The organism is Candidatus Zixiibacteriota bacterium (assembly GCA_035574315.1).
Taxonomy (GTDB): Bacteria; Desulfobacterota; Binatia; order UBA9968; family UBA9968; genus DATLYW01.
This window is the reverse complement of sequence record DATLYW010000009.1, coordinates 56,947-97,528: the sequence shown is the minus strand read 5'-3', so window position 1 is coordinate 97,528 and position 40,582 is coordinate 56,947. Positions and strand designations below refer to the sequence as shown.

Below are 40,582 nucleotides of genomic sequence, written 5' to 3'. Positions count from 1 at the left end.
GTTTCACCCGAAGATCTGCCCCGCGCCGCATCGAGCCCCGCATTGACAACCCGCCAGCGATTCCATATAGATTCCCCTAGCTGCCGCGTTCCGGGCGGGCGTAATTCAGCGGTAGAATGCCAGCTTCCCAAGCTGGACGTCGCCGGTTCGATCCCGGTCGCCCGCTCCAGTTTTTACGGCTCCAGCGCCGGCTTCCCATGGATGGACGCCCCCTACGTTTTCCTGCCGCAGTTCCGTGGCCGCTTACGAGGCGCTTGCAAAAATTACAGACAAGGATTTTCCGCCATTTGCTACCGATGCGCGAAGATAAGTCGGGAACCCTGAGAAACGGGTGCCCGCCGGGCCGCCGCAAGCTTTCCAACGTCGCGAGCACGCGGGACGCAACGGAACGCGATCTGCAAGAGACCGCAGCGCACCCCTTCTCCGCCGGCGATTCTCCTCCGGTTGCACGTTGACGAGACTCCGACCTTCGAGGTCCAGCCGTGGCGACGAACCCGATGGCGAACGACGTGCTTTCCCCATGGTGGAGACATGCCGTCATCCTGACGATCGCGGCCGGCTTTACGATCTTGATCTGGCTTTCCGCGAAAGCCTATCGCGACGCCCCGCCTATTCCCGAAAGAGTGGCGGGACCGTCCGGCGAGACTCTCTTCACCCGTGAAGACATCCTTGCGGGGCAGAGCCTTTTCACGAAATACGGCCTGATGGACAACGGCACGATCTGGGGCCACGGCGCCTATCTCGGGCCCGATTTCTCCGCTGCGTATTTGCATGCGCTCGCCCTCGGCGCGAACGAGGTCCTGGCCAGAGAACGGTTCGGAGGCCCGCTGGCAGAGCTTTCTCCGGCGGCGCGCGGTGCCGTCGGAGCGGAAACCGCGCAACTGCTGAAGGAAAACAGGTACGACCCCCGGTATCGAACCTTGCGCTATACGCACGCGGAAGCGCTGTCCTATCGGAGTCAGATCCAAAGATGGGCGGCGTACTTTTCCGAGCCGCGCAACACGCGCGGCCTGCCTGCGAAGTACATCGGCGACCCCGGGGAGATCAGACAGCTCACCGCCTTCTTCGCCTGGACGGCGTGGGCCTCCGTCGCCAATCGTCCGGGCAAACCCTACTCCTACACGAACAACTTCCCCTACGAGCCGATAGCGGGCAACACGCCGACCGGCGACGCCCTCCTGTGGAGCGCGCTGAGCCTGGTCGCCTTGCTCGCCGGAATCGCCGCCGTTCTGTTCGCTTTCGGCAAGTTCGATTATCTCGGCTGGAAGGGGAAGGGCGAGCACATCCACCCACAGATGCTCCCTGGAACGATCTCCGAGAGCCAGAAGGCGGTCATCAAGTACTTCTTCGTCGCCGCTCTGTTGTTTCTCGCCCAGGTCCTGGTCGGCGGCGCGACGGCTCACTACAGAGCGGACCCCGTCGGGTTCTACGGTATCGACCTGTCCCGTTGGCTTCCCAGCCATCTCGCGCGTACATGGCATCTGCAGCTGGGCGTCCTCTGGGTCGCCACCGCTTACGTCGCTGGAGGACTTTTCCTGGCCCCGGCTCTGGGAAAAGATCCGGCCGGTCAGGCCAGAGGGGTCGATCTCCTCTTCGGGGCGCTACTCGTCGTCGCCGCCGGCAGCTTGCTGGGGGAGTTGCTCGGCCTGAACCAGGCAGTGGGAGATCTGTGGTTCTGGTTCGGCCACCAGGGCTGGGAATATCTCGAGCTCGGGCGAGCGTGGCAGATCCTGCTCGCCGCGGCCTTGATTTACTGGCTCGTTCTGCTGTTTCGCGCGCTTGCCCCTTCGCGCCGCGATCCGGAGCGGCGGGAGATTGCTTCGCTCTTTTTGTACGCCGCCGCTGCCATCCCGCTTTTTTATTTGCCGGCCATGTTCTTCGACGACCGCACCCACTTCACGGTCGTCGACATGTGGCGCTTCTGGATCATCCACCTCTGGGTGGAGGGTTTTTTCGAGCTGTTTGCCACCGTGATGGTCGCGATCATTTTCTATCAGCTGGGGGCGGTGTCCCGTGCGACCGCCGCGCGCGTGGTCTATCTGGACGCGATCCTCTACCTCGGCAGCGGGATCGTCGGCACCGGCCACCACTGGTACTGGACCGGACAATCGAACGTCACGATGGCCTTCGCAGCGATGTTTTCAGCCCTGGAGGTCGTGCCGCTGACGCTGCTCACGCTCGACGCGTGGGATTTCGTGAGATTGAGTCGCGGCAGGTGCGACGTGTGCAACAAGGCGATCGCGGTGCCGCATAAATGGACTTTCTACTTCCTCATGGCCGTCGGCTTCTGGAACTTCGTCGGCGCCGGGGTATTCGGCTTTCTCATCAATCTTCCCATCGTGAGCTACTTCGAGGTCGGCACGATGCTGACGCCGAATCACGGCCACGCCGCTATGATGGGGGTCTTCGGCATGCTCGCCATCGCGCTCCTGACCTTCGCCCTGCGCCAGGTCCTCGGCGACGGCCGGTGGGCGACGGTGGAGAAGCTCATCGGGGTGTCCTTCTGGGGACTGAACCTGGGTTTGGGGCTGATGGTCCTGATCAATCTCTTCCCCGGCGGCGTGCTGCAGCTCGCCGATGTCCTGGAGCACGGCTACTGGCACGCCCGCAGCCCCGAGTTCCTGGACCAGCCGCTCGTACGTTACATCGAGTGGGCCCGCCTGCCCGCCGACGCCGTCTTCATCGCCGCCGGCGTCGTGCCGATGCTGATCGCCAGCGGCTGGACCCTCCTCGCAATGAGGCGACCTTCAGCTCCGCCGACGGGGGCCGAGTGACCGCTTGCCCCAGCCCGGATCCCCCTCACGCTCGGCCTTTGCGGCCCGGGAACCGGTCGGCCCACGTCCGCGCGTCCAGGACTGACCTTTCGGGTCGCGGGAGAGCAAAAGTCGACGAAGGAGCGGGCCGTGCTGGGGAGCGGCGTGCTTTGATTCGAGAAATTGACCGCTCGAGGTGTCGCTGCCCCTTCCGGTCCGCGCCAGAGTTGTCATGCCACCCGGACCGCGGCCTGTAAGTCGCTCTGATTTTCCGCCTTCCTCACTTCGAACCGTAACCCCCCCGCTTTGAGGTCCTGGTCGACGACGACGGTCTGGCCGTCGGCGAGCTCGCCTTTGAGAATCAAACGGCCGATGGGAGTCTCGAGCTCTTTCTGGATCGTTCGCTTCAGAGGGCGCGCCCCGTAGGTCGGGTCGTAGCCGGCGGCGGCCAAGTACTCCCGCGCCTGCTCGGTGAGCTCCAAGGTGATGTGACGCTCGGCGAGCCGGGTCCGCAGCCGCCCAAGCTGGATCTCGACGATCTGCTTGAGATGCTCGCGCGTGAGGCTGTGGAAGACGACGATTTCATCGACGCGGTTGAGAAACTCCGGACGGAACTGTCGCCTGAGCGCCTCCAGCACTTCGGCTTTCATGCGCTCGAAGGCCAGAAGGTCTCCGCCACGATAGTTGAGGATCAGGTGGCTGCCGACGTTGGAGGTCATGATCACGACGGTGTTTTTGAAATCCACCGTGCGGCCGTGGCCGTCGGTGAGCCGCCCGTCGTCCAGAATCTGCAGCAGCACGTTGAAAACGTCGGTGTGGGCTTTCTCGATCTCGTCGAACAAGACAACCGAGTACGGCCGCCGCCGGACGGCTTCGGTGAGCTGGCCGCCTTCTTCGTAGCCGACGTAGCCGGGAGGCGCGCCGATCAACCGCGCCACCGTATGCCGTTCCTGGTACTCCGACATGTCCAGGCGAATCATGTTGTTCTCGTCGTCGAACAGAAATTCGGCCAGGGCGCGAGCGAGCTCCGTTTTCCCCACGCCCGTGGGGCCGAGAAAGATAAACGAGCCGATGGGACGGTTGGGATCTTTCAGTCCCGATCGCGCGCGCACCACGGCGTCGGCCACCGCTTCGACCGCCTCGTCCTGCCCCACCACGCGCTTGTGCAGGTGCTCGCCGAGCCGCAGGAGTTTTTCCTTTTCTCCTTCGAGGAGCTTGGCGACCGGAATGCCCGTCCAGCGAGATACCACGGCCGCGATGTCATCTTCGTCGACCTCTTCCTTGAGCAGTCGCATGCCGCCCTGATCGCGAAGCTTTTGCTCCTCGCTGGCGAGTTCCTTTTCCAGCTGCGCAAGCCTCCCGTACTTGAGCTCGGCGACCCGGTTGAGATCGTACTGGCGTTGCGCCTGATCGATAGCGACCTTGGTCTTTTCGATCTCCTCCTTGAGGCTGCGCAGCCGGCCGATGGCCTGCTTTTCCACCTCCCATCGGGCTCGAAGCCGCTCCTGCTCCGCTTTCAAGTCCGCGAGCTCCTTTTCAAGCTTCGCCAAACGTTCGCGCGAAACGGCGTCGGTCTCCTTGCGCAGCGCCTCCCGCTCGATTTCCAGTTGCATGACCCGGCGAGAAACCTCGTCGAGCTCGGTGGGCAGCGAGTCGATCTCGGTACGGAGTTTCGCCGCAGCTTCATCGACGAGGTCGATCGCCTTGTCGGGCAAGAACCGGTCGCTGATGTATCGGTGGGAGAGGACGGCGGCAGTAACCAGAGCCGCGTCCTTGATGCGCACGCCGTGGTGGACTTCATAACGCTCCTTGAGCCCTCGCAGGATCGAAATGGTATCCTCGACGCTCGGCTGATCCACGAGCACGGGCTGGAAACGCCTCTCCAGCGCGCGGTCCTTCTCCACGTGCTTGCGATATTCGTCCAAAGTCGTGGCGCCGATGCAATGAAGCTCGCCCCGCGCCAGCATGGGCTTGAGCAGGTTGGAGGCGTCCATCGCGCCTTCGGCGGCGCCCGCACCCACCACCGTGTGCAGCTCGTCGATGAAAAGAATGATCTCGCCCTCGGATTCCTGCACCTCCTTGAGAACCGCCTTGAGCCTTTCTTCAAATTCGCCCCGGTATTTCGCCCCGGCGATCAGCGCCCCCATGTCGAGGACGATCAGGCGCTTGTTTTTAAGGTTCTCCGGCACGTCGCCGCGCACGATGCGCTGGGCGAGGCCTTCGACAATGGCAGTTTTCCCCACCCCGGGATCGCCGATGAGGACCGGATTGTTTTTAGTGCGCCGCGACAGCACCTGAACCACGCGCCGGATCTCTTCGTCGCGGCCGATGACGGGATCGAGTTTACCCTGAGCGGCGAGCTTGGTGAGATCGCGGCCATAGCGCTCGAGCGCCTGATAGGTCGCTTCGGGAGTGGGAGAGGTCACGCGCTGATTGCCGCGCACTTTTTTGAGCGCAACCATCAAGCGCTCGCGTGTAAGCCCGAGGGCGCGGAGCACCCGTCCAGCCCCGCCCGCCTTTTCTTCGAGCATGGCGAGCAGCAGATGCTCGACGCTCACGTAATCGTCCTTCAAAGCTTTGGCTTCCTCTTCGGCCTGCGTGAGCAGACGCGCAAGCCGTTGTGTCACGTACACTTGCTGCGCTTCGGTGCCGGGGCCGGAAACCTGCGGGATGCGGTTGAGTTCCTCGGCGATTTGATCCCGCACCGCGCTCGGAGCAATGCCGGCTGCGGCCAGAAAAGCGGCGGCGAGGCCTTCTTCCTCCTCGAGCAGGGCTGCGAGCAGATGCTCGACATCGACCGCCTGGTGATTGCGCCGCACGGCCAATGCCTGCGCCCGTCGCAGGGCTTCTTGCGATTTTTCCGTTAAACGATTGATGTCCATAGTGGCTCCTTCTGTTCCAGGCTATAGGATCCCGCGCCTCGGGCAGTCCAGCCGGATTCAATTTAACCACTTTTACTCTTCCGGCCAGACCTCGTGCCGACTTCTCGATCACCGGGGCAAGAGCGCGGCGGGGACCGCGCCGGGGCGCCCAGAGGTCGAGCGGGACCGGCCACAGCGAGCGCTCGACCTTGGCCGGCAACGTCGTGCCCGTAACGGTCACGGGGTCGTCGCCGGCACCCGCACCCGATTGTTCGCGCCGCAGGATGGGCAGCGAGTCCGCTGGGCTTCGGTCACCGATTTTTCCTCAGGGTTTTGCGGCCCCGGCACCCCTGGCATCTTGAACGTCATTTCCCGTTTCCCGGGTCCGTTTCGTGAAGCGGTAGCCCGCCTCCACGAGGCTCTGGCGCAGATGCTGGCGCGCGTACTCGAGGACGCGCTCGACCTCCGGCTCGGATTGATCGAGGGCTTCTGCGAGCTCGGGGCCCGTAAGCCGCTCGGCGTAACGAAGGCGAAGCGTGAGGCGCCATTCTCGAGGCATCCCGGCCAGGGCGGCGTTGACTCGTTGAAGCAGTTCCTCCTTCGCGGCGACCGATTCTTCAGGCGTCGAGATTTCCTCGTCGGGGAAGATGTCCTCGAGCTTGAGATCTTCGTCGGGCTGATAAAACTCGAGGATTTCGTCGCCCAGAGTCGAGACCGCTTCGTGCGGCGGCGTCTCGGGAATGTCCTCTTCGATACGGACTGTCTGCTCGCGCTCCGATTTTATTCGATCTGTTTCGGCGCGAAGTTGCTCCGCCGCGAGCTGGACGAGCCACGTCCCGAAATCTCTCGCCGCGGGCTCTCGGACGAAGTCGCCGTAAGCTCGCACAATCACGGTGTCCACCACGTCTTCCGCTGTGAGATCTCCCTTGGCCAAGTCGCCCACGGACTCGAGATACGCAATTTGGTGCCGAATCCATTCGTAGAGCCGGGGCAGATTGCGGATCACTGCAGAAAAAAAGACCTCGCGATTCTGCTGCCCGACCGGCGCTGCCGCGATCTTTGACCGGCGCAGACGTTCCCGCACGGTGGGTCGCTTCCACAGACGCTCGCGGCGCAAGGCCGCTCGATACGCATCGAGCTGGCGCTCGATCTCCGCGAAAGCCTCCCGCAAGCACTCCGTGAGTTCATGGCGCTCTTCTTTGGTAGCCAAGTTTTTTCCCGGCAGCTTCAAGATCATGGACACGCGGTAGAGAGACCGCGTTGGGTTCTTTTCAACCATAATGCGCAGATCAACAAGATCGGGCGAAAAGTGTCCGGCCTTCCTGCCGAGTCTCGCGATCAAATTGTCAATCAGCTTTTGATCGCTCTTTTGCAGGGTAAAGTCTTTCGATTCGATATGATGCTTCATGGTGTATTTTCCGATTGTTTACGCGCTTGCTCTATCACACCGTCCATCGACGACCGAAGCTCCGCGCCCGGTGTTCACTTCTTCCGCTCGAAAACCTCGCTGGGCGTCGTCGTCGAGAACGCATGAGGATCGGTCCTCATCAGCATGTCGAGAATTTCCCCGCGATGCCGCTTTTCTTCTTCGTGAATCCGCCGCAGGCCTTCGGCGATCTCCGGGTCGGCGTCCTGGGCCAACGTGTAGAGCCGCTCCAGCGCTTCGATCCCGTCGCGCTTTTCCTCTTCGATATCGATGAGCAGGTTTTCCCAGGCGTTGCGGCCTTTTTCGACCGCTATCGGCACCTCGGGGATTTCTCCGCCCAAGGCGACGATTTTCTCCCGCAGCCATTCCACATGAGCCTTCTCCTCCTCCGCGATGCGCAGCAGACGCTCGCGAAAGTGGGGATAGATCATGCGCCGGGCGTGCTCCTGGAACTGGGCAACATCCCTGGCTTCATCGACGTATTCTTCGCGCAGGAACTCGACAAGGCGCTGGCGGTGGTCCGGCCGCAGAGCGTCGAAAAAACTCCGCCATCCCGTAGATAGGATCTCCGTCAAGTCCATATTTGCACCTCCGTTCGTGCGCCCTCGCCCGCCGGTGACCGTCCGCCCGTGTCACCGTGGAACTCACGCAACGACGCGCACATGCTGCGTCCGGCGCACCTTTCAGTGCGCTTTTTGCGACACGACGCGAACCTGCACGCGCAGGTAAAAACCGTGGACCCCCAGCGTGCGCGACGGGGCCTCGATCACGGTGGCGTCGCCGACCATCGGCGGGATGCGAATCTCCACGGTTTCCTCTTCCTCGAGAAGGCCTTCCCCGTCGCAGGCCCGGCACGGGAAGAGCCCTTCGCGTCCCGTCCCGCCGCACTTCCGGCAAGGAGAGCAGCCGGGTACCGATATCAGCGCCGTGCCACCCTTGACCGCATCCTCCGGAGCGAGCATCACCTGCACGTCCAGAGCCTGGCATCGCTCGCGCGACGGGGCGCGACCGCCGGCGAGTAGCGCGGCGATTCTGGCAAACGCAGCGTCGAAGCGCGCGCGATCGATCTCCGCGCGGACGGGCAGGAAAAGCTCGGGCACGAGCGAATCGGCTTCGGTTGCCCCGCCGGCGAGTACCGGCATCGAAAGCGCGCCTGCTCCGGCCCCGGAATGGGACAAACCCTGCTCGTAATGCCGGCGGCGCTCGGCATCGGAAAGAACCTTGTACGCCTCGACAATCTCCTGGAAGACGCTCAGGCAGCTCGCTCCCGCGCAGTCCGGATGATAACGCCGTGCCAGCTCTTTGAATGCCCGGCGGATGCCCCGCCGACTTTCCGTCGGCGTCACGCCCAGGACCATATAATAAGTTTTCCGCAGCATGACGGCGCCGGTCCTTTCGGAGGCTTTCTTCCCGCCCTGGCAACCAGGCGGTTCTCCGTCGCCTCAACTTCGAAGTCGTTTTTCCCGAGCCCGGCAGACCGGCGCGGACCAACCACCTGTCGTCGGCCTATCGGGCGAAGGACGACGATGCCTCGGTTGCTCGCGCGCGGCGGCGGGCAATCGATTCACCGCTTTCGCCCATTGCTCTCAGCAAGATTCAAGCCCCCTTATTTCGTAAGCCGTTTCGAAGGGCGATCGGCGCAGGTTTATCATCGGCGCGAAATCGCCCGGTTATGATTCGCGAAATTGATAAAGGCCCGGCGGCACGCCGGGTCTGGTTGTCGAGAAGGACGGTCCGGCGCTTTCAAAGGACCCTGGTCGATCGATCGGCGAGTGTTTATTATGAGTAGCGGTAACCATCGCTTCCTTTGCGACATTCTCAGGCGGACCGGCGCGGGGTGACGACGTTCCGGGCAAACGGCGCTCGACGAGGTCATGGGCGCTCGAGTCGTCATCTGGGTAAAATGGGAACGCTGAAGGCGCTCGTGATCGGAATGGTGCTTACGTTCTTGAGCCTGATGTTGGCGAGTAGCTTTATCGTAGCTTTTGTCGTCGCAATCGGCTGGCTCGGAACCGCCGTCGAAAGAGCGATCAAGCAAAGAAGGACAGGGAAAAATCCTTCGACATCAACATAGTCGCCCATCTTCGCGATCGATGAGACGCCTGCCGTTGCCCGAGAAGAGGTTGAGTGCGCGGCCGGCTTGATTTGGCACGCGTCGAGCGACCGCGTGCCGCTAAGGGGACCAGATCGAGGCTTTGACCGTCCAGAGACTGCCCGGATATTTTCGTTTCAGCTCTTCTGCGACCCGGCTCAGCTCCTTACGGTCGCCGGTCGCTTTGTAGCGGCTGACGCCTCTCCAGTAGACGGCTTGGGCAGCGGCGCTGGTTCGGGCAAATTTCTCGGCGGTTTCGGCATATCGCTTCTCTGCTTCGGTCCAGTCTTTGCGCATGAAGGCGATTCGGGCCAGGGCCAGCTCCAGGCGAGCGCGAAACTCGGCGTTCGGCAGATAGCCCTCGCTTCTTGCCCGCTCGGCTCCGTCCGAATCCAGAACAACCACGGTCGGCGTCCACAGCACGCCAAAGCGATGAAAATAACCGGGATGCTTTTTGATATGCGCCTGGACAGGAACGAAATTCTCGTCGATGAACTTCGACGTCGTTTCGTCTGCGTAGGATTCGGCTTCCAGCCGAACGCATCCGCCTCACGCGGGAGCTGCACTGAAATCGATGAGAACTGGCTTGTTTTCGGTTTTAGCTTGCGCCAGCGCTTCATCCACATCCAGCTTCCAATGGACGGCCATTTCGTTATTGCTCCTTTCGAGGTTGTTTCTCTTCAATGCCGCTCGAATCCGCCTCAGAACCGCAAAAATGCGCCGATACCGCCTGCCCCTCGGAGAAGCTCCGCCGCATCTCCCTGGACCTGTTCGACTTTACCGTCCTGCTCGACGACTCGCTCCGCCATCCGCTCCATGAGGTCGCTGACCGGTCGGACAGCGCCGCCGCAGTAACGGCAGGCGCCTTCGGTGCTGGCCAACAACAGGTTGCAATTCTCGCAGCAACCGCCCTTGGGGTTGAAGCCAGCCGCGTAGACCAGGCGCCATATTCGCTCCTCGCAAAGCGCCTGGATCGTCCGCTCCAGGCCCAGCGTCGCCGGCTGGTGACCGTCGGCTGCAATTAACTCCCGGACCAGGCGCTTCTCGAATTCCTGCTCGATCTGCCGTTCCACGCGGAGGGTTTCCTGGAGCACCTCGTGCGCGCTTGCGGTCACGGGCAAGGCAATCCGCTCAACGACGCGAGCGCGCACGCGCTTGGAAAGAAGGGACTGCAATTCGCCGGTCGCCTCAGGCGGGCCGGCAAGCAGCAAACGGTCAAAGCCGTATCGATCAACGACAGCATTGAGCATTTCGGCGACCCGCTTCAAGTGCCAGTGCGCGTGGGTGGCGGCCCGCCGCTGAAAGTGGCGCTCCGAGAGAAGGTGGTCGGTTCCGGTGGTTTTGACATGCCGGACCGAGGCATCGGCCCAGGCTTCCTGCTGCTCCTCAATTTCACCCATAAAGATCGTAAAAAGCCGAGCCTGGGCCTTATCGACAAGCGCCACTCCGTAACGCTCGTAGTCGTCCAGGATGTTGAGCAGCGGGAGAACGTAAGGGCGATCGGTCCAGTTCGCCTGGCTTCGAACCGGTGCGTTGATCTGGCGCGCCCAGAGAAAATCTTCCGAGCGGTCGCAGAAAAGCACGAGGCTTTTCCCCTCGGGTCTGAGGGCGGCGACGTGCTCGTGCGCCCGAGCGGCGTCCGCCGAAAAATTCTCCAGCTCGGTGTCCTTGAGCCTCGCTTCTACGCGGCGCAGCATGTCTCGAAGCGTGACTTCAAAGCGGCGGCTCAGATTGCTCGCCTTACTCTGGTCGAGATCGAGATAGACGCTGAGGACGGGACTTCCCGGGACGGGTTTGCGTTGCAGGAGGTCCTGAATGTCGTCTCGGGTGATCATCTCTCCTCGGCAATGCTCCCGGTTGAGCGCAGGCCGGCGTAGCGGAGCACCATGGCGAGGCTCAGGATAAAAACGGAAACGACCAGCAGGTGCTGCCAGGGGATGTGCAGCGTGCCGAGCAAGATGACCTCCCGCAACGTCGCCACGATGCCCACTTCGACCATGGTGGCCACCGAGACGCGATGCTCCTCCAGGTAAATCAGCAACAGGCGGAAAAGCTCTACGAGCACCAGGATGAAAAGGATATCGCCGACGACAAGAGAGAAGTCAGCGCCCTTGACCAGGAGCTCTCCCAGGTGGACGAGCTTTATCCCCATGGCGACGAGCAGCATGGCGCATAAACCGAAAACGATCATGTCCTGGGCGAGCTCCAGGTACTTGCGCGGGATTGGATGCGTCTGCTGCACGCCCCTGCTTTCGGTTTTGCGGCCGCCGTTGTGTTTTGACACGCTAGGCTTCGGCGGCGGCTCCGCCGTGTTTCTCTCGCCCCTGCGCAAGAGGTTGTTCAGCCGCAGCATGCTTCACGACTCCCTCGATACCGGCCTGCCGATCCAGACGCCGGATCGAGTCGCCCTGGAAAAATTTCTTTCGGTGCCGACAATTTAATGCCCAAAACCGCCCCGTCAAGCGGCTCCCGCTTGACCGCTTCGACGGCCATGATTACTCGTTTTTCGTGAATTCCTTGGTCTGGCTTTTCTTTGTTGTCGCGGCCGGGGTGTTGATCGCTGTTTCGGCTATTGTGCTGGTGATATTGACAATCAGCGTCCTGGCGGGGGTCATCATGTGGATGCCCCCATTCGGCAGGCGCGGCAGGGGCTCCCCTTCGGCGGCATAACGCCACGGCCGTGGCGCATCTTTGATGTGCACCCTTTGAGCCTGGCCGCCGTTACGACGGCGCGCCCAGGCTCTTGACAGTGCTTGCCGGGTGCTTAAATTTCAGGCGGAAAATTTTGAGGAGAGGAGGTGGGCGGTATGACGGCACTGATTCGATGGGATCCGTTTCGGGAACTCGCGAGCTGGCATCGGGATATCGACGAGCTCTTCGACCGCTTGTTCTCTTTTGATCGGGGAGGTATCTCGTCGCTTGCCGCATGGATGCCCGCAGTAGAGTCCTTCACGAAGGATGGTCAGTACGTTATCCGGGTGGATCTCCCGGGCGTCGATCCCAAAGACATGGAGGTTTCCGTCCTGGAGAATCGTCTGACCGTTCGTGGTGAGAGGAAAGCGAGCAAAGAGGTGGATCGGGCAGGCTATCGCTACACCGAGGCCTCTTACGGCAAGTTCGAGCGTACCCTCTCTTTGCCGGAGGGTGTTGATCGGGACAAGATCGCCGCGAAATACGAGCACGGCGTGCTCGAAATCTCGATTCCTCTTCCGGCAGGAGCGGTGGCGAAGAAAGTGCCGATCGAGATTGCCGGCGGCGAGGTGAAGCAGCTCAAAGCGGCTTAAGCGCGCTTTGCTGAACCGCTTGGGCGCGTCTTTCGCAGACGTGCAAACCCCCGACGAGGGGGTTTGTTTTCTCGCCGGCCCGGCTGTGATCGAGGTAGCAGGGCTGGCGCGATCTCAAGGCGGAGGCGGCAAGAGCTAAACCGTAAGCTGACGACCTGAAGAAAGGAGGTGAGGCCTATGAGGAACCTGTACTGGTTTGCTTTTCATCTGATCGTCGGAGTTTGGTTGATTGTTTCTCCATACGTTCTGGCGTTCACGGACGTGTTCCAGGCTTATTGGAATGCCGTCGCCGCGGGCGCAGTTTTTGTCCTCAGCTCGGCGATCGCACTGTACCTCGACCGCGAACACATCGCGGAAGAGTGGTCTCACGCTCAGCGAAAAGCCGCCTGAGCGCTCTTCAAGCTTAAACCCGCCCTGTCCTTTTAGCTCTGCCGCGTCCCTCCGTTTTCACCTCGGAGTCCGCCGTAGCCTCGCGAGCGGCGAGGGGTCTCGCGCAACGAAGACCGGGCTCTGAATCCGTTGAAAGGGAAGCCGGGGAGCGCGTAAAATTCGGCAGCCGATGCTCCACGGCCGCCGGAGGCCCTGCAAGGAGGACGTATTATGCGGTTGCTCATCATGTCGCTTGCCCTGCAGGTGCTCGCCTGCGCCACCCGCCCGGTCACGATCCAACAAGCCGCCGTGGTACCCCCTTCACGGATTCTCGCGCCCCAATGGTTGTCGCAGGCTCAGTACACGGGAAGCCTGGTCATCAAGCGCGACAGCGGCTTTATGGGGTCGGCCTGCACCGTCCGGGTCTTCCTCGACGCCGTTCCGGTCGCTGATCTCGCGCCGTCGGAAAAAATCGAGCTTTTCGTGCCCTACGGCGAGCACGTCGTCGGGGTCGTGCCGAACGGCATCTGCGGCGGAGGCGTTGCCGAAACGGCGGTCGTTGTTGCTGCGGAGCGGCAAAAAATCCTGCGCATAGCCAGTGGCCAGAGCGGAGACATTTACCTCCAGCCGAGCGCTTTTTGAGGCGGTCCTTGACGCGGGCCGCAGGACCCCGCCACGCTCCCCCCCCGGGCTCCATGGTGTTGCGCCCCGCTCGATTTCGCGGTCAAATAGGCAAGATATTTCTGACGGACCCCTCCTGTCGGCTTGGCAATTCCCCATCATCGACCTCACCCCTAACGGCCTGAAACCGAGCTGGCGGAGGGCCGTGCGACCTCGAATCGACGGCGAGACAGAGGCTGCGCCGATTTCTCTGGCTGCGGGTCGGCGGTTTCGGCCTCCCTTCTCGCTTGTCGTCCGGCGCCGGAAGCGCGAAAGGGACGGACATGAAGAATCGTTCGATGGCGGTGTGGCTGAACGGTCTTGCCGCCGGAGCGATCGGGGCCGCGATTACGGCCTTGTGGTCACTGCTTTTGGAAACCGCTCGTGGTCTCCCGTTTTATGCGCCCACCGTTCTGGGGACCGTGTTTTTTCTCGGGTTGTCCCCAGACGGTTCCATCGAGCCGGCGCAGTTTTCGCTGGAGCTCCTGCTCGCCTACCTCTGCTTCCATGCGCTGGCCTTCGTCGTCCTCGGTGAGATCGCCGCGTTTGTCTTGCTGGCCGACAAGAACCCGAATCTCTGGTTGTCGGTTCTGCTGCTCTTTGCGGCGCTGCACTTCGGGTTCGTCGCCACGGCCTTTGTTTTTGCGAAGCTGCTTTTCGACGGTGTGGCCTGGCTGACGGTTGTCGCCGGAAACCTCCTCGCGGCCGCCGGAATGGCCGGCTACCTGCAGCTTCGTCACCCGAAGTGGCAAAGATACCGCCCATCCCCGCCACAACCCGCCGACCACCTTTCCGGAACAGACTAGGCTCCGGCCGGGACCGTCACGGCCGTCAAGGTAAGGATGAAGCCTTGGTTCAGGGCCCGGGTGTTCCCGCGAAGAGTGGCAAGTTTTGCAAAAATGCAGTAAGCAAGGTCGGTAACAACCCGAGGAGCTGCCCATGGCGAACTCGAAGCTGACGATGGCGCTCTCGCATTACGACCGCCACGTTCCGTTTTTCGACGGCTCGGTGCGGATCGAAGGCGCGGACGTGACGGTCCTGGAGGTCGGGCAGTCCGAAGCGCTCAGGCACGGCCGCGACCGCCACGAGCGGATGCTTCAAAAAGGCGAGTTCGACATTTGCGAGCTGTCGCTCTCGTCGTACCTGATGGCGCGAAGCCGCAACATGCCGTTTACGGCCATTCCCGTGTTCCCGCGAAGGCTTTTCAGCCTGTCGCAGATGTGGGTCAATACCGGCGCCGGAATTCGTTCGCCGCGGGATCTGGTCGGTAAACGAGTCGGGCTCAGCACCTTTCAGACCACGCTCTCCGTGCTGGCGAAGGGGGATCTCCAGGCCGAATATGGGGTCCCCTGGCGTAGCATGCTTTGGGTGGTCGCCAAGGAAGAGGCGGTTCCGTTCACCCCTCCGGAAGGGGCGAGCATCGAGCTGGTAAGCCCGGGGAAAAAGCTCGGCCCCATGCTTGAATCCGGCGAGATCGACGCCCTGATGATGCCGCATCCGCCGCAGGAGGCGCTTCGCGGATCGCCGAAAATACAGCGCCTGTTCGCCGATCCGAAACGGGAGGAACTTCAATACTTCCGGAAAAACGGCTACTATCCAATCATGCACGTCGTGGCCTTCAAGGACGAGGTGCTGGCGCGTGCCCCGGAGCTGGTGCCGAGCACGATGGAAGCCTTCGAGCGCGCAAAAGAGGCGTGCAGGCGGTACTACGACGACCCCAACTGGTCTCGTTTCGTCTGGGGCCGCCATCTGTACGAAGAGGAGCGTAGTGTCTTCGGTGAGGATCCCTGGCCCAACGGTGTCGCCAAGAACCGTGCCAATCTCGAGCGGTTCATCGAGTATTCGCTGGACCAGGGCTTGATGGCGAGACGGCTGCGCGTCGAGGATCTGTTCGCTCCGGCGGCGCTGAGTTCCTGATTCCATGCCCCAGACCGTCAAGTGTCCCACCTGTCGCGCCGAAACCCCCTGGCAAAACAACCCTTACCGTCCTTTCTGCTCGGAACGCTGCCGGCTGATCGACCTCGGCGCCTGGATCGAGGAACGCCACCGCATTCCCGGCGACAGGCTGGACGTACCCGCGGACGCCGATGAAAACGACGATGAGCCTCATGACAGGTGAAGATCGGCCGGGAAGCTGACGGCCCGTACACCGGGCCGGATCACTATCCGCAGAACAGTCGGGGCCGGCCCACGCAACCAACCACGATGAGCATCCACCCCACCGCCGTGATCGACCCCAGGGCAGAGATCGAGCCCGGCGTCGAAATCGGTCCCTATGCCGTCATCGAAGGAGCGGTCAGGATCGGAAGCGGCACCCGGATCATGGCGCATGCCTACGTTACGGGCTGGACGGAAATCGGGCGCGACAACGAGATCTACCCGGGCGCGGTGCTGGGCTGCCCTCCGCAAGACAAATCTTACCGGGGGGATCGCACGTACCTGAAGGTGGGCGATCGCAATGTCTTTCGCGAGTGCGTCCAGATTCACCGAGGAACCGCGCCGGACTCCGCCACCGTCATAGGCGACGACAACTTTCTGATGGCCGCCTCGCATGTCGGCCACAATTGCCGGCTCGGCGATCACATCGTGATGGCGAACGGGGCCCTGCTGGGCGGCCACGTGGAGGTGGGAAACAACGTCTTTATTTCGGGCAACTGCGTGGTGCACCAGTTCGTCAGGATCGGCGCCTACGCCCTGATGCGGGGGCTCAGCGGCACAAGCCGCGACGTGCCCCCCTTTGCGATTATCGACTGGCAACACACGGTTCGGGGTGTGAACGTGGTGGGCCTGAGGCGGGCAGGATTCGACGAACGGCGGATCCGGGCTATCCGGGAAGCATTCCGAATCCTGTTTCGAAAAGGCCGGAATCTTTCCCTGGCGATCAGGGAAATAGAAGAGAGTGGAAGGGCCGACACCGACGTGGCGACCCTCCTCGACTTTATAAAGTCGTCGAAGCGAGGCGTCTGTACTGGCGCCTAGCGCGTGACGCTCGCTGGCGCCGCGGATGATTGAGCCGCGCGCTCGGGCTCCGGTGCTGGCGCCGGGGCGCCGACGAAATAGATCGGCTCGGTCCCCTTGAGGTGGCTCGGAGTGACCACGTAGTGACCGCCGACGGCCGGATAGATGATGTTGTTCGCCACGTCAGTGCGGCCGCCGCTCAGCACGTAGCCCAGCCCGCCGGTGAGCAAACCCAAACCGGCATAAGTGATCTTGGCCGGCATGTAAAAGACGTTCGCCAGCACCGACCCGATCCCGTAACCGGCCTCGTTTTGCAGGGCGGTTTCCGCAGGCTCCTGCGTCGCTGTGCTGTCCGCTGTCTGCGCGTAAAGCGGCGAGGCGGCCAGGAAGACAACAACCAATCCCAGGGCAAGGCCCTTAAATAATTGTGTTTTCATGGGGCCGAACATATCCAAAATCTGTGCTACTGTCAATAAAAATATTTTAAAATTCCACCTCCCTCTCCAAAGAACCGTTCTCCGGCCAGGGTTACCCGCTAACTTCCGGTTCCCATTTTCTAACCGGCGGTTTCCGCCGCCTCGCTCCGAGAGGTCTCGTCCTTCACCACGAAAAACCGCTCGTAGCAGGCACGGATCCTTTCCCGCCGGACCTCGTAGTCTTTCAGCAGCTTCTCGCCAGCCGATAGGCCCCCACGTCGCCGACCCTTCTTGCCGCCCGCGTAGCCCAGGGCGCGCGCGATGCTCTGGAGCCTTTCGGGCTCGCGCTCGAAGCTGTCGATCGACTGGTCCCGTTCGAGGCGCAAGCGGTGGTCAAGGCGGCGCAAGAACAGATAGCCGTCGAAGAGCAACGCGTAGTCCGGTTTCTTCAAGATGCCGCGGTGGTAAAGCGCCTTCAGGGCCTTTAAGGTTTCCCTTTCCCTCACTTCGGGGCAGCGGTAGCCGTGCGCCAGCTGGAGCATTTGCGTTACGAACTCGATGTCCACCAGGCCGCCGCGGCCCTTCTTGAGATTGAAGCGCGCCTCGTTCTCCCGGGCCAGCTCCCGCTCCATGCGCATGCGCAGATGGTGGATCTCTCCCGCTCCGTCGGGACCGAGCCCTCGGCCGAAGGCGAAACTTTCCCGAACCTCCTCGATCGCGGCGCCCAGCGCCGCATCCCCCGCGACGAAGCGGGCCTTGATCAGCGCCTGTCTTTCCCACAAAAGGGAGCTGGTCCTGTGATACTCGCGAAACGCGTCGAGGGAGCAGACCAGGGGCCCCGCTTTCCCCGAGGGGCGAAGCTGCATGTCGATCCGGTAGGCGATGCCCTCTTCGGTCGCTGCGGTGAGGTAGGTGATGAGTTTCTGCCCGACCCGGACGTAGAATTCGTGGGCGCTGAGGCTTTCCTGCCGGCCGCCGGCTGACCGGGCGTCCTCCGGCGCGTCATAAACGAACACCAGATCGAGGTCCGAATTGTAATCAAGCTCCTTGCCCCCGAGCTTTCCCATCCCGACGATCGCAAACCGCCCGCCGGGAATCGAGCCGAACCGCTCCTCCACCTCCGCAAGCGTCATCTCCAGGGCGACCTCCAGGCAGGCCGAAGCCAGATCGGAAAGCTGCGCCATGACTGGCTCCAGCTCGATCGCCCCGCCGAGATCGTGCAGGCCGATCCGGATGAACTCCTCGGTCCTGTAGCGTCTCAGCGCGTTGAGCTTGGCTTCGACGTCGCCGGCTTCGGCGACCGCAGCCCGCAGCTCCGCCGTCATCTCGTCTTTGCTTTTCTCCAGGCGGGTCAGGTCCACGCGGATCAGCACGTCGATCAGCTCCGGGCGCGCCAGGAAAAGATCCGTGAGGAACTGGCTGTCGGCGAACACCGTGATCAGCAGCCGCATGGTCGGCGGGTTTTCCGCCAGCAAGGTGAGAAATCCGGTGCGGCCGCCGATGCGATGGCTGAACCGGGCGAGGTTGAGCAGCGACCGATCGGGAGAGCTCGAGTTCGCGATCTCGGCAACGAGCGCGGGACCCAGGGTGCGCATCACCTTGAGGCGGCGCGGGCTGGGGGGCGCGTAGACTTCGCCGTCGCGCACGGCGAGCAGGTTCTCGTAAGCCCTCTCGGGGTCGGCAAAGCCGGCGTTCCGAAGAGCGCCGACGATCGCCTCGCGGCGGTCGAGATCGTTCCAGATCGACCCGAGCTCCGAGGCCCCCCGGCCGGTGATTTCTTTCTGCGCCCCGTAAAACAGCCGATCGAAAATGCTTCTCACCGCCGCGGTGTGCGCCCGATGATCGCGCCAGAAGAGCGCCCGCTCGCTGCGCGCCCCCTTGCGCACATACCCCAGCCGCCGCGCCAGCGCCCCCTCTTCCTTGGCGCCCTCCGGGATCGAGTGCGAGTGGGCTTCCTGGACCATCTGCACCTTGTGCTCCGTCTGGCGCAGGAAACGGTAGGCGGCCGACAGTTTCTCCTTTTCGGCGATCGAGATGAAGCCGTGCTCGGCCAGCCGCTCGAGCGCGGCGAGCGTGCCAGCCTCCCGGATCCTGGGCTCGTAGCCGCCGTTGACGAGCTGCAGGGCCTGAGCAAAGAACTCGATCTCTCGAATCCCGCCGTAGCCGAGCTTGATGTTTCGCTCCTTGCCCCGCGGGTCGAGCAGCTCGTTCTCGATGCGAAGCTTGAGATGCCGCAGCTCCTCCACCGTGGTGTAGTCGAGATAGCGACGATAGACGAACGGTTCCACCTCCTTGAGGAAGCGCCTGCCCAGAGCGAGGTCGCCCGCGACTGCTCGCGCTTTGATCAAGGCTGAGCGCTCCCAGCATTGCCCCCACGACTCATAATAGAGCATCGCCGAATCGACCGATTGCACCAGAGGGCCGTGAACGCCGAGGGGCCGAAGCCTCAGGTCGACGCGAAAAACGAACCCGTCTTCGGTGACGTTGCCCATCGCCTGGACGATCTTCTTGGCGACAGCCGTGAAAAAACCGCGCGCATCGGCCCGGCCTCTCGCGCCGCCGGCGCTCTCTCCTTCGTCGCTCTCGTAGAGAAAGACGACGTCGATGTCGGAGCTGAAGTTGAGCTCGCTGCCGCCGAGCTTTCCCATCCCGATGATGACAAAGCCGTTGTCGCGGTCGGCGCCGGGCAGGAGAAGCCGGCCGAAATCCCGCTCCACCTCGCGCCGGCAGAAGCGGTAGGAAGCCTCCAGCGCGGCTTCGGCCAGAGCGGTCAGCTCCCGCACCGTCTCCTCCAGCGTCACCGAGGCGAGGAGGTCCCGGGCGCCGATGCGGAGATACTCCCGCTGCTTGTGCCGCCGCAGGGCGGCACAGAACTCGTCGAACGAGCCTGCCCCGGCCGAACGGCTTTCCAGCTCGGCCAGGTGGTCGGCGACCGTCTTTCGCGCAATTCGGATCCGGCCCAGAAAGACCTCGGCCCAGCTCGCCCCCTCGCGAAGCAGGACTTCCCCGAGATAGGCGCTCGATCCCAGGAGCCGGACGAGCGCGGGCCGATCCCCGGGGGGAATCTTCTCGAGCGCCTCCGGGCCGCCCGCTTCGCCGAGGCGGAGAAGGTAATTGGCCGCCAGGTCGGGAGACGGACTTTCGCGAGCCAGCCGTTCGAAGTCGCGCCGGTCGTCGCCCGACAGTTGCAGAGACTGCAAACTTTTCACGCTCTTAGCGTAGTCGGGCCGGCGCGCAGCTGCAAGTCGTGCCCGTCAAGCCGCCCGCGGCTGACCTGCGGGTTTGAAGTTAGAGCGAGCCCCAGGCCGCGACCCGCCGCGGCGCGATCGCGATGAGCGGCCTCTCTTCGATCGCCATCCGGCGGTACTGGCTGTACTTGCGGCGAAGCAGCCTGACCGCCTTCCGGTGGCGCGGTCCGCGCATCAGGATCTCGGCCGTCCCCGCGACGAGCACGTAGGCCAGGCGCTTCCAGTCTTCCTCGTAGCGATCGACGACCAGCGAGACCCGGGGGTTCTCGCGGATGTTGCGCATCCGTTTGAGCCTGTCCGGCGAGACCCGCTTGGGTTTCTCGTCGACCGGCGAATAGAAACGGGTTCCGTCGAAAACGAAGCAGATCGGGACGACGAGGGGCTGCCCATCGGCGCCCGCGGTGGCGAGATGGGCGACGCGGGCTGACCGAATGAAGCGTCGGACCGGCAGGGAAAACCGGGGGCCGACCCGTCCCGCCATCCCTTGGCCGCGGCTCCGTGTCAGATCTTGAACTCCCCGACCGCGCTCGGAGCGAAGATTTCCTCGACGGTCACCGGGCGCGCCAGCAATCCCTGCTCGCCCATGTAACGAACCAGATGCTCCAGAACGTGGCGGTTGGCGGCGATCCCGTACGGCCACCAGTCGGGGCCGAAAATCTCGTTGAGCTGCTCGCGCTCCCACGGGAGCCAGGGAAGCGTGCAGGACAGGGTGTTGGTCGGGAAATTCAGCTTCCTGATCGCGAGGTCCTTCGCAGCGGTAAACGCCTTGAGGAGACTTCGGGCCACCCACGGATGAGCGTCGTAGATTTCCCGGCGGATCACCAGCACGTGCATGATGGGGAAGATCCGGGTCCGCCGGTAGTAATCGACCTCGACCTCCTTATAGTTGGGAAACAGCCGCCGGACTCGCGGCGAGCCCTGGAGAAAGCACGAAGGGCTTCGGGCGGAGATCAGGGCATCGATCTCGCCCTTTTCGAGCATGGAGTTGAGCGTCTGGTCGGGAGCGATCGAGTCGACCCGGATCGCGGGCGGCAGCTCGAGCCTGACCCGCTCCTTTCTCCCTGGCTCTTCCTGCCCGCCGACGAGCCAGTGCACGTCCTCGGCCCGCACGCCGTAGTCGTCCTTGAGAAACCCCCGGATCCAGACCGCCGCCGTGATCGAGTACTCGGGAGCGCCGACCCGTTTGCCCTTGAGGTCCGCGGGCGTGTCGATGCCCGAGCCGGTGTTGATAAAAACACACGAGTGCCGGAAAAAGCGGGACGGGAAGACCGGAATGGCGACGAACGCGGACTCCCCGCGGCTTACCGCCGTGATGTGGTTCGAAAGCGACATCTCGGAAACGTCGAACTCCCGGTGGTGCCCCATGCGCCAGAAGATCTCCTCGGCTTCGAGCGCCACGTAGTTCAAGCGGATCCCCTCCGCCGCGACCGCGCCGGACTGAAGCGCCTGCGTGCGGTCGTAATCGCCGCAGGCGACGGTCAGAAACAATTTTTCCATTCCCAACCCCCGAAACTCGTTATGAATTCGCGACTATGCGGACATCGTACCGTGACGGCGCGTGGCCGAGAGCGGTTTCCGGTTTTCGCTCTCTGCTTTTCAACGTCGCCCGACGATTGAACCTGACCAATGAACTTCTCGCGTGCCTGTTTTTCTTACCTCACTTTGAATCCCAGCGCGAGTAGCGCTGGGCGATCGCGATCAGGACCACTGAAATCGCCGAGATGACCAGCCCGATGGCTGCGACCCGGCCGCGCATGCCGTCCAGATACAGGAAATAGAGCAGTGGTCCGAGCGGCTCGGACCCCGGGCTGTAGAGAAACAACGTCGCGCTGAACTCCCGCATGAAGATCGTCACCAGGATGATCCAGCCCGCGAGCACGCCCGGTCGCATCATCGGGACCAGCACGCGCCGAAACGTCGCCAGAAAGCCGGCGCCGCAGACGATCGAGGCTTCCTCCAGCTCCCTGTGGATCTGGATGATCGTGCTCGTCACCGCCCTCAGGCCGTAGGGGAGAAAGCGGGTCACGTAAGCGATCATGATGATCCACAGCGTGGCGTAGATCGGGATCGGGAAGTCGACGTAAGCCCACAGCAACCCGAGCGCGAGCGCGGTCCCCGGAAACGCCCAGGGGATGAAAACCAGCCCCTCCAGAACCCCGCGTGCGGCGATCCGGGTCCGGACGGTGAGGTACGAGGTCAACGCCGAAAGGACCATGCAGACCGTGGCGCCGACCAGCGCCAGAAACAGGCTGTTGATGAACGCCTTGTGCACCCGCGGCGTCTCCCAGATGTAGCGGAAATGGTCGAGGGTCAAATTCTGCCAGGTCTGCCACGTCGGCACGTGATAGTAGGGAAGCAGCGCGACGAGCAGGAGCACCAGCGTCGGCAGGACGACCAGCAGCACGAGCAACAGAAACGCCACCGCGGAAGCGGCGTATTTCCACGGCCCCAGATCGATCTGGTGCGGGCGAAACCCCTTGCCGGTCACGGTCGAGAAGCTCTCCACCTGGGAGGTGAAGCGGCGGTAGAGATGGACGAAGACCAGGGCGATCCCCAGGATCCCGACCCCGTAGGCCGCCGCGAGGTTGTGGTTGGTCGGAAAAGACCCCAGCGCTTCCCGCCAGATCTTCGTGGTGAACACCTCGATCCGCGCGGGCAGGGCGATGATCGCCGGCGTATCGAAGCTTTCGACCGCGCGCACGAAGTTGAGCGTCGCCGCCGCCAGAATCGCCGGCCGTATCAGCGGAAACGTGATCCGCCGCGCCACTCCCAGCTCGCCGGAACCGAGCGTCTTGGCCGATTCCTCGAGGGAAGGATCCATGCTCTTGAGCGCGGCGGCCACGATCAGGAACGCGAGCGGCGTGAGGATCAGCGCCTCGACGAAGATCAGCCCCGGCAGCGAATAGACGTTGAACGGCCCCTTCTCGACTCCCAGCAATGCGACGAGGGCGCCGTTGATCAGCCCGTTGCTCGGGTTGAGCAGCATCACCCAAGAGATGGAAACCAGGATGGGCGGCAGAATGTTCGGCACGATCGCCGTGAGCTCGAAGATCTTCCGGAACGGGGCGTTCGTGCGGATCGTGATCCACGCCAGCGTCAGGGCGAAGGCCACCGACAGACCCGCCGCTCCGAGACCGAAGACGAACGAGTTCAAAAGCAGGGGATAGGCTTCCGGGTCCCCGTAGGCGCGGACGTAATTCTGCAGCGTAAAATTGCCCGGAACGCCCAGCGGCGAGTCGGTAAGGCTGCCGTAAAAAAGGAAGAAGGTCGGATAGAGACTCAGGAAGCCGAGGACGGCGCTGACCGCCAGAAAAACCCACGAGACGGGCTGTCCGAGAAAGGCGCCGACGCGCGTCCGGCCCCAGGCCGAGGTCAGCGTCGCGCCGGCGGAGAGCGCTCTTCCCGTAACGGACACCGGCTCCGGTGCTACCGCAGAAAGATCTGCTGGTACTCCTTTTTCTTCTGCGCGAACTGTTTGGAATCCAGGTCGTACATCTCCACGAACTGGATCTTGTCCGCATCCGGCAGCGGCGGATAAACGCCCTTGCGGTTGACGAACTCGCCCAGCTTCGCGATGATCGACATGCTCTCCTGCCCGAGGAAGAAATCGATCAACGCCTTCCCTGCGTTCGGATGCGGCGCTTTGTTCCCGAGGCCGAGATAGTGCCCGTCGCCCATCATCTTCCCCAGCCGGACGTAGTCGAGCGGCGCGCCCTTCTTGCCGAAGGTGACGACGTACTTGACGTAAGTGATCGCGATCGGGGTCTCTCCCGTGGTCACGCGCTCCACCGCCGGCAGGAGCGACTCGACCAGCACCGGCTTGGCGGCCGCGAGGTCGCGGATGTACCGCTCCGCCTTTTCCTTGCCCATGAGCTTTTCCAGGCTCGCCACCCACTGCGTTGTCGTGGTGTGCTGCGTGGGGTCGGGCATGACGAGCTTGCCCCGGTACTGGGGTTTGACCAGGTCTTCGAGCGACTTCGGAGCGTCCGCCGGCTTGACGACGTTCTTGTTGTAGACGACACCGATGATCACGTTGCGGTAGCGCGGGCCGAGATTGGGATCGATCGATTCCTTGGCGAAGTCCTTGGCCGAGGGCGAGAGATACTTCTCGAAAATGCCCTGCTTCTGCATGATCTGCATCGGGTTGTCGTTGGTGAGGATCACGTCGAACAGGGGCTTGCCAGCGCGGTATTCGCTGAGCGCCCGGTCCATCACCTTGGTCGCCGACGCCCGCCAGTAATCCACGCTGAGGCCGGTGCGCTCGCGGAACAGCCTGAACACGGCATCCGCCGTGTCCGATTCGAGCGAGCCGTACACCGTGACCTTGCCCTCCTTTTTTGCGGCCTCGAGAAGCTTCGCCTCCTGACCGTGCGCCGGCGCGCCGGTGGAAATTGCTCCCGTAAGGAGCGCCAGAAAAGCCAGCCTTCTGAGCATGGTCGCCTCCTCGTTGCTGCCGTTGCCCGTCCCCAAAGCGGAGGCGATCGTTTCAGATTTGACCGGGCGAGTCAAGTTTTGGGGCGGCTGCCGGGCGACTTGCAGCCGCTGTTTGACTCCATGCCGGATCGCATATACTAAGAACTTGGTTTCCGGTTCCCGGTCTCCGGTTCGAGGAAAAGCCGGACGGAGACCGAAGACCGCGGGCCCGAACAGGGTCCCGGTTGACGAAAGGGAGAGATGGCATCGATGGAGAAGCTGGATCTGCTGGTCAAGAACGGGGAGGTCTGGACGCCGGGAGGCTTCGTCGCCGCCGACATCGCGGTTCAGGGCGGGAAAATCGTCGCGCTCGGCAAGCCCCCCGCGTTGCCAGAGACCGCCGGCAGCGTCGTCGACGCAACCGGCAGGAAGGTGATTCCCGGCTTGATCGACACGCACACGCATCACCGCGATCCGGGCTTTACCCACAAGGAGGACATCACCACCGCGACGCGCGCCGCGGCCGCAGGAGGCGTCACGCTCTCGATCGGCATGCCCAACGTTGACCCGCCCACCACCACCGTCGAGCGCTACCGCCGGCTGATCGAGGACCACAAGAAAAAGGCGATCGTCGACTTCAACCACAATCCATCGGGCACCGTTCCCGAGGAAATCCCAGGGCTGGCAAAAGAGGGACCTCTGGCCTTCAAGATCTTCATGGTCAGGGACACCGGCCGCGACTATCCGCACATGCCGGGCATCGGCCTGCACAACCACGGCGATCTGTTCCGCTGCTTCGAGGAAGTGGGGAAGACCGGGCTTCCGCTGATGGTCCATCCCCACGACCAGGACCTCATGGACGAGATCGAGCAGCGCTACTGGAAGCGGGGCGACCGCAGCCCCCAGGCCTACGCGAGGGCGTACCGCGACTTCGACGGCATCATCTGGGACACCGCCATCGCGACGCTGTTCCGCTTTCAGAAAGCGGTGGGCAACAAGCTGCACGTGCTCCACATGAGCACGCCCGCAGGGCTCGACATGCTGCGGCGTGCCAAGGACGAGGGCCGACCCTGCAGCTGTGAGGTGAACCCGTGGGCGCTCTTCCTCGGCTCGTGGGAAAACGTCGAGAAGCTCGGCCCGTACTGCCTGGGCTTCTGGGTGCCGCCGGCGCACGTCGAAGCGCTGTGGAAAGGCATCAACGACGGCACCGTCGACCTCATCGGCACCGACCACGCCCCGCACACGCGGGAAGAAAAAGAGGTGGGATGGAAGGACATGTGGAAGTCACCGGGCGGAGAGCCGCAAATCCAGGACTACCTGAGGTTGTTCCTGACCGCGGTCAACGAAGGGAAGCTCACGCTCGACACGCTGGTGCGGGTGACCTCGTACAATCCCGCCCGCATCTTCGGGCTCTATCCCCGTAAGGGAACCATCCAGCCCGGCGCCGACGCCGACCTAGTCATCATCGACATGAACAAGGAAGAGGTGATCAGCAACGAGACCACCTACACCAAGGTCGGCTGGACTCCTTACCACGGCCGCAAAATCAAGGGAGCGCCGGTGCGCACCATCCTGCGCGGCAAGACCGTGATGGAAGACGGCAAGGTGACCGGCCAGCCGGGAGACGGCCAGTTCGTGCCGCCGCTGCGGTGAGGCGAGCGGGCAAGCTCCCTCAGCCCTTGACCACTCCCACCGGACGAAAGCGGGCGACGCGCCGCGACACCCCGGCGGCCTCCATCGTCTCGACGACGTCGGCAACGTCCTTGTACGCGTGCGGCATCTCCTCGGCCATGGTGGCCCGGCCGCGATAGCGAGCGATTACGCCCCGCCGGATCATTTCGCGGTCGATGTCGAAGTTCCGGCTTTCCCTCTTCGACTGAGCCCGACTCATCACCCGGCCAGCGCCGTGGCAGGTGCTGCCGAAGGTCTGCTCCATCGCCCCTTCGGTCCCGACCAGGAGGTAGGAATAACGCCCCATGTCCCCGGGGATCAGCACCGGCTGGCCCCAGCGCTGGTAGGCGGCCGGGACCTGCGGGTGGCCGGGGGGAAACGCGCGCGTGGCGCCCTTGCGATGCACGCAGAGCCGGCGCGTCCTTCCGTCGACGCGGTGCTCCTCCAACTTGGCAATGTTGTGGCACACGTCGTACACCAGCGAGAACTCGAGCTCCCGCGGGCTGGTGCCGAGCGCCTGGACAAAGGCCCTTTCCGCCTGGCTCATGATCACCTGGCGGTTGACCCACGCATAGTTTGCGGCCGCGGCCATCGCTCCAAGGTAGTCCTGCCCCTCGGGCGACCGGATGGGCGTGCAGGCGAGCTGGCGGTCGGGAAGCGAGATGCCGTATTTCGGCATCGCGCGGTTCATCACTTTCAGGAAATCCTCGCAGACTTGATATCCGAGCCCGCGCGAGCCGGTGTGGATCAGCACGACGATCTGGCCCTCGAACAATCCCAGTGCGTCGCCGACCCGCGGCTGGTAGATCTCGTCGACCCTGTCGATCTCGAGAAAATGATTTCCCGAGCCGAGCGTTCCGACCTGATTGAGGCCGCGCTCGAGCGCCCGTTCGCTCACCGCCTCGGGCGCGGCCGACGCGAGCCTGCCCGCTTCCTCCATGAACCCGAGGTCCTCCGGGCGCCCGTACCCTTCGCTGACCGCCCAGCGGGCGCCGTCGCGGAGCAGTCGCCTGCCCTCCTGTCGGGTGATCCGCGGGATGGCGCCTTCGGAGCCCACGCCCGAAGGGATCAGCGAGAAGAGGGTTTCGACAATGCGCGGCAGCTTTTCCCTGATCTGCTCGAAGACCAGACCGGTCTTCGCGAGCCGAACGCCTCAATTGATGTCGTAGCCGACGCCCCCCGGGGAAATCACGCCGTCGTCGACGTCGACCGCGGCCACGCCGCCGATCGGAAAGCCGTAACCCCAGTGGATGTCGGGCATGGCGAGCGAATAGCCGACGATGCCGGGCAGATGGGCGACGTTCATTACCTGCAGCAGGCTGTTGTCGGCTCTGAGCGCGGAGACGAGCTTTTCGGTGGCATAGACGCGCCCCGGGACGCGCATGCCGCCGCGCCGGGGAATTTCCCAGAGGTAATCATGTACGCGCACCAGCTCGATCGTTTCGCTCACGAACAACCTTCCTCAGACGTCGAAAATCACCCGGGCGCGCCACAGCCCGCGCTCCCGCCGGACCTCGAAACCGTGATAGGTGACGCCCTTGATTTCCGTACGGAAGCGATGGCGGTCGGGATCGAGCCTCTCTCCCCGCAGCCGGCCGGCGACGGTCTTGTCGTCGAGAAGCGCGATCGCGCAGCTCTTGCCGATGAAGCGCTCCGAATTGAACAGGGCGAGCGCCTCGCACAGCCAGCTATGCAGCAGCTCCTCGACCCCGTCTCCCTCCGCCGCCAGCTCCCGCTCCTCGACCTCTCCCACCCGCGAGGTGTCGGCGATCAGCGCGAAGAGCCCCCTTGCGGCCTCGCGGAAAAGCTCCCGAGCATCGCGCGCCGTGACCTCGATCCCGACGTCGGCGGTATGGTCGATCTCCCGGACCCCGACGCGAGGGTCAGCCGTATTGCCGCGTCGGGTCATCGCGCTCGAGAATCATCGGCACCATGGCGTCGCGAATCACCTTCTCGCTCACCTCGCCGAAGCGCTCCTTGAAGCGCTCCAGCGGCACCACCGCCTTGGCCATGGCGCGGTGCCCCCCCGCGCTGCCGATATCGTCGTAAAGCCGCTTCATGATCTCGCCCGCGCTTTTCACGTTGCCGACGTTCCGCACCGAGATCACCACCCGGTCCTTTACCAGACCGGACACCACGGCCCATTCCACGCCCTCGATCTGAAGGCAGAACTCGGCCATCTGCGGGATCACGTCCTCGCGATTGATCTCCCCCACGTGCAGCACCGCCACTCCGTTCTCCAGCTGCAGCCGGCTGAGCGCCCGGCCCAGCGCCTCGAGGTCTTCGCGCGGCAGCGCGGGCCTTTCGATGCGCGCTATGGTCGCCTTGTTGGCGAAGGGGTACAAAAACGTGAAGGCGCTGAGATCGGCGAGGCTGCTGCCGCGCTCCAGAAACAGCGTGTCGGTCTTGATGCCGTAGAGGAGCGCTGTCGCCAGTCGCTGCGACGGCTCCATACCTGCGGCCCTGAGATATTCGGTGAAGATCGTGGAAGTGGCCCCGTAGTCGGTCCGCACGTCGGCGAAACGCGCCTTGAAGCCGGCCCGTTTCGGGTGATGGTCGACCACCAGATCGACCCGACCGAGAGGCTGCTCGAAGTACGGCGGCTGAACGTCCACCAGCGCCAACCGCGCTCCGTCGCGATGCAGATCGTCCGGGGTGATGCGCTCCACCTGGATGTCGAGCAGACGGATCATCGCGAGATTCTCCGGCCGGGTCACCTCCCCGAAGGTCACGATGGGAGTCGTCGCCCGGTTCCGTCCCAGCAGCTCCCGCAGCGCAAGCGCACTTCCGAGCGCGTCGGGATCGGGATCGTGCTGCAACAGGATGTGGATTTTCTCGCCGCCCCGGAACAGGGAGCGAATGCGGTCCACGGTCTTGCGGTTGACGGTATCGAACAGGTGCGAGGAGCAAAACTCCTCGAAGACGTCCTGGAGCTTGAGCTCCCGGGTGAGGGGGTCCGCGGCGGCAGCCCCGCGGCCTCCGCCGTTGGCCGTGAGCGCCAGAATCGAAAGACCCTTGTCCAGGCCCCGCAGGATGCCGTAGATCCGCTCGCGCAGCCCGGCCTCGCGGACGAAGATGATCGCCTGATCGACGTGACGCAGGTTGATCCGCCGGTAGGTCGCCTCGCTCGCCAGATTCCCGCACCGCGCCGACCCGCCCGAGCGCTTGATGCGCCGCGCGGCGGCGGGGTCCTGAACGATGAACCGTACGTCGGCGCCCCGCCCGGCGACGTTGCGCATGAGCTGAAACAAAAGGTCGTCTTCGCAGATCGCCAATGATCGCATGGGCTTGCCCCGAAAGGGGGTTAAAGAGAGCGCTTGCGGGGCGCGGGTGTGGTCGAACGGACCGTGCTCAGCACGAAGGGAGTCTATCAACTCCCCGGCTGCAATTCCAGCGCGTTTTCACGGCCCCCGAAGGGGCACATCCAGGAGCGGTCCTCGCCTCCACCGCCGGGGCGGCGAGGAGAGCCGCGACCTCAACCCTTGCGAGCGAGGATCAGGGTGGTTCCGGGAAGCGTGGCGGGGATGTCGGCGCGACTGTCCACGGTTTCGAAGCCGGCTTCCCTCAGCCAGCGGGAATACTGGGAAAGAGTCCAGCATTCGCCCTCTGGCGTGTGCGTCAGGGTGTAGACCGAAAAACGCAGCACGAAGGTCGGCTCGGTACGCTCCTCGTTGGGGAGAAAATCGTTGATCGCGAGGCGGCCGCCGGGTTTGAGGGCGCGGTAGGCTTTGGCGAAAAGCTCGCGATTGCCCGCCGGGGACTCGAAGCGGCAGAAATTGCTCGCCACCACCAGATCGTAGCGGTTTTCCCCGAGATCGGCGGAGCGGTGGTCGCCGTCGACGTACCGGATCTTTCCCGCGAGCCCGCGCTCCTCGTTCAGCTTGCGCGCAACGCGGTTGACGTTCGGCCAGTCGAGCTGGGTCACCTCGGCGGAGGGATCACGGCCGAGAACCGTCATCCCGAAGATGCTCGAGCCGCCGGCGACATCCAGCATCCGGATGCCCTTGAGCTCGCTGCCGATCCTCAGGATGTCGCAGAGCGCGCGGGCGACCGGCTCCGCGATCACGATGATGCCGAGAACCAGCTTCTCCCAGACGGCGAGCTCCGAGGTCGTATCCATGCGGCTGAAAGGCTTCCCGGTCTTCAGCGACTCCTTGAGGTGCGCCATTCCGTCCCAGAGGGCGAGCGCGACGTGGCGGAAATCCCCGACGTAGGAAGGCTTTCCCCGGACGAGAAAGGTTTCGCTGATCGGCGGCAAGACGTAACGCCCCTCGCGCTTTTCCATCAGGCCGAGCGCCAGCAGGCTGTCGAGAACGATCCGCGTCGCCCGCGGGTCGGTTCCGGCCGCCCGCGCGACCTCCTCGGCCGTTTGCCGCCCCCCGGAGATCAGCGTGAAGAAATCGTATTCCAGCGCGGCATCGAGGATCTGGCTGTTGGCGAAATCGCCGAGAAGGCGCATGAGCGGCCGCGGCGACAACTCTCTTTGCTCGCGACTTCGTTCGGCCATTGGCTACGCGGCGTAGAGCCCCTCTTTTCTCACGTACTGGTAAACGCCCTCGAAGAACCAGGCGAAATAGGCGCTGCCCGCGCGCAGGCAGTACTCCAGGCTGAACCCCGGCCGGGTGTCGGCGCGCCCTTCTTCCAGGATCTTCTTCAAGACCGCCCAGTCCAGATCGGCGTGAGCCATCACCCCGCCCGAGTGCTCCTCGAGGTCGGCCTCGGCGTGGACGCGAAAATAAACGATCTTTTCCTCCGGGATGTCGTAGCCGCGGCGCAGCGCGTCGCCGAAGAACTTCGCCCAGTGGCCGACCGCCTCCTCCACACAAAACGAAGCCCACCACTCGGCCATCGTCCCCTCGTAGAGCACCCCGCGATAGTATTCGAGAAACGCGCGGCACTCCGGCAGCATCTCGTACTCGATCATCTCCTCGTCGCTCAGCCCGAAGTTCCTTCCCTGCTCGAGCACGATCCGGATGTGACCGGGAGGCGTCGGGTGGATCATTTCATCCGCCACATGATTCGCGAAGTGCTTTTGCAGCTCGGGATGGCGCTTGAAGAAAGGCAGATGGCGCTGGTAGGCGACCCCGTGGAAGTTGTTGATCTCGGCGACGAAACCGTACCAGTTCTGCCAGAAGACCCGGATCGCTTCCATCGGGAGCTTCCCCGCGGCGAGATCCACGTGGAACCGGCCCTTGAAAAGCCAGCGGTCGGTCAACTCCATCAAATAACGTTTCAGCCCGGCCACCACGGCCTCGGCTTCCGCCGGGGAGAGCTTCTTGCCGGAGTAGTCCTTCGGTCTGGAAATCGTCATCGCTCCGCTCCTTGCGTCATACCATATTTCGGCAGCTCGTCAGCACGCGGCCGCGCGATACCCGCTTCAGTAGATCGCTCCCGGGTTCAGGATGTTGTTCGGGTCGACCAGGCGCTTGATCTCCTTGACCAGATCGTAAAGGTTCGCCAGCCGCTGGTACGGAAGCGGCCCCTTGGTGCCGAGCGTCGGTGCCGTCCACACCACGCCGCGGGCATTGCTGAACTCCTGGACCTTTCCCATCCAGCGCCTGAGCCTGGCGACGTCCTCCTCGTCGTACGGATTGTAAAAGACGAAGTACTCCTCCTTGATGGCGAGGTCGCGCGTGACGTAGCTGTCGTGCTGGGGCGCGTGCTCGGCGTCCCACAGGCCGCATTCCCGCTTGGCCGCCTCGTCGAGATCGTACATCTCGCTCAGGAAGCCGAGCGGATACATCTTCGAGGTGACCGCGAACATCCCGGCGTGCCGCACCACCGCCGAGCACCAGCCGTCCGGGCCCATGATGTGGTAATCGGGCCACCCGTGAAGGCCGTGCTCCTGCGCTCTGGCCCCCATCGCCTTTTCCGCGACCTCGACGACCTCGCGGGCGCCCGCGCTCTCGTAGATCCTCCTCATACGCTTTTGCTTGAAAGCCTTCTCCTCCTCGTCGCGCGCCAGGATCACGGTCTTGAGAAAGAACCAGGCGTCCTCCGGGATCCTGCTGCGGTCGAGCAGCCCTTCTTCCATCGGCCAGTGGTACTGCCAGCGGTCGGTGAAATGGATGTCGTAGACGACCTCCCCTTTCACCAGCTCCGCCATCGCCTGCTGCGCGCTCCGGAGCTCCTCGCGGCGAAAGCTGTAGCAGTAGTCGTGCAGCCATTCGCGGCGCCCCTCGATCGCGCGCAGGCAGACTTTCGTGATGATCCCCATGGAGCCCGCCGCCAGCGTGAACAGCCCCAGGAGGTCGGGCAGGTGGATCCATTTTTGAAACGGACCGAAGATAGTGCCCTGGTTCGCCAGCGCGCCGAGCCGCAGCGTCTCCCCGTTGGCGAGCACGACCTCCAGCCCGATGACCAGGTCGGCGATCCAGCCGTAGCGGGTCATGCCGTAGCCGATGCCGCCCTTGTTGACCATGGCACCGATCACCACGGCCGGACCGTAGGTGCCGAAATTGGGGAGCATGAGCCCGTGGCGCCGCAGGGCGTGATGGATGGCGTAGACGCTGGCGCCGCCCTCGGCGACGACGTGCTGGCGCTCGGCGTCGACCTCGAGAATCCTGTCCATGCCGAGCATGTCGAGCAGGATCCCGCCCTTGAGCGGCGAGCTGATCCCCATCCCGACCCCGCCGCGAGGGACGATCGGGATCTTCTCGCTGTCGGCAAACCTCAGGATCTCCGCGATCGTGCGGCAGCCGTCGGGCTCGGACTCGATGCGCACGATCACGTCCGGCAGCGCGCGGTAGGCCCCGTAGGCGAGCGTGTGCTGGTAGTTGATCTTGTCGATCGGATCGGTCGAGACCCGGCGCGGACCGGCGATTTCCCTTAATCTGGCGACGATCTCTTCGAGACTGAGCATGAATCGATCCGGCGCGGCGGGAGCGCCGCGCGCCTGCGCGGCTCGGTCCGGCCTCCTACAGCTGGAGGTGACTTCCCCCCGTCACCAGAACGTGGCTGCCGGTCAGCATGGCCGCTTCGTCACCCGCGAGGAATGCGATCGCTCCGGCCACGTCGTCGGGGTAGAGGTGCTTTCGGAGCGGTCGCGTCTGGCGCACCCGCTCGCGAAACTCCTCCGGCATGATCATCGACGCGTCCGTCAGGGTGAACGCCGGGGTTACCACGTTGACGGTGATTCCGAGCGGCCCGAGCTCGATCGCCATCGTATCGGCCATCGACTCCAGCGCCGACTTCGCCGCCGCGTAGGCGCCCATGCGCGCCAGGGGCTGGCGCGCCAGCCGCGTGCTGACCACGATGATGCGCCCGAAACGTTTTTCCGCCATGCCCGGCACCACGCTTCTCACGCAGTGGTAGAAAGCCGAGATCTCGTGGTCGACCGCGCGCTGCAGGCTCTCCCACGGAAGCTCGTGGAGGGGTCCCACGTCGAAAGGAAAATACGCGTTGTTCACCAGAACGTCGGGCGGCGGGAAATGGCGCCGCGCCTCCTCCACCATCGCGGCGACCTCTTCCGCCCGCGTAACGTCGGCCTGTGCGATCAGGCCTTGCCCCCCGACCTCCTCGACGCGCCGCAGGACTTCCGTGGCGGCTGCGCGGTTGCGCAGGTAGTTGATGACGACCCGTGCGCCCGCGCGCGCCAGCCGGACCGCCGCCGCGGCTCCGATTCCCCGGCTCGCGCCGGTCACGAGCGCGACCCGGCCTTCAAGGGGCCGCTTCTCGGCTTGCTCCGCCATGGGGGCAGTTCGAATGCTAGATGGCGACGGCGTCCTCCGCGGCGCCTTTGCCGTACTTGGCCGCGTTGCCCTTGAAAGAGAGGAACTTCATCTTGACGTACGGCGAGGTGTAACCGTTCAGGATCCGCTCCACCCTTCCCGGCTTGGCATAAAACGACTGGAAGGCCCAGCCGGTCAATTCCGCGAGCTGCTGCCGCGTCAGGTACTTGGTCGGCATGACGCAGTGCTCGAGATCGTAGAGGCTCAGGTTGTCGACCTCGATGAGGTTTTCCTTGACGGCTTTCTTGTAGATCGGCGAGCCCGGAATGGGGTTGAGCAGCTGGATCATGACGATGTCCGGATCGATCTCGTCCACGGCCCGGGCGCGCTGGCGGATTTTCGCCTCGTCGTCCTCCCAGAAGCCGTTCAGATAGGTCGCGATCGTCGAGATGTCGTTCTTGCGGAGGAAGCGGATCAGGTCCTTCAGCTCCTTGACCCCGACCTTCATCGGGCCCTTGCGCGCCTCGGCGATCTCCTCGTCGGTCCCCCCGTCGATCCCGATCAACACCTGATACAGCCCCACCCTGCGCAACCGGGGGATCAGGTCCGCGTCGCGGATGAGGTTTTGCGCCCGGCTCAGGCAGAACCAGCTGATGTCGAGCCGCCGCTTCTCCAGCTCGTTCACCAGATCAACCATCTTCTGCCGGTCCGAATTGAAGTCGTCGTCCATGAAGGTGAGCGCCTTGACCCCGTAGGTCCGGTTCAAGAGCTCCATTTCATCGGCCACTTTCCTGCCGCCCCGGGTCCGGTGCGAGCTGAAGTCGCGCGGGTTGCGCGGATCGACCAGCCACCACTCGTAGCAAAAGTGGCAGGCCCCCTCGCAGCCTCGGGACGTCACCGCCTCGTTGTAATTCGGGATCACCGAGTAGCCGCAGTAGCGGTCCATCGGGAAGAGATCGTAGGCGGGCATCGGCAGCTCGTCGAGATTTTGAATGAGCGGCCGCTGCGGGTTGAGGACGATCTCGTCGCCGCGGCGAAAGGCAAGGCCGCGGATCTCCGCCAAGCGCGGCGAAGGCCCGCCGAGCTCCTGCAGGAGCTCCTCGAGCGCGTGCTCGTTGTCGCCGAACACCCCGGTCAGCGCGAAGTCGAGCTGCGGATTGTCCCTCATGATCTGCTGCGGAATCGCCGTGTACATCAGCCCGCCGCCGACGGTCACCGTCCCGGGGCGAATTTCCTTGATGGCTTTCATCGCGGCGTGGAACCGGTTGAGCTGCGCCGCGCCACCCGCCGCGGGAATCATGCTGCCGAAGAACACCACGTCGGGGCCGCGCCGTCGCACCTCCTCCAGCATCTCGCTCTCCCCCAATCCGAGCGCCCGACAGTCGAGCGCCTCCACCTCCGCGGTCCCTTTTTCGCGCACGAACGCCGCCAGTTGGGCGTGCAGCGAGTTGACCGCCAGATGGCGGTCGCCCCACGGTGCCCAGTTCCCCATGGGCGGGGTGATGAAAAGGAGTTTCATGAGCGCTCCTGCAGGAAAGTTTAAGCCAAATTATTTAATACATTAATGATTGTCAAGCTCGCTGCTAAAAGGCGCCTTTTCCCTGCGGCTGGAAGCGCCTTTGTTGCCCGCACGCCGGCGCCCCCGAAGGCCTGTTGACAACCCCCCCCTGCTCTGGTACTGCTTGCCCAACGCGGCGGCCCGGAGCCGGGCCTGGTTATAAGGATGTAAGGAGGATACCGAGTTATGGCTGATCAGACGGCCCAGGAAGAAGTCCTGCTGGACGTAAGAGTCGCGGAAGCTTCAGCCGCATACAAGTTTTACCTCAACAACGAAAAGCTGCTCCTCGGCAGCTCCTCGGTTATCCTTTTCCTGTTAATCTGGGAGCTGTGCGGGAACATTTTGCAGCTCATCAACCCGATGTTCATGAGCGCGCCTTCGCTCATCTGGAAGGCGGCCGTGCAGCTGTTCAGCTCGGGGGAGATCTGGAACGATCTGCGGGTGAGCGGCATCGAGTTTTTCTGGGGCTACCTGCTTTCGGTCATTTTTGCGATCCCCTTCGGCATCGCCATCGGCTGGTACAAGAAGCTCGCCTATCTCTTCGACCCCTTCGTCAACGCCATGAACGCGACGCCTCGCGTTGCGCTCCTGCCGCTGGTGATCATCTGGCTCGGGATCGGCATCCTCTCGAAAATCGGCATCATTTTTCTGGGCGCGGTCTTCCCGCTCCTGATCAACACCCGTGACGGCGTCAAGACCACACCGCACAACCTTTTGAACGCGGCCCGGAGCTTCGGCGCCTCCGAGTGGCAGATCTTCAGGAGCGTGGTTCTTCCCTCCACGGTTCCCTTCATCCTGACCGGGCTGCGCCTGGCGGTCGGGCGGGCGCTGATCGGCGTCATGGTGGGCGAGCTTTACGCAGCGACGGCCGGGATCGGCTTCATGATCACCGTCGCCGGCGCAACCTTCCAGACCGACAAGGTCTTCGTCGGGGTTTTGATCTTCGCGATCACCGGCATGCTGGCAACCGACGTCCTCGACCGGATCGAGCGACGATTCGATCGCTGGCGCCCGAAAGTGGGAGCTCAACAGTAACGAGGGATTTCCTCGCGAGAAAAGCGGCGGCCTTCGGGCCGCCGCTTTTTTTTGGCGTCACGGCGCCCTATGGGCCGCCGAACGGTTGCGTTCCCGGGTCCGCTCCTATAAAGTCCCGGCGGCTGGCAGCCTCTTCCCGGGGCGCCGGCTGGTGTCTCGATGGGTCCGGCCGGTTTACTCGTCTTCATCCTCCTTCTGCTGCTGATTTTCGGGCGTGAAGCGATTTCGCTTTACACCGACTGGCTGTGGTTCGAGGAGGTCGGCTACAGCCGGGTTTTTACCACGATCCTGGGCTACAAGCTTGGGCTCGGTCTCGTCGCTGGCGGTGCCTTTGCGCTGCTGATCTACACGAGCGTGAAAACCGCGGCGCGGCTGGATCGGGCGCGCATCTTTTTCCAGGACGACCTCATCGAGCTGCCACCGCCGGAGTTGCTGGACCGTTCCCTGCATCGCGCGCTCATGCCCGCGGCGTTGCTGCTCGTCCTCCTCATCGCCCCCCAAGCGGCGAGCGGCTGGGAGAGCTTCGCGTTGTTCTTGAATCCCGTGGTGTTTGATCTCGCCGATCCCCAGTTCGGCCTCGACATCGGCTTTTTCGTGTTCAGGTTGCCCGCGCTCCGCCGGCTCTACGTTTTCCTCATGGCGGCGCTCGGGCTGGCGCTGGCCGCGGCCACGGCGCTCTATGTTTTTTACCGCGGCATCGGTTACGGCGCGCGCGGATTGCGGATTTCCCCCCGAGCCAGGGCGCACCTCTGGCTCCTGATCGGGCTCTTGCTCCTGGTCAGAGGCGGAGGCTACCTTCTCGACTGCTACGATCTCCTTTATTCCACGCGCGGCACCGCCTTCGGCGCCAGCTACACCGACGTTTACGCCGTGCTCCCGGCCCTGCGGATTCTGGCCTCGATGGCGTTTCTGGCCGGCATTTTCATGCTCGCCCGGATCCGGGGAAGCGGCTTTCGCGGCGAGCTGATCGCCGCAGGCGCGCTGGTCGTCGTCCACGCCGCGGGCCTCAATCTGTACCCCTCCTTGATCCAGCGCTTTCGCGTGGTCCCGAACGAGGTGGAATCGGAAAGGCCGTTCATCGAGCGCACCATCAAGTTCACCCGCATCGCCTACGGCCTCGACAAGATCGAGAACCAGGACTTTCCGGCCGAGGAATCCCTGACCGCGGCCGACCTCAAGCGCAACGAGGCGACGATCAAGAACATCCGTCTCTGGGAGCACGGCCCGCTGCTGGCCACTTACGCCCAGCTTCAGGAGATCCGCACCTACTACAAGTTCGTCGACGTCGACAACGACCGCTATCTGATCGATGGCACGTACCGCCAGATCATGCTCTCGGCCCGGGAGCTGTCGCATCAACACCTCCCGAGCCGGATCTGGATCAACGAGCATCTCACCTACACGCACGGCTACGGAGTGGTCTTCGGTCCGGTCAACCAGGTGACGCCGGAGGGGCTGCCCGAGTTTTTCATCAAGGACATCCCCCCGGTCTCGACCGTCTCGTTGAAGGTGACCAGGCCGGAAATCTACTACGGCGAGCTCGCCAACGACTATGTCTTCGTGAAAACCGGAGCGCGCGAGCTTGACTATCCCGCCGGCGACCAGAACATCTACACCAACTACGAGGGAAGCGGCGGCGTCCCGATCCGCTCGTGGTGGCGCAAGCTGCTGTTCTCCGCGCGCTACGCGACTCTGAGAATCGCCCTCTCGGAAGACATCACCGCGGAAAGCCGCATCCTCTATCACCGCCAGATCCACGAGCGGGTGAAAAAGATAGCGCCTTTCATTCTCTTCGACCGCGACGCCTATCTGGTCATCGCTCAGGGCGGGCGGCTGTTCTGGATCATCGACGGCTACACCCATTCCGACCGCTACCCGTACTCCGAGCCGGTGCAGCGCCGGGGGCTCAACTACATACGCAACTCCGTCAAGGTGGTGATCGACGCCTACAACGGAAGCGTCGCCTTTTATCTCAGCGACCCCGCCGATCCCGTCGTCCGGGCGTACGGGCGGATCTTTCCGGGTCTGTTTCGGCCCCTCAACGCCATGCCCGAAGACCTGCGAGCCCACATCCGCTACCCGCAGGACCTCTTCGCCATCCAGGCCCGTCTGTACGCCACCTACCACATGCAGGATCCTCAGGTTTTCTACAACAAGGAGGACCTGCTCAGCATTCCCCGCCGCAGCGCCGCGAATGGCGAGCGCGAGATGGAACCCTACTACACCATAATGCGCCTCCCCGGCGAGAGCAGGGAGGAGTTCGTGTTGCTCCTGCCCTTTACGCCGAACAAGCGCGACAATATGCGGGCCTGGCTCGCGGCGCGAAGCGACCCGCCCCATTACGGCAAGCTCATCGCCCTCGACTTTCCGAAGGCCAAGCTCGTTTACGGTCCCAAGCAGATAGACGCCCGCATCGATCAAGACGCCTTCATCTCGCAGCAGCTGAGCCTTTGGGGACAGCGGGGTTCGCAGGTGATTCGCGGCAGCCTGCTCGCCATCCCGATCGAGAAATCGCTGCTCTACGTGCAGCCGCTCTACCTCGCCGCGGAAAAGGGTTCCCTGCCGGAGCTCAAGCGCGTGATCGTCGCCTTCGGCAACCAGATCGCGATGGAAGAGACGCTCGAGCAATCGCTTCGGAGAATCTTCGGCGGCAAAGGCGCCCGGGAGCCGGCCGAGCGCGCACCGTCGGTGGAAGGCGCGGCGGCGGCGGACAAGGACCTCGCGCGGCGCGCCCTCGAGCACTTCACCCGCTCCCAGGAATATCTGCGCCAGGGCCAATGGACCGCCTACGGCGAAGAGCTGAAGAGGCTCGAGTCCGTGCTGCGCGAGATGCAGAAAGGTCGCTGATGCTGTTTTCCGGCGCCCCGCGCTCGTTTTTGATTCGTTTTGTTGCTATAAAGCCCCGATGACCGATCGTCGACGACGGCTCGTCATAAGAGCGCTCATTTTCGTTCTTCTCGTCGCGCTGCTTTTTCTGTTCAGCCACTACATTCCCCGGCCCTTTACCGCGCTCGCCCCTTCGGTCGACGAATGGGACGACTTCGAGGGCATCTACTCCAGCAAGGACAAGCTCGGAAAGTTCCTGGAGTCGCTCGGCCCCTATTCGCCGGCGGTCTTCGTGATCTTCCAGGCGCTCCAGGTGATCGCGGCGCCGTTTCCCGGCGAGCTTACGGGGGCCGTGGGGGGGTACCTGTACGGCAAAACCATCGGGCTGCTTCTCTCCACGGTCGGATTGACGCTGGGCTCCTGGGTGGCTTTCGAGCTGGCCAATATTCTCGGGCGTCCTTTCGTCGAGCGCTTCGTCACGCAGGAGGTGCTCCACAAGTTCGATTTTCTCACCACCAACACCGGGGCGGCCATCTGCTTCCTGCTCTTCCTTCTTCCGGGCTTTCCCAAGGACTATCTGTGCTATCTGCTCGGCCTCAGCCGCATGAAGCTCAGCACTTTTCTCATCGTCTCCACCGTGGGCCGGCTGCCGGGAACCTACATGCTCACGGTTCAGGGCGCGAGCCTTCGCAACCAGGAGTATCTCCTCGCCGGGATTTTCGCCGTCTCGGCCGCGGCCCTCTTGCTGTTTGCCTACCTCTATCGCGCGCAGATCTATCGCTGGATAAAACACCGCCACGACCGCTGACGACCCCGCCAGCGCGCCGCCGCGCTCCGGCCGCCGGATACGATGTCTGCACGCCTGCGGGCTTGCCAGCCACCATCGTCCTCGCTGTGGAGGATCGTCCGCCGTCGACGCAACTGCGGAAACCGGGTTCAACGACTTTCGTTGCGGGCTGGGGTTTTCGGTCTCCGGGCAGCGATTCTTCGAAGCGGAAATCGGATGGGCGGGCGGAGATCTCAGAGACTCGCCCCACGCGTGAGCCAGTGAAAGACCGGCGCGACCAGCAGCCGGTACCACGCGAAGGGAACCAGGCTCCAGCGGCTGAGAAAGCTCACGAACGTCTTCACGGCGAGCGCCGCGCTCAGAAAGGAGACGAGAAAACCGACGGCGAACTGCATCAGCTCGCCTGCCGAGGCATCATCGTGCATGCGCAAGAGCTGATAGCCGGTCGCGGCCGTCAGAACGGGTACGGCGATCAGGAACGAAAACTCGGCGGCCCCCTTGCGATTGAGCCCCAGGAGCATGCCCCCGAGGATCGTCGCTGCGGCGCGCGAGGTT

The 40,582-nt window shown here is 63.6% G+C and carries 35 protein-coding genes, 1 tRNA gene and 1 pseudogene (1 of these 37 cut by a window edge); 14 read left to right on the top strand and 23 right to left on the bottom strand.

What is annotated here, in order from left to right:
- Positions 1–94: 94 nt before the first annotated feature.
- Both VNN77_02125 and VNN77_02120 read left to right on the top strand, forming a co-directional pair.
- Positions 95–169: transfer RNA gene (locus tag VNN77_02125), tRNA-Gly, on the top strand.
- Between the two features lie 328 nt (positions 170–497).
- Entirely contained in the window at positions 498–2,774 is a 2,277-nt protein-coding gene (locus VNN77_02120) for a nitric-oxide reductase large subunit (protein HXG50188.1), read from the top strand.
- A 209-nt stretch (positions 2,775–2,983) separates the two neighbouring features.
- On the opposite strand, the gene clpB is transcribed toward VNN77_02120, so the two are convergent.
- The 7 genes from clpB to VNN77_02085 form a co-directional block, all read right to left on the bottom strand.
- Positions 2,984–5,635 carry an ATP-dependent chaperone ClpB gene (gene clpB / locus VNN77_02115; protein ID HXG50187.1) on the bottom strand — a complete coding sequence of 884 codons (2,652 nt, stop codon included), beginning with the start codon at positions 5,633–5,635 and terminating at the stop codon, positions 2,984–2,986.
- Positions 5,636–5,939: 304 nt separating this feature from the next.
- Positions 5,940–6,824 (bottom strand): sigma-70 family RNA polymerase sigma factor, encoded by an 885-nt coding sequence (locus tag VNN77_02110; GenBank protein HXG50186.1) that lies wholly within the window; start codon positions 6,822–6,824, stop codon positions 5,940–5,942.
- 272 nt (positions 6,825–7,096) lie between these two features.
- Positions 7,097–7,621: a ferritin-like domain-containing protein gene (locus VNN77_02105; GenBank protein HXG50185.1), complete on the bottom strand. Its 525-nt coding sequence runs from the start codon at positions 7,619–7,621 to the stop codon at positions 7,097–7,099.
- Between the two features lie 102 nt (positions 7,622–7,723).
- Entirely contained in the window at positions 7,724–8,419 is a 696-nt protein-coding gene (locus VNN77_02100; protein HXG50184.1) for a DnaJ domain-containing protein, read from the bottom strand.
- Positions 8,420–9,213: 794 nt separating this feature from the next.
- A complete protein-coding gene (locus VNN77_02095; protein HXG50183.1) occupies positions 9,214–9,666 on the bottom strand; it encodes a thioredoxin fold domain-containing protein in 453 nt (150 codons plus the stop codon).
- A gap of 167 nt (positions 9,667–9,833) precedes the next feature.
- Complete coding sequence (locus VNN77_02090) at positions 9,834–10,967, bottom strand: VLRF1 family aeRF1-type release factor (GenBank protein ID HXG50182.1); 1,134 nt, start codon at positions 10,965–10,967, stop codon at positions 9,834–9,836.
- Positions 10,964–11,416, bottom strand: coding sequence for a phosphate-starvation-inducible PsiE family protein (locus VNN77_02085; protein ID HXG50181.1), 453 nt, complete (start codon positions 11,414–11,416; stop codon positions 10,964–10,966). The genes VNN77_02090 and VNN77_02085 overlap by 4 nt, the downstream gene beginning before the upstream one ends.
- Before the next feature lie 25 nt (positions 11,417–11,441).
- Between VNN77_02085 and VNN77_02080 the strand changes: the two genes are divergently transcribed.
- Complete coding sequence (locus VNN77_02080; protein ID HXG50180.1) at positions 11,442–11,573, top strand: hypothetical protein; 132 nt, start codon at positions 11,442–11,444, stop codon at positions 11,571–11,573.
- A 54-nt stretch (positions 11,574–11,627) separates the two neighbouring features.
- Here VNN77_02080 and VNN77_02075 read toward each other — a convergent pair whose 3' ends face one another.
- Entirely contained in the window at positions 11,628–11,834 is a 207-nt protein-coding gene (locus VNN77_02075; protein HXG50179.1) for a hypothetical protein, read from the bottom strand.
- A 105-nt stretch (positions 11,835–11,939) separates the two neighbouring features.
- Here VNN77_02075 and VNN77_02070 point away from each other — a divergent pair, with 105 nt between their 5' ends.
- The 7 genes from VNN77_02070 (at position 11,940) to lpxA (ending at position 16,424) form a co-directional block, all read left to right on the top strand.
- Positions 11,940–12,416 (top strand): Hsp20/alpha crystallin family protein, encoded by a 477-nt coding sequence (locus VNN77_02070; protein HXG50178.1) that lies wholly within the window; start codon positions 11,940–11,942, stop codon positions 12,414–12,416.
- A gap of 177 nt (positions 12,417–12,593) precedes the next feature.
- The gene (locus VNN77_02065) at positions 12,594–12,806 is read left to right on the top strand and encodes an SPW repeat protein (protein ID HXG50177.1); all 213 of its coding nucleotides are present in this window, start codon (positions 12,594–12,596) and stop codon (positions 12,804–12,806) included.
- 210 nt (positions 12,807–13,016) lie between these two features.
- Complete coding sequence (locus VNN77_02060; GenBank protein ID HXG50176.1) at positions 13,017–13,427, top strand: hypothetical protein; 411 nt, start codon at positions 13,017–13,019, stop codon at positions 13,425–13,427.
- A 302-nt stretch (positions 13,428–13,729) separates the two neighbouring features.
- On the top strand, positions 13,730–14,251 hold the full coding sequence (locus VNN77_02055; protein ID HXG50175.1) for a hypothetical protein: 522 nt from the start codon (positions 13,730–13,732) through the stop codon (positions 14,249–14,251).
- Positions 14,252–14,384: 133 nt separating this feature from the next.
- Positions 14,385–15,362, top strand: coding sequence for an ABC transporter substrate-binding protein (locus VNN77_02050; protein HXG50174.1), 978 nt, complete (start codon positions 14,385–14,387; stop codon positions 15,360–15,362).
- 4 nt (positions 15,363–15,366) lie between these two features.
- The gene (locus VNN77_02045; protein HXG50173.1) at positions 15,367–15,564 is read left to right on the top strand and encodes a DNA gyrase inhibitor YacG; all 198 of its coding nucleotides are present in this window, start codon (positions 15,367–15,369) and stop codon (positions 15,562–15,564) included.
- Entirely contained in the window at positions 15,561–16,424 is an 864-nt protein-coding gene (gene lpxA, locus VNN77_02040; GenBank protein HXG50172.1) for an acyl-ACP--UDP-N-acetylglucosamine O-acyltransferase, read from the top strand. Before VNN77_02045 ends, lpxA begins: the two co-directional genes overlap by 4 nt.
- On the opposite strand, the gene VNN77_02035 is transcribed toward lpxA, so the two are convergent.
- From VNN77_02035 to VNN77_02010, 6 genes are all read right to left on the bottom strand, one after another.
- A complete protein-coding gene (locus tag VNN77_02035; GenBank protein ID HXG50171.1) occupies positions 16,421–16,840 on the bottom strand; it encodes a hypothetical protein in 420 nt (139 codons plus the stop codon). The genes lpxA and VNN77_02035 overlap by 4 nt on opposite strands.
- Positions 16,841–16,959: 119 nt before the next feature.
- On the bottom strand, positions 16,960–20,028 hold the full coding sequence (glnE, locus tag VNN77_02030; protein ID HXG50170.1) for a bifunctional [glutamate--ammonia ligase]-adenylyl-L-tyrosine phosphorylase/[glutamate--ammonia-ligase] adenylyltransferase: 3,069 nt from the start codon (positions 20,026–20,028) through the stop codon (positions 16,960–16,962).
- A gap of 79 nt (positions 20,029–20,107) precedes the next feature.
- Positions 20,108–20,548, bottom strand: a complete 441-nt coding sequence (locus VNN77_02025; protein HXG50169.1) for a TIGR03668 family PPOX class F420-dependent oxidoreductase — start codon at positions 20,546–20,548, stop codon at positions 20,108–20,110.
- Positions 20,549–20,568: 20 nt separating this feature from the next.
- Complete coding sequence (locus VNN77_02020) at positions 20,569–21,564, bottom strand: ABC transporter substrate-binding protein (protein ID HXG50168.1); 996 nt, start codon at positions 21,562–21,564, stop codon at positions 20,569–20,571.
- A 160-nt stretch (positions 21,565–21,724) separates the two neighbouring features.
- Positions 21,725–23,482 (bottom strand): iron ABC transporter permease, encoded by a 1,758-nt coding sequence (locus VNN77_02015; protein HXG50167.1) that lies wholly within the window; start codon positions 23,480–23,482, stop codon positions 21,725–21,727.
- 11 nt (positions 23,483–23,493) lie between these two features.
- Complete coding sequence (locus tag VNN77_02010) at positions 23,494–24,501, bottom strand: extracellular solute-binding protein (GenBank protein HXG50166.1); 1,008 nt, start codon at positions 24,499–24,501, stop codon at positions 23,494–23,496.
- 249 nt (positions 24,502–24,750) lie between these two features.
- Here VNN77_02010 and VNN77_02005 point away from each other — a divergent pair, with 249 nt between their 5' ends.
- Positions 24,751–26,133, top strand: a complete 1,383-nt coding sequence (locus VNN77_02005) for a dihydroorotase family protein (protein HXG50165.1) — start codon at positions 24,751–24,753, stop codon at positions 26,131–26,133.
- A gap of 19 nt (positions 26,134–26,152) precedes the next feature.
- Here the strand turns inward: VNN77_02005 and VNN77_02000 are convergent.
- The 8 genes and pseudogenes from VNN77_02000 to VNN77_01965 form a co-directional block, all read right to left on the bottom strand.
- A pseudogene (locus tag VNN77_02000) lies at positions 26,153–27,457 on the bottom strand (RtcB family protein).
- A 156-nt stretch (positions 27,458–27,613) separates the two neighbouring features.
- On the bottom strand, positions 27,614–28,060 hold the full coding sequence (locus tag VNN77_01995; protein HXG50164.1) for an archease: 447 nt from the start codon (positions 28,058–28,060) through the stop codon (positions 27,614–27,616).
- The gene (locus VNN77_01990) at positions 28,035–29,435 is read right to left on the bottom strand and encodes a bifunctional oligoribonuclease/PAP phosphatase NrnA (protein HXG50163.1); all 1,401 of its coding nucleotides are present in this window, start codon (positions 29,433–29,435) and stop codon (positions 28,035–28,037) included. The genes VNN77_01995 and VNN77_01990 overlap by 26 nt, the downstream gene beginning before the upstream one ends.
- A gap of 191 nt (positions 29,436–29,626) precedes the next feature.
- Complete coding sequence (locus VNN77_01985; protein ID HXG50162.1) at positions 29,627–30,610, bottom strand: methyltransferase; 984 nt, start codon at positions 30,608–30,610, stop codon at positions 29,627–29,629.
- Positions 30,611–30,661: 51 nt separating this feature from the next.
- Positions 30,662–31,462, bottom strand: coding sequence for an iron-containing redox enzyme family protein (locus VNN77_01980; protein HXG50161.1), 801 nt, complete (start codon positions 31,460–31,462; stop codon positions 30,662–30,664).
- A gap of 66 nt (positions 31,463–31,528) precedes the next feature.
- A complete protein-coding gene (locus VNN77_01975) occupies positions 31,529–33,013 on the bottom strand; it encodes an FAD-binding oxidoreductase (GenBank protein ID HXG50160.1) in 1,485 nt (494 codons plus the stop codon).
- 55 nt (positions 33,014–33,068) lie between these two features.
- Positions 33,069–33,842, bottom strand: a complete 774-nt coding sequence (locus tag VNN77_01970) for an SDR family oxidoreductase (GenBank protein ID HXG50159.1) — start codon at positions 33,840–33,842, stop codon at positions 33,069–33,071.
- A gap of 16 nt (positions 33,843–33,858) precedes the next feature.
- Positions 33,859–35,340, bottom strand: coding sequence for a cobalamin-dependent protein (locus tag VNN77_01965; GenBank protein ID HXG50158.1), 1,482 nt, complete (start codon positions 35,338–35,340; stop codon positions 33,859–33,861).
- Positions 35,341–35,565: 225 nt separating this feature from the next.
- Here VNN77_01965 and VNN77_01960 point away from each other — a divergent pair, with 225 nt between their 5' ends.
- The 3 genes from VNN77_01960 (at position 35,566) to VNN77_01950 (ending at position 40,048) form a co-directional block, all read left to right on the top strand.
- Positions 35,566–36,414, top strand: a complete 849-nt coding sequence (locus tag VNN77_01960; GenBank protein HXG50157.1) for an ABC transporter permease — start codon at positions 35,566–35,568, stop codon at positions 36,412–36,414.
- 159 nt (positions 36,415–36,573) lie between these two features.
- A complete protein-coding gene (locus VNN77_01955) occupies positions 36,574–39,261 on the top strand; it encodes a UPF0182 family protein (protein HXG50156.1) in 2,688 nt (895 codons plus the stop codon).
- Positions 39,262–39,319: 58 nt separating this feature from the next.
- Positions 39,320–40,048: a VTT domain-containing protein gene (locus VNN77_01950; protein HXG50155.1), complete on the top strand. Its 729-nt coding sequence runs from the start codon at positions 39,320–39,322 to the stop codon at positions 40,046–40,048.
- Between the two features lie 212 nt (positions 40,049–40,260).
- Here the strand turns inward: VNN77_01950 and VNN77_01945 are convergent, their stop codons facing one another.
- Positions 40,261–40,582: the 3' end of an undecaprenyl-diphosphate phosphatase gene (locus VNN77_01945; protein HXG50154.1), read on the bottom strand. 503 nt of this gene lie beyond the right edge of the window; only the last 322 of its 825 coding nucleotides appear in the window; its start codon lies off the right edge, out of view; its stop codon occupies positions 40,261–40,263.

Excerpts from the sequence above, each read along its gene's own strand:
- clpB (HXG50187.1), bottom strand. The coding sequence starts at position 5,635 with ATGGACATCAATCGTTTAACGGAAAAATCGCAAGAAGCCCTGCGACGG.
- VNN77_02105 (HXG50185.1), bottom strand. The coding sequence starts at position 7,621 with ATGGACTTGACGGAGATCCTATCTACGGGATGGCGGAGTTTTTTCGAC.
- VNN77_01995 (HXG50164.1), bottom strand. The coding sequence starts at position 28,060 with ATGACCCGACGCGGCAATACGGCTGACCCTCGCGTCGGGGTCCGGGAG.
- VNN77_02065 (HXG50177.1), top strand. The coding sequence starts at position 12,594 with ATGAGGAACCTGTACTGGTTTGCTTTTCATCTGATCGTCGGAGTTTGG.
- VNN77_01965 (HXG50158.1), bottom strand. The coding sequence starts at position 35,340 with ATGAAACTCCTTTTCATCACCCCGCCCATGGGGAACTGGGCACCGTGG.
- VNN77_01980 (HXG50161.1), bottom strand. The coding sequence starts at position 31,462 with ATGACGATTTCCAGACCGAAGGACTACTCCGGCAAGAAGCTCTCCCCG.
- VNN77_02060 (HXG50176.1), top strand. The coding sequence starts at position 13,017 with ATGCGGTTGCTCATCATGTCGCTTGCCCTGCAGGTGCTCGCCTGCGCC.
- VNN77_02100 (HXG50184.1), bottom strand. The coding sequence starts at position 8,419 with ATGCTGCGGAAAACTTATTATATGGTCCTGGGCGTGACGCCGACGGAA.
- VNN77_02020 (HXG50168.1), bottom strand. The coding sequence starts at position 21,564 with ATGGAAAAATTGTTTCTGACCGTCGCCTGCGGCGATTACGACCGCACG.
- VNN77_02055 (HXG50175.1), top strand. The coding sequence starts at position 13,730 with ATGAAGAATCGTTCGATGGCGGTGTGGCTGAACGGTCTTGCCGCCGGA.
- VNN77_02120 (HXG50188.1), top strand. The coding sequence starts at position 498 with ATGGCGAACGACGTGCTTTCCCCATGGTGGAGACATGCCGTCATCCTG.
- VNN77_02070 (HXG50178.1), top strand. The coding sequence starts at position 11,940 with ATGACGGCACTGATTCGATGGGATCCGTTTCGGGAACTCGCGAGCTGG.
- VNN77_02010 (HXG50166.1), bottom strand. The coding sequence starts at position 24,501 with ATGCTCAGAAGGCTGGCTTTTCTGGCGCTCCTTACGGGAGCAATTTCC.
- VNN77_02035 (HXG50171.1), bottom strand. The coding sequence starts at position 16,840 with ATGAAAACACAATTATTTAAGGGCCTTGCCCTGGGATTGGTTGTTGTC.
- VNN77_01985 (HXG50162.1), bottom strand. The coding sequence starts at position 30,610 with ATGCGCCTTCTCGGCGATTTCGCCAACAGCCAGATCCTCGATGCCGCG.
- VNN77_01970 (HXG50159.1), bottom strand. The coding sequence starts at position 33,842 with ATGGCGGAGCAAGCCGAGAAGCGGCCCCTTGAAGGCCGGGTCGCGCTC.
- VNN77_02025 (HXG50169.1), bottom strand. The coding sequence starts at position 20,548 with ATGGCGGGACGGGTCGGCCCCCGGTTTTCCCTGCCGGTCCGACGCTTC.
- VNN77_01990 (HXG50163.1), bottom strand. The coding sequence starts at position 29,435 with ATGCGATCATTGGCGATCTGCGAAGACGACCTTTTGTTTCAGCTCATG.
- VNN77_02090 (HXG50182.1), bottom strand. The coding sequence starts at position 10,967 with ATGATCACCCGAGACGACATTCAGGACCTCCTGCAACGCAAACCCGTC.
- VNN77_02045 (HXG50173.1), top strand. The coding sequence starts at position 15,367 with ATGCCCCAGACCGTCAAGTGTCCCACCTGTCGCGCCGAAACCCCCTGG.
- VNN77_01960 (HXG50157.1), top strand. The coding sequence starts at position 35,566 with ATGGCTGATCAGACGGCCCAGGAAGAAGTCCTGCTGGACGTAAGAGTC.
- VNN77_01950 (HXG50155.1), top strand. The coding sequence starts at position 39,320 with ATGACCGATCGTCGACGACGGCTCGTCATAAGAGCGCTCATTTTCGTT.
- VNN77_01955 (HXG50156.1), top strand. The coding sequence starts at position 36,574 with ATGGGTCCGGCCGGTTTACTCGTCTTCATCCTCCTTCTGCTGCTGATT.
- VNN77_02050 (HXG50174.1), top strand. The coding sequence starts at position 14,385 with ATGGCGAACTCGAAGCTGACGATGGCGCTCTCGCATTACGACCGCCAC.
- VNN77_01975 (HXG50160.1), bottom strand. The coding sequence starts at position 33,013 with ATGCTCAGTCTCGAAGAGATCGTCGCCAGATTAAGGGAAATCGCCGGT.
- VNN77_02005 (HXG50165.1), top strand. The coding sequence starts at position 24,751 with ATGGAGAAGCTGGATCTGCTGGTCAAGAACGGGGAGGTCTGGACGCCG.